General features: G+C 62.8%; 55 protein-coding genes and 2 pseudogenes (2 of these 57 only partly in view). 23 read left to right on the forward strand and 34 right to left on the reverse strand.

Translation table 11 applies throughout. The annotated features are described in order from the left end of the window. The 4 genes in view from BUQ73_RS13645 to BUQ73_RS13660 are tightly spaced (at most 41 nt apart) and all read right to left on the reverse strand, a layout consistent with a single transcriptional unit that may run on beyond the window. Window positions 1–338: the beginning of a sugar phosphate isomerase/epimerase family protein gene (locus BUQ73_RS13645; protein ID WP_152031628.1), read on the reverse strand. The gene continues 454 nt to the left of window position 1, outside the view; the window shows 338 of its 792 coding nt (coding positions 1–338); it begins with the start codon at window positions 336–338; its stop codon lies beyond the left edge, outside the window. Beyond that, the gene (locus BUQ73_RS13650; protein ID WP_079228406.1) at window positions 335–1,075 is read right to left on the reverse strand and encodes an SDR family NAD(P)-dependent oxidoreductase; all 741 of its coding nucleotides are present in this window, start codon (window positions 1,073–1,075) and stop codon (window positions 335–337) included. The genes BUQ73_RS13645 and BUQ73_RS13650 overlap by 4 nt, the downstream gene beginning before the upstream one ends. Continuing rightward, window positions 1,072–2,430, reverse strand: coding sequence for an MFS transporter (locus BUQ73_RS13655; protein WP_079228407.1), 1,359 nt, complete (start codon window positions 2,428–2,430; stop codon window positions 1,072–1,074). The genes BUQ73_RS13650 and BUQ73_RS13655 overlap by 4 nt, the downstream gene beginning before the upstream one ends. A gap of 41 nt (window positions 2,431–2,471) precedes the next feature. Continuing rightward, complete coding sequence (locus BUQ73_RS13660) at window positions 2,472–3,299, reverse strand: amidohydrolase family protein (RefSeq protein WP_079228408.1); 828 nt, start codon at window positions 3,297–3,299, stop codon at window positions 2,472–2,474. Between the two features lie 146 nt (window positions 3,300–3,445). On the opposite strand from BUQ73_RS13660, the gene BUQ73_RS13665 reads away from it, so the two are divergent. Further along, window positions 3,446–4,399, forward strand: a complete 954-nt coding sequence (locus BUQ73_RS13665; RefSeq protein ID WP_079228409.1) for a LysR family transcriptional regulator — start codon at window positions 3,446–3,448, stop codon at window positions 4,397–4,399. A 284-nt stretch (window positions 4,400–4,683) separates the two neighbouring features. Here BUQ73_RS13665 and BUQ73_RS13670 read toward each other — a convergent pair. Continuing rightward, window positions 4,684–4,917 (reverse strand): annotated as a pseudogene (locus BUQ73_RS13670) (ATP-binding protein); the annotation flags it as partial. A 66-nt stretch (window positions 4,918–4,983) separates the two neighbouring features. On the opposite strand from BUQ73_RS13670, the pseudogene BUQ73_RS13675 reads away from it, so the two are divergent. The 7 genes and pseudogenes from BUQ73_RS13675 to BUQ73_RS13705 all read left to right on the forward strand — a co-directional run. Beyond that, window positions 4,984–5,337, forward strand: a pseudogene (locus BUQ73_RS13675) (BamA/TamA family outer membrane protein); the annotation flags it as partial. A gap of 225 nt (window positions 5,338–5,562) precedes the next feature. Continuing rightward, window positions 5,563–5,907 (forward strand): hypothetical protein, encoded by a 345-nt coding sequence (locus tag BUQ73_RS13680; protein WP_079228410.1) that lies wholly within the window; start codon window positions 5,563–5,565, stop codon window positions 5,905–5,907. 168 nt (window positions 5,908–6,075) lie between these two features. Continuing rightward, window positions 6,076–6,459, forward strand: coding sequence for a hypothetical protein (locus tag BUQ73_RS13685; protein ID WP_027918873.1), 384 nt, complete (start codon window positions 6,076–6,078; stop codon window positions 6,457–6,459). 112 nt (window positions 6,460–6,571) lie between these two features. Beyond that, on the forward strand, window positions 6,572–7,627 hold the full coding sequence (locus BUQ73_RS13690) for a Rieske 2Fe-2S domain-containing protein (RefSeq protein WP_079228411.1): 1,056 nt from the start codon (window positions 6,572–6,574) through the stop codon (window positions 7,625–7,627). A 28-nt stretch (window positions 7,628–7,655) separates the two neighbouring features. After that, the gene (locus BUQ73_RS13695; RefSeq protein ID WP_079228412.1) at window positions 7,656–9,017 is read left to right on the forward strand and encodes an FAD-dependent oxidoreductase; all 1,362 of its coding nucleotides are present in this window, start codon (window positions 7,656–7,658) and stop codon (window positions 9,015–9,017) included. A gap of 47 nt (window positions 9,018–9,064) precedes the next feature. Then, a complete protein-coding gene (locus BUQ73_RS13700) occupies window positions 9,065–10,042 on the forward strand; it encodes a LysR family transcriptional regulator (protein ID WP_079228413.1) in 978 nt (325 codons plus the stop codon). Between the two features lie 117 nt (window positions 10,043–10,159). After that, a complete protein-coding gene (locus BUQ73_RS13705) occupies window positions 10,160–10,819 on the forward strand; it encodes a TetR family transcriptional regulator C-terminal domain-containing protein (protein WP_079230556.1) in 660 nt (219 codons plus the stop codon). On the opposite strand, the gene BUQ73_RS13710 is transcribed toward BUQ73_RS13705, so the two are convergent. From BUQ73_RS13710 to BUQ73_RS13720, 3 genes are all read right to left on the reverse strand, one after another. Next, window positions 10,766–11,503: a DNA-binding domain-containing protein gene (locus BUQ73_RS13710; protein WP_079228414.1), complete on the reverse strand. Its 738-nt coding sequence runs from the start codon at window positions 11,501–11,503 to the stop codon at window positions 10,766–10,768. The genes BUQ73_RS13705 and BUQ73_RS13710 overlap by 54 nt on opposite strands. Then, the gene (locus BUQ73_RS13715; RefSeq protein ID WP_079228415.1) at window positions 11,496–12,341 is read right to left on the reverse strand and encodes a DUF692 domain-containing protein; all 846 of its coding nucleotides are present in this window, start codon (window positions 12,339–12,341) and stop codon (window positions 11,496–11,498) included. The genes BUQ73_RS13710 and BUQ73_RS13715 overlap by 8 nt, the downstream gene beginning before the upstream one ends. 63 nt (window positions 12,342–12,404) lie before the next feature. Continuing rightward, window positions 12,405–12,929 (reverse strand): hypothetical protein, encoded by a 525-nt coding sequence (locus tag BUQ73_RS13720; RefSeq protein ID WP_027918870.1) that lies wholly within the window; start codon window positions 12,927–12,929, stop codon window positions 12,405–12,407. A 229-nt stretch (window positions 12,930–13,158) separates the two neighbouring features. On the opposite strand from BUQ73_RS13720, the gene BUQ73_RS13725 reads away from it, so the two are divergent. The 3 genes from BUQ73_RS13725 (at window position 13,159) to BUQ73_RS13735 (ending at window position 15,501) form a co-directional block, all read left to right on the forward strand. Next, window positions 13,159–14,061 carry a LysR family transcriptional regulator gene (locus BUQ73_RS13725; protein ID WP_079228416.1) on the forward strand — a complete coding sequence of 301 codons (903 nt, stop codon included), beginning with the start codon at window positions 13,159–13,161 and terminating at the stop codon, window positions 14,059–14,061. A gap of 104 nt (window positions 14,062–14,165) precedes the next feature. Further along, window positions 14,166–15,008: an SDR family oxidoreductase gene (locus BUQ73_RS13730; RefSeq protein WP_079228417.1), complete on the forward strand. Its 843-nt coding sequence runs from the start codon at window positions 14,166–14,168 to the stop codon at window positions 15,006–15,008. A 70-nt stretch (window positions 15,009–15,078) separates the two neighbouring features. After that, window positions 15,079–15,501, forward strand: a complete 423-nt coding sequence (locus BUQ73_RS13735; RefSeq protein ID WP_202818634.1) for a cupin domain-containing protein — start codon at window positions 15,079–15,081, stop codon at window positions 15,499–15,501. A 3-nt stretch (window positions 15,502–15,504) separates the two neighbouring features. On the opposite strand, the gene BUQ73_RS13740 is transcribed toward BUQ73_RS13735, so the two are convergent. Both BUQ73_RS13740 and BUQ73_RS13745 read right to left on the reverse strand, forming a co-directional pair. Continuing rightward, on the reverse strand, window positions 15,505–16,275 hold the full coding sequence (locus BUQ73_RS13740) for a hypothetical protein (RefSeq protein WP_079228419.1): 771 nt from the start codon (window positions 16,273–16,275) through the stop codon (window positions 15,505–15,507). A gap of 90 nt (window positions 16,276–16,365) precedes the next feature. After that, window positions 16,366–16,854: an isochorismatase family protein gene (locus BUQ73_RS13745; RefSeq protein ID WP_237772774.1), complete on the reverse strand. Its 489-nt coding sequence runs from the start codon at window positions 16,852–16,854 to the stop codon at window positions 16,366–16,368. Between the two features lie 119 nt (window positions 16,855–16,973). Here BUQ73_RS13745 and BUQ73_RS13750 point away from each other — a divergent pair, with 119 nt between their 5' ends. Together BUQ73_RS13750 and BUQ73_RS13755 are read left to right on the forward strand one after the other, a co-directional pair. After that, entirely contained in the window at window positions 16,974–17,825 is an 852-nt protein-coding gene (locus tag BUQ73_RS13750) for a GGDEF domain-containing protein (RefSeq protein WP_079228421.1), read from the forward strand. Between the two features lie 83 nt (window positions 17,826–17,908). After that, complete coding sequence (locus BUQ73_RS13755) at window positions 17,909–18,205, forward strand: DUF3144 domain-containing protein (protein ID WP_060484422.1); 297 nt, start codon at window positions 17,909–17,911, stop codon at window positions 18,203–18,205. A 3-nt stretch (window positions 18,206–18,208) separates the two neighbouring features. Here BUQ73_RS13755 and BUQ73_RS13760 read toward each other — a convergent pair whose 3' ends face one another. Continuing rightward, complete coding sequence (locus tag BUQ73_RS13760) at window positions 18,209–19,834, reverse strand: methyl-accepting chemotaxis protein (protein WP_079228422.1); 1,626 nt, start codon at window positions 19,832–19,834, stop codon at window positions 18,209–18,211. 509 nt (window positions 19,835–20,343) lie between these two features. Between BUQ73_RS13760 and mtlD the strand changes: the two genes are divergently transcribed. After that, on the forward strand, window positions 20,344–22,518 hold the full coding sequence (gene mtlD / locus BUQ73_RS13765) for a bifunctional mannitol-1-phosphate dehydrogenase/phosphatase (RefSeq protein WP_079228423.1): 2,175 nt from the start codon (window positions 20,344–20,346) through the stop codon (window positions 22,516–22,518). Here mtlD and BUQ73_RS13770 read toward each other — a convergent pair. The 9 genes from BUQ73_RS13770 to BUQ73_RS13810 all read right to left on the reverse strand — a co-directional run bounded on the left by BUQ73_RS13770 (window position 22,515) and on the right by BUQ73_RS13810 (window position 31,992). Beyond that, entirely contained in the window at window positions 22,515–24,473 is a 1,959-nt protein-coding gene (locus BUQ73_RS13770) for a heavy metal translocating P-type ATPase (RefSeq protein ID WP_079228424.1), read from the reverse strand. The two genes, mtlD and BUQ73_RS13770, sit on opposite strands and share 4 nt — an antisense overlap. A 37-nt stretch (window positions 24,474–24,510) precedes the next feature. After that, on the reverse strand, window positions 24,511–25,554 hold the full coding sequence (gene hflK, locus BUQ73_RS13775; RefSeq protein WP_079228425.1) for a protease modulator HflK: 1,044 nt from the start codon (window positions 25,552–25,554) through the stop codon (window positions 24,511–24,513). Continuing rightward, on the reverse strand, window positions 25,541–26,545 hold the full coding sequence (hflC, locus tag BUQ73_RS13780; RefSeq protein WP_079228426.1) for a protease modulator HflC: 1,005 nt from the start codon (window positions 26,543–26,545) through the stop codon (window positions 25,541–25,543). Before hflC ends, hflK (BUQ73_RS13775) begins: the two co-directional genes overlap by 14 nt. Further along, window positions 26,542–28,521 carry a protease modulator HflK gene (gene hflK / locus BUQ73_RS13785; RefSeq protein ID WP_079228427.1) on the reverse strand — a complete coding sequence of 660 codons (1,980 nt, stop codon included), beginning with the start codon at window positions 28,519–28,521 and terminating at the stop codon, window positions 26,542–26,544. Before hflK (BUQ73_RS13785) ends, hflC begins: the two co-directional genes overlap by 4 nt. A 128-nt stretch (window positions 28,522–28,649) precedes the next feature. Next, the gene (locus BUQ73_RS13790; protein ID WP_079228428.1) at window positions 28,650–28,940 is read right to left on the reverse strand and encodes a DUF1330 domain-containing protein; all 291 of its coding nucleotides are present in this window, start codon (window positions 28,938–28,940) and stop codon (window positions 28,650–28,652) included. Between the two features lie 35 nt (window positions 28,941–28,975). Then, entirely contained in the window at window positions 28,976–29,530 is a 555-nt protein-coding gene (locus BUQ73_RS13795; RefSeq protein ID WP_079228429.1) for a pyridoxamine 5'-phosphate oxidase family protein, read from the reverse strand. A gap of 60 nt (window positions 29,531–29,590) precedes the next feature. Further along, complete coding sequence (locus tag BUQ73_RS13800) at window positions 29,591–30,295, reverse strand: SDR family oxidoreductase (protein WP_027918865.1); 705 nt, start codon at window positions 30,293–30,295, stop codon at window positions 29,591–29,593. A gap of 101 nt (window positions 30,296–30,396) precedes the next feature. Continuing rightward, window positions 30,397–31,284 (reverse strand): LysR substrate-binding domain-containing protein, encoded by an 888-nt coding sequence (locus BUQ73_RS13805; RefSeq protein ID WP_060484430.1) that lies wholly within the window; start codon window positions 31,282–31,284, stop codon window positions 30,397–30,399. A gap of 291 nt (window positions 31,285–31,575) precedes the next feature. Then, complete coding sequence (locus BUQ73_RS13810) at window positions 31,576–31,992, reverse strand: tetratricopeptide repeat protein (protein ID WP_237772699.1); 417 nt, start codon at window positions 31,990–31,992, stop codon at window positions 31,576–31,578. Window positions 31,993–32,105: 113 nt separating this feature from the next. Between BUQ73_RS13810 and BUQ73_RS13815 the strand changes: the two genes are divergently transcribed. Further along, the gene (locus BUQ73_RS13815) at window positions 32,106–32,279 is read left to right on the forward strand and encodes a DUF2986 domain-containing protein (protein ID WP_079228431.1); all 174 of its coding nucleotides are present in this window, start codon (window positions 32,106–32,108) and stop codon (window positions 32,277–32,279) included. 4 nt (window positions 32,280–32,283) lie between these two features. On the opposite strand, the gene BUQ73_RS13820 is transcribed toward BUQ73_RS13815, so the two are convergent. Continuing rightward, complete coding sequence (locus tag BUQ73_RS13820) at window positions 32,284–32,547, reverse strand: DUF3077 domain-containing protein (RefSeq protein WP_079228432.1); 264 nt, start codon at window positions 32,545–32,547, stop codon at window positions 32,284–32,286. Between the two features lie 275 nt (window positions 32,548–32,822). Between BUQ73_RS13820 and BUQ73_RS13825 the strand changes: the two genes are divergently transcribed. Next, complete coding sequence (locus BUQ73_RS13825) at window positions 32,823–33,152, forward strand: hypothetical protein (protein ID WP_079228433.1); 330 nt, start codon at window positions 32,823–32,825, stop codon at window positions 33,150–33,152. 73 nt (window positions 33,153–33,225) lie between these two features. Here the strand turns inward: BUQ73_RS13825 and BUQ73_RS13830 are convergent, their stop codons facing one another. The 5 genes from BUQ73_RS13830 to BUQ73_RS13855 all read right to left on the reverse strand — a co-directional run bounded on the left by BUQ73_RS13830 (window position 33,226) and on the right by BUQ73_RS13855 (window position 39,324). Next, window positions 33,226–33,534 (reverse strand): chorismate mutase, encoded by a 309-nt coding sequence (locus BUQ73_RS13830; protein ID WP_079228434.1) that lies wholly within the window; start codon window positions 33,532–33,534, stop codon window positions 33,226–33,228. A gap of 336 nt (window positions 33,535–33,870) precedes the next feature. Then, complete coding sequence (gene betT / locus BUQ73_RS13835; RefSeq protein WP_079228435.1) at window positions 33,871–36,096, reverse strand: choline BCCT transporter BetT; 2,226 nt, start codon at window positions 36,094–36,096, stop codon at window positions 33,871–33,873. Window positions 36,097–36,882: 786 nt separating this feature from the next. Beyond that, on the reverse strand, window positions 36,883–37,341 hold the full coding sequence (locus BUQ73_RS13845) for a hypothetical protein (RefSeq protein ID WP_079228437.1): 459 nt from the start codon (window positions 37,339–37,341) through the stop codon (window positions 36,883–36,885). A 374-nt stretch (window positions 37,342–37,715) separates the two neighbouring features. Beyond that, window positions 37,716–38,114: a hypothetical protein gene (locus BUQ73_RS13850; protein WP_079228438.1), complete on the reverse strand. Its 399-nt coding sequence runs from the start codon at window positions 38,112–38,114 to the stop codon at window positions 37,716–37,718. Between the two features lie 286 nt (window positions 38,115–38,400). After that, window positions 38,401–39,324, reverse strand: a complete 924-nt coding sequence (locus BUQ73_RS13855; protein WP_079228439.1) for a LysR family transcriptional regulator — start codon at window positions 39,322–39,324, stop codon at window positions 38,401–38,403. A gap of 136 nt (window positions 39,325–39,460) precedes the next feature. Here BUQ73_RS13855 and BUQ73_RS13860 point away from each other — a divergent pair, with 136 nt between their 5' ends. The 3 genes from BUQ73_RS13860 (at window position 39,461) to BUQ73_RS13870 (ending at window position 42,809) form a co-directional block, all read left to right on the forward strand. Beyond that, window positions 39,461–40,591 carry a metallophosphoesterase gene (locus BUQ73_RS13860; RefSeq protein ID WP_079228440.1) on the forward strand — a complete coding sequence of 377 codons (1,131 nt, stop codon included), beginning with the start codon at window positions 39,461–39,463 and terminating at the stop codon, window positions 40,589–40,591. A 21-nt stretch (window positions 40,592–40,612) separates the two neighbouring features. Next, window positions 40,613–41,488, forward strand: coding sequence for an SDR family NAD(P)-dependent oxidoreductase (locus BUQ73_RS13865; RefSeq protein ID WP_079228441.1), 876 nt, complete (start codon window positions 40,613–40,615; stop codon window positions 41,486–41,488). A 217-nt stretch (window positions 41,489–41,705) separates the two neighbouring features. Beyond that, window positions 41,706–42,809, forward strand: a complete 1,104-nt coding sequence (locus BUQ73_RS13870) for an MFS transporter (protein WP_237772700.1) — start codon at window positions 41,706–41,708, stop codon at window positions 42,807–42,809. A 359-nt stretch (window positions 42,810–43,168) separates the two neighbouring features. On the opposite strand, the gene BUQ73_RS13875 is transcribed toward BUQ73_RS13870, so the two are convergent. The 6 genes from BUQ73_RS13875 to BUQ73_RS13900 form a co-directional block, all read right to left on the reverse strand. Next, window positions 43,169–43,837 carry a hypothetical protein gene (locus BUQ73_RS13875; protein WP_079228443.1) on the reverse strand — a complete coding sequence of 223 codons (669 nt, stop codon included), beginning with the start codon at window positions 43,835–43,837 and terminating at the stop codon, window positions 43,169–43,171. A gap of 244 nt (window positions 43,838–44,081) precedes the next feature. Next, window positions 44,082–45,086, reverse strand: coding sequence for a GNAT family N-acetyltransferase (locus tag BUQ73_RS13880; protein WP_079228444.1), 1,005 nt, complete (start codon window positions 45,084–45,086; stop codon window positions 44,082–44,084). 330 nt (window positions 45,087–45,416) lie between these two features. Further along, window positions 45,417–46,046 carry a LysE family translocator gene (locus BUQ73_RS13885; RefSeq protein WP_079228445.1) on the reverse strand — a complete coding sequence of 210 codons (630 nt, stop codon included), beginning with the start codon at window positions 46,044–46,046 and terminating at the stop codon, window positions 45,417–45,419. Window positions 46,047–46,099: 53 nt separating this feature from the next. After that, window positions 46,100–46,300 carry a DUF1289 domain-containing protein gene (locus BUQ73_RS13890; protein ID WP_027918854.1) on the reverse strand — a complete coding sequence of 67 codons (201 nt, stop codon included), beginning with the start codon at window positions 46,298–46,300 and terminating at the stop codon, window positions 46,100–46,102. Window positions 46,301–46,462: 162 nt separating this feature from the next. Beyond that, window positions 46,463–48,628 carry a methyl-accepting chemotaxis protein gene (locus BUQ73_RS13895; RefSeq protein WP_079228446.1) on the reverse strand — a complete coding sequence of 722 codons (2,166 nt, stop codon included), beginning with the start codon at window positions 48,626–48,628 and terminating at the stop codon, window positions 46,463–46,465. A 130-nt stretch (window positions 48,629–48,758) separates the two neighbouring features. Then, window positions 48,759–49,961: an MFS transporter gene (locus BUQ73_RS13900; protein WP_079228447.1), complete on the reverse strand. Its 1,203-nt coding sequence runs from the start codon at window positions 49,959–49,961 to the stop codon at window positions 48,759–48,761. A gap of 163 nt (window positions 49,962–50,124) precedes the next feature. On the opposite strand from BUQ73_RS13900, the gene BUQ73_RS13905 reads away from it, so the two are divergent. Continuing rightward, on the forward strand, window positions 50,125–50,580 hold the full coding sequence (locus BUQ73_RS13905) for a GNAT family N-acetyltransferase (protein ID WP_079228448.1): 456 nt from the start codon (window positions 50,125–50,127) through the stop codon (window positions 50,578–50,580). A 381-nt stretch (window positions 50,581–50,961) separates the two neighbouring features. Here the strand turns inward: BUQ73_RS13905 and BUQ73_RS13910 are convergent, their stop codons facing one another. Then, the gene (locus BUQ73_RS13910) at window positions 50,962–51,708 is read right to left on the reverse strand and encodes a cache domain-containing protein (protein ID WP_027918851.1); all 747 of its coding nucleotides are present in this window, start codon (window positions 51,706–51,708) and stop codon (window positions 50,962–50,964) included. A 42-nt stretch (window positions 51,709–51,750) separates the two neighbouring features. Then, on the reverse strand, window positions 51,751–52,500 hold the full coding sequence (locus tag BUQ73_RS13915) for a FadR/GntR family transcriptional regulator (protein WP_060484441.1): 750 nt from the start codon (window positions 52,498–52,500) through the stop codon (window positions 51,751–51,753). A gap of 216 nt (window positions 52,501–52,716) precedes the next feature. Between BUQ73_RS13915 and BUQ73_RS13920 the strand changes: the two genes are divergently transcribed. The 3 genes from BUQ73_RS13920 to BUQ73_RS13930 form a co-directional block, all read left to right on the forward strand. Then, entirely contained in the window at window positions 52,717–54,141 is a 1,425-nt protein-coding gene (locus BUQ73_RS13920) for a gamma-aminobutyraldehyde dehydrogenase (RefSeq protein WP_079228449.1), read from the forward strand. 143 nt (window positions 54,142–54,284) lie between these two features. Then, window positions 54,285–54,890, forward strand: a complete 606-nt coding sequence (locus BUQ73_RS13925) for a dimethylamine monooxygenase subunit DmmA family protein (protein ID WP_027918848.1) — start codon at window positions 54,285–54,287, stop codon at window positions 54,888–54,890. Next, window positions 54,887–55,289: the start of a PDR/VanB family oxidoreductase gene (locus BUQ73_RS13930; RefSeq protein WP_079228450.1), read on the forward strand. It continues 566 nt past the right edge of the window; 403 of the gene's 969 nt are visible here — the first part of the coding sequence; its start codon is at window positions 54,887–54,889; its stop codon lies beyond the right edge, outside the window. The genes BUQ73_RS13925 and BUQ73_RS13930 overlap by 4 nt, the downstream gene beginning before the upstream one ends.

The following is a 55,289-nucleotide window of genomic DNA, read 5'->3' on the forward strand; positions in this document are numbered from 1 at the left end:
ACGAGGCGTGCACTGTCCAGATCGTCACCCGAAACCGTGAGGCTGCTTGCGCCGAGCTCCGCGCCGGCGGCAAGCAAACCTTCATGGTCGGCAAGCTGGAAAGCAGGGGTCAGCGAAACGAACTCGATATCACTGACCTGCACGCCCTCGCCCGCTATCGCCGCCTTCAGCTCACGTGCAGCCGCGCTGCCAGCCTCCAGTGGGTAGCCTGTGGCTCCCGGCTGCACCGGATGCAACCGCAGCCCCACTGCACTGAAGCCGGCCTGCGCGGCCTCACGCAGCAACTCGACCGGCGCCAGGTCCAGCGCCGTCAGGTGGGCAACCGCCAGCGGCCTCAATAGGTTGCCCTCCCGCCACTGAGGTCGAACACGAAGCCGGTGGTGAAGCTGCATTCCGGCCCGGCGATCCAGGTCACCATGTTGGCAATCTCTTCGACCTTGAGGAAGCGCCCCATGGGGATCTTGGCCTTGCTGGCGGCGATGTGTTCCGGGGTCATTTCGGCCATCAGTGGCGTCTCGACCATGGCCGGGGCGATGCAGTTGAGCAGCACGCCGTCCTGGGCCAGCTCCTTGGCCGCCGCTTTGGTGAACGCGATGACGCCGGCCTTGGCCGCCGAGTACGCCGAGATGTACTGCACGCCATCCTTGCCAGCCATCGAGGCGACATTGACGATGCGCCCGTAGCCCCGCTCGCGCATGTGCGGGATGGCAGTACGGCAGCAATAGAACACGCCGTTGAGGTCGATGGCGATGACCTTGTCCCACGCTTCAGGCGGGTATTCCCACGAAGCCACCACCGGGCCGTTGATACCGGCATTGTTGACCAGGATCTCGACGTGCCCGACATGGGCCAGCGCTGCGGCGAACGCAGCCTCCACCGACGCCAGCGAAGCCACATCCACCGCTTGGCGCAATACTGGCTCGAAACCGTTTTCAGCACTGTTCCAGCCATCGACCGCGAGGTCCCAGATCACCACCTGGGCGCCGGCCTGGTGCAGGCGCTGGGCGATCGCCAGGCCAATGCCGCGCATGCCGCCGGTGACGATTGCAGTTTGCCCGTGCAGGAGTTGGCTCATTGTCTTGCTCCATTTTCAACAGAAGGGATATCCGGCAGGCGACGCAGGTCGCGCACCATGAACAGGTAGCACAGCGCACCGAGCGCGGTGATCGACGACACGAAGACCAGCGCCCATACAAACGAACCGGTGGCGGTGACGATCAGGCCGATGGTCAGCGGGGTGACGATGCCGGCGGCGTTGGCGAACAGGTTGAACAAGCCGCCGCTCAGGCCCAGCAGGCCCTTTGGCGCGATATCGGAAACAATCATCCAGGCCAGGGCCGACATGCCTTGGGCGAAATAGGCGACACACAGGATGGTGATCACCAGCGCGTCGGACTCGACATAGTTGGCCAGCACGATGATCGATGCCGTCAGCAACCCGGCAATCACCGGCAGCTTGCGCGCCAGGTTCAGCGAATAGCCACGGCGCAGCAGCGCATCGGAAATCCAGCCACCCACCAGCGTGCCCAGCGACGCGGCAATGAACGGCAGCACCGCCACCCAACCTACCTTGAGCCAAGGCATGTGCCGCTCGGTGACCAGGTAAGTGGGGAACCAGGTGAGGAAGAACACATTGGTCGAGTTGCAGGCGAACTGCCCCAGGCAAATGCCAAGCATGTTGCGGTGCTTGAGCAACGCCGGGATCTGCGACCAGCTGAACTTCGTGGCCTTCTGCCCGCCGTCAACCACCCCGCCGCCAGCGGCGATGTAGTCGAGCTCTGCCTGGTTGGCCGAAGTCGACTGGTGCGGCTCGTGGTATTTACGCCACCACACCAGGCCATAGACGATGCCCAGCAGGCCCACCGCCATCAGCAGGAAGCGCCAGCCATAGGCATGCAGCACCCAGAACAGCAACGGTGTCAGGAACGCCAGCCCGGTGTACTCGGCAAAGGTGTAGATCCCGGTTGCCCGGGCCCGCTCGCTCTGCGGGAACCAGGTCGCCACCACGCGGCTGTTGGTGGGGAAGCACGGCGCCTCGGTCACGCCGACCAGAAAACGCATGCCAAGCAACGACAAAAAGCCCTGGGCCAGGCCCTGCAGGCCGGTGAACAGCGACCACAGGGTCAGCGCCAGCCAGTAGGTGAGTTTGGTGCCGAGGCGGTCGATGAGGATGCCGCCAGGAATCTGCGCGGCGGCGTAGGTCCAGGAAAACGCCGAGAAGATCACCCCCATCATCGCCGCGTTCAGGCCCAGGTCGGCACTGATGCTCGGGGCGGCGATACCCATCACGCTGCGGTCCAGGTAGTTGATCATGGTGCCACCGGAAATCAGCGCCAGGATCATGAAACGGGTACGGGTGCGTTGTTGCGCGCGCGCGGGGGTGTCGAGGGTATCGAACACCCCGGCGCCGATTGGCTGCTCAGTGCTCATGGCGATTGCTCTCTTGTTATTGGAATGGCAAGTGCAAGGAATCAGGCAAAGCCGAACAGCCGCCGCGGGGTGTCCCACATGACCTTGCGGCGCAGGCGGGCGTCGGGCATCAGGCGTTCGGCCAGTTTCAGCAGCGGGCCGTAATCGACCCGGGCATGCTGGCGGATGAACGGCCAGTCCGAGCCCCACACGCAGGCATCCGGGCCAAACGCTTCGAGCAGCACGCGTACGTAGTCGTGGCTTTGCTCATACAGGCCATCGGCTTCGGCGAACTTCTGCATGCCTGACAATTTCACCCAGGCCCGCCCGCTGCGGGCCAGCCGCAGCAGGGCCTGGAAGCCGGCCTGCTGCAGGCCGCCAGCGGCATCCGGGCGGCCGCAGTGGTCGATCAACAGGCGCGCCGAGGCGTTTTCGATCAGCCACTGCAGGCCCAGCAACTGGTCTTCGCAGACCTGTACCTGAGCGAACATACCCAGCTCGGCCAGCTTGCCGAACAGCGGCTCGGCATCGCGCATGCTCGCCACGCCGTACAACGCAGGGTTGAAGGCCACACCGACCACGCCCTGCTCGCGCAGCGCGGCCAGTGCGTCCAGGCTGATCTGCCGTTCAACCACCGCGATCCCCTTGAAGCGCCCCTGGCCGGCAGCCAGTGCGTGCAACAGCAGGGCATTGTCGGTGTGGTAGCCACTGTTCGGTCCCACCAGCAAGGCGTGGCGCACCCCATAGGCATCCATCACCTGGTTGAACTGGGCCAGGGGGGCGACCTCCTGGCCGGACGGCGCGTAAGGGGCGTCGGGGTGGTAAGCGAAGCGTGCAGGGTCAAACAAATGGTTATGGCAGTCGATCTTTGGTTCGTCGTAGATGTTCAAGCGCGGTTCCTTCAAGCGCCAATGCGCTTGCCTGCAGATCTTGTTATTGTTCGCCGCCAGGGCGATTTGCCTGGGCTCACGATACTGCGGGCGGTTGTACAGCGCTCATACACAGATGGCGAAGACCATAACCGAAGGTAATAGGCATGATCCCCGCTCAGGAAAACCCCGACGGCACGACGATGGTGTTCAAGCTGCGGCACATGGAAGTGTTCCGTGCGGTGATGCTGACCGGTTCGATCAGCGCGGCCGCGAAGATGCTTTACGTGTCCCAGCCGGCCGTGAGCAAGCTGATCGGCTATATCGAGGGACGCCTGAGCTACCGGCTGTTCGAGCGGATCAACAACCGCCTGGTGCCCACGGCCGAGGCGCAGGTGCTGTACCGTGAGGTCGAGCGGGTGTATCAGGCGGCCTTGCAGGTGAACGAGTGCGCCCATTCCCTGGCCGCTGGTACCCATCGCACGCTGCGTATCTCCTGCAGTGCCTCGCTATCTACCGTGGTGATCCCCGCCGCGCTGGCCCAGCTCAAGCGCGAAGCGCCGTCGCTGCAGATCGAGTGGCAGACCTCGCTGATGCACGCCATGCCCAACCAGATCCTGTCCAAGACCGTCGACCTGTCGATTGCCGCGTTGCCGGTGATCCACGACCACCTGTACTCCCAGGCCTTCATGCGCGGGCGCATGGTGGTGGTGATGCCGGCCGGGCATGCCTTGGCACAGCAACCGTCCTTGACCCTGCAACAGCTGCAGGGCCATGCGCTGCTGCTGTTCCGCCCGGACATGCCGTTCGGCCAGCTGTTGGCCGGCCATATCCAGCGGCGCGGCCTGCAGCTGGATTCGCTGCTGTCATTCACCAATGCCAACGAAGCCGTGGCACTGGTCAAGCAGGGCATGGGCATCAGCGTGATCGACGAGTTCGTTGCGCAGGACAGCGGCCTGCATGTGGTGCCCTTGGTCGACGAGATCCATTTCGATATCAGCTTTGTCTATTCGCGCTTCGAGCCACCCTCGCAGTCGGCGCTGCACCTGATGCGCGTGCTGCATGCCCAGGCGCTGAAGCTAGGGCGGGGGATTGACGGGTTCGCGCTGGCCACGGTGTGATGGCTGCAAGGTGTTCACCGCAGCATTTTCAGCGCCTGTGAGATCGAGCGCCGCCCGCGCGGCGCATCGCGGATAAATCCGCTCCTACATCTGTTGCAACGTGGCCATGCCTGTGAGGCCATGGTTGTCAGCTGGTTTGCACGGCTCAAGTCATGCGCCAAGGCAGGCAACCATGTCGTTACAGGTGCGGCACGTTACAACAGATGTAGGAGCGGATTTATCCGCGATGCGCCGCGCGGGCGGCGCTCGATGTATGCCTCCCCTGACAACCAAGACAGGCACCATCAACCCAACCGCGGCAACCTGATATCCACGCTCAAGCCACCCGCCTCGCCCGCCTTGGCGCTGATACTGCCCTGATGCAACCCGATGGCGCGGCGGGCGATGGCCAGCCCCAGGCCGAAGCCATCGGCGCCGCTGTGCCCACCTCGGTCGAAAGGCTCGAAGATGCTCTGCAGGCGGGCCGGCTCGACGCCCGGCCCCTGGTCGACGATGTGCACCTGCAACTGTTCCCCGCCCCCCACCCGCACCGCGTACCGGTCAGCAACGGGCCCATGCCCCTGGGCGCGGCGCCTCATCCTTGCGCGAGCGCCGGCCAGGCCTATTACTCCGACCGCGACACCGACGTGCTCGGCGGCAACATCCTGGTCACCGGCGGCGCCGAGTACATCTTCCCGATGCCCTTCATCAAGAACCAGAGCCAGCTGCGCAGCTCGGTGTTCGTCGACGCCGGCAACGTCTATTCCGGCAAGAGCTACCTGCCCACTACCCAGGGTTGCGGCAATGTCGACCTGAACCCGCTGGCGGTGTCGCTGGGCGTGGGCGTGACCTGGTACAGCCCGATGGGGCCGCTGAGTTTCAGCCTGGCCGCGCCGCTGAAGAAGCCGGACAACGCCGAGACGCAGATCTTCCTGTTCTCCCTGGGGCAGACCTTCTGATTCAACGCCTTTGCGCTTATGTGGGAGCGGCCTTGCGTCGCGAATGGGCTGCGTAGCGGCCCCAGGATCCAAGCGCCAACTGGCCGATTGCCGGGGCCGCCCTGTGGCCCTTTCGCGGCACAAGGCCGCTCCCACAAATTACCGGTTTTTACCCTCGATTAACCCAGGTTCACAGTCGCCTTGGCTAAGCTGAGATCAATATGAACAAGCCTTTCAGGTAACCCCATGCCCCCCTTCGCCCCCACCGCGCTGGCCACGGCACTGCACGATGACGTTCACACCTCGCTGCTCGACCTGGTGCAAAGGCGCCTGGCCGCTACGCTCGGCCCGCACTACACCGTCATTCTCGCCGCCAGTGCTGACGCGCCCAACCATTACCACCTGGCCATCCAGCACAGCCAGAGCGGCGTGTCGCTGGAAGACAGCGGCAGCATCGACCCAGGCTTCGCCGAACGGCTGCTGGCACTGGGCGCCCAAGCGAAAGCCATGCTCGAATCGGACACCTTCGCCCGCATGGGCAGCGACGACCCGACACGCCCGCTGGTATGGCTGCGCGAGCATGGCTTTTGACTGCGAAGTAACCACCCGCCGAGCTTGCGAAAATCACTAAACCGCTGAATGGTCAGAACTTTTCCTCATTTACTTGTCTATTGGGACATGCACACGCGTGCACCGGCTGCAAGCCGAAGGTGCCGCGCCGGTGCATGTCCCTATGTCAACCTGGGGTTGTCCTGGCACATGAACATCAAACTCCCGAGACTGCTGCTTACCAGCCTGTTCGCACTCGCCGCCATCGGCTCGGCGCAGGCGAATACGATGCACACCTCGAACCCTGCCCTGGCCCACGAAACGGCTGCCCAGGCACCTGCACGCGCAGCCGAAAGCCCTTGGCCGAGCCTGGCCAGCGTGGCCAATGCGCAACCCGCCACGATGCTGGCCCATGACGACCGCTACTGGCGCGATGGCCGCTGGCACTACCGCAGCGAAGACCGCCGCCGTGAAGAATGGCGCCGGGCCCAGTGGCGCCGCGAGCAGGCCCGCCGCGAAGCCGAGCGCCGCCGTGACTGGGAGCGTCACCATGATCGCGGCCACCATTACGACCACCGCGACTACCGCCGTTGAGGCCTTGGGCCTCATAACCGATCCAACATGACCAACATGCCTGGCGCGCCATGGGCGCGCCGGCAACGCTTCTCTAGGATGGCCTGGCCATTCGAAAACAAGGAGAAGCGAAATGCCCGATACTGCCACAGCCTGCCAGAGCGTGACCTGGAACCCGATCACCAAGACCAGTTCCTTCAGCGCCCACGACCGTGAAATCCTCACCCACCACTGGCACCCCGTGGCCTTCAGCGCCGAGGTGGCAGACAAACCCTATGCCGTCACCCTGCTCGATGAGCCCATCGTGCTGTACCGCGCCGGCGGCAAGCTCAACGCTGCCCGCGATATCTGCAGCCACCGTGGCGCACCGCTGAGCCGCGGCTGGGTGCAAGGCGAAAACATCATCTGCCCGTACCACGGGCTGCACTTCGGCACCGACGGCCGCTGCACGCGGATCCCCTCGGAACCCAATGCCAATCTCACCGAACGCCACCGCATCCAGATGTACACCGCCCGCGAAGACTATGGGCTGGTCTGGGTACTGATGGCCGGCAGCGACGCGCCATTCCCCGAGATGCCCTCCTGGCACGATGACAGTTACCAGCGCATCCTGCCGCCGTCGATCGACATCGCCGCCTCGGCCGGGCGCCAGGTCGAGGGTTTCATCGATGTCGCCCACTTCGCCTGGATCCACCATGACGCCTTTGCCGACCGCGACAACCCGGTGGTGCCGACCTACAGGGCCGAGCTCACGGCCCACGGCATGCACGCCGAATACATCAGCAGTGTCAGTAACTTCCCCAAGCAGCTGCAGCACCGCGCACCGAGCGGTTTCCAGTGGAAGCGCACGTTCGACGTGTTCGCGCCATTCACCGCACGGCTTGCGGTGAACTTCCCCGACCCTGAACAGCGCCTGGTCATCCTCAATGCCGCCAGCCCGATCTCGGCGCGCAAGACCCGGATGTTCTGCGCCATCACCCGCAACTTCGACCAGCACCTGCCGCTGGACGATGTGTATGCGTTCAACCAGCAAGTGTTCGAGGAGGACCGCGACATCGTCGAGCTGTGCCGCCCCGAAGACCTGCCCCTGGACCTTTCGCTGGAAATCCATATCCCGGCCGACCGTTCCTCCACCGCCTACCGCCGGGCCCTGAGCGCCCTGGGCCTGGGCCGCGCCTTCACCAGCTGACAGGCCAATGCCCTGAGGAGTAGCGAACATGTACAAATGGGAATGCCTGGTATGCGGCTTCATCTATGACGAAGCCTTGGGAATACCGGACGATGGCATCGTGGCGGGCACCCGCTGGGAAGATGTGCCGCAGGACTGGTACTGCCCGGAATGCGGCGTGGGCAAGGGTGACTTCGACATGGTCCGCCTGCCGCTGGATGCCGATGCGCTGCAACCGCCTGCCCCGCAGGCACCGGACCCGATAGTGATCCTCGGTTCGGGGCTGGCCGGTTATACCGTGGCGCGTGAACTGCGCAAGCTCGACGCCGGGGTACCGATCATGATCATCACCCGCGATGGTGGCGAGTTCTACTCCAAGCCCGCGCTTTCCAACGCCTTGCAAAGTGGCAGGCTGCCCGAGCAACTGGTCACTGCCAGCGCCGCGCAGATGGCCGAGCAACTGGCTGCCAGCGTGGTCACCGGCAGCCACGTGGAACGCATCGACGCCCACGGCCAGTGTGTGTATGTCGCCGGCCAGGCGCAGCGCTACAGCGCGCTGGTACTGGCGTTGGGCGCAGACCCACGGCGCCCGGCGCTGGAAGGTGACGGCGTGCCGGCCATCATCACCGTCAACGACCTGGACGACTACCGCCACTTTCGCCAGCAGATCGGCCAGGCCAGCCGGGTCGCGATCCTCGGTGGCGGGTTGATTGGCTGCGAATTCGCCAATGACCTGGGGCACGCCGGCCATGCGGTGACCCTCGTCGACCGCGCCACCTGGCCATTGAGCCGGCTGCTGCCAGAGGCGGCAGGTGCCGCAATGGCCAGCGCACTGACTTCGCTCGGCGTCACCCTGGCGCTGGGCACCACGCCCGTCGCCGTGCAGCGCAAGGGCGCGGCGTTGCAGGTGCTGATGGCAGATGACCAGGTGCTGGAAGTGGACTACGTGCTCAGCGCCATTGGCCTGGCCCCGCGGGTGGAACTGGCGCGCAGCGCCGGGCTTGCGGTTGCCAGCGGCATCGTCACCGATGCCTGCCTGCAGACCAGTGCCAGCAATATCTTCGCCTTGGGCGACTGTGCCGAGGTGCATGGGCTGGTGCTGCCCTACGTGCTGCCGATCATGCTCCAGGCCCGCGCCCTGGCGCGCACACTGGCCGGCCAGCTGACGCCGGTTGCCTACCCGGCCATGCCGGTGACGGTTAAAACCAGCGTGCTGCCCACTGTGGTGGCCACGCCACTGGCGGACCAGGGCGCCTGGTCGACCGAGTTGCTGGGCCACTGCGACAGGGGCGTTGCCCAGGTACGTGCGGTCTTCCACGACTCACAACGGCAGATGCAGGGTTTTGTGCTGATGGGCGCGGCTACCGGCGAAAAAGCCGAACTGCTCAAAGCCCTGCCGGACTGGAGGTAGCTGCACGAAGCCAAGCATCGATATATTGTTTAGTATATAGCGACAAAATGACCAGAACCGGCCCGGAGCATTGCGCGGATGCCCCGGGCCTGAGCGAGGCTGCCGTGGCCAAAGCCGTGCCCAATTGCGATACCCAACTGCTGCGCACGCTGCATACCTTGTTGTCTGAATGCAGCGTGTCGCGCACCGCCGAACGCCTCGGCCAGAGCCAACCGGCGGTCAGCGTGGCCCTGCGGCGCCTGCGCCAGCTCACTGGCGACCCACTGCTGGTACGCAGCGGCAGCCGCATGGTGCTGACCAGCCATGGCGAGCACCTGATAGAACCCCTGGCCCAGGCACTGGCCGGGATCGAGCAGGTGCTGGACCCGATCGACCGCTTCGACCCGGCCACCACCCGCCAGCATTTTCGCATCAGCACGCCCGACTACCTCAGCGTGTTCTTCGTGCCGGCCATCATCGAACGCTTCCACGCCCAGGCCCCGCTGGCCACCCTGGAGCTGACCCACCTGCAGGCCGAGGGCGGTTACACGCGCGGGCTGGAAGATGGCACGCTGGACCTGGTGATCGGCAACTGGCGCAGCCCCGCGCAGCACCTGCACCTGCAGGCCCTGTGCGACGATGACCTGGTCTGCCTGGTACGCGATGATCACCCGGTCCCCCCCGGTGGCCTGACCCGTGAGGCCTACCTGCAGGCGGACCACCTCGACGTGCTGACCCTCGGCGCCTGCGGCCAAGGCACGATCGGCGCCGAACTGGACAAAAGCGGCCTGGCCCGACGCGTGACCACCACCCTGCCATACTTTTGCCTGGCCCCTTATGCACTGATGAAGTCCAACCTGGTGTTCACCACCACCCGCGCGTTCGCCAGGCACTACGCCGAACTGCTGCCAGTGCGTATCGAGCCGTTCCCGGTCACCGCGCAACCCTTGCGCTATTACCAGCTGTGGCATGCGCGCAAGCACCGGGCGCAGTCTTCCAAGTGGCTGCGTGGGTTGGTGCTGACGGCAGCCAAGGCGATCACCTGACCGCCAGGGCAATATTCCTGCGCACAATCGCTGTATATTTTTGTATATTGCGATTCTCATTTGTTCAGCGCCCAGGTAACCGCACCGGCGCAGCCAGGAAACGTTGCCGTGTACATCATGCCGTTCGAACTGCCGCGAGTAACCGAGGACACCCTGAGCGCGCCGGTGCGCCGGGTCATTCTCGACGCCGCCGGCGAGGCCTTCGCCCAGCAGGGCTATGCCGCCACCAAGCTCTCGGCGATTGCCTCGCTGGCCAGCCTGCCCCGCTCCAACGTGCTCTACTACTTCAAGTCCAAGGCCAACATCTACAGCAAGGTGCTGGAGGATATCGCCCCCTGCTACCTGCAGGCCTGCGCGCCGTTCACTGGCGAAGACGAACCGCTGCAGGCGCTGGGCCGCACAGTCACAGCGCTGATCAGCCTGTTCGAGCACCGGCCGTTCGCCTCGAAAGTGCTGCTGCAGGAGCTCAAGGAGGGTGGCCAGCGCATTCCTGGCAACTTTCTCGAGCACTGGGCGCAGCAGGCACGGGAAAACACCGGGCATGTGCGCCAGTGGATCAGCAGCGGCAAGCTGGCGCCGGTGAACCCGGAGCATGTGTTGCCGTCGGTGTGGGCCATCGCCCAGTCCTGCCTCGGCCTGGGCTGGCACGCCCCCAGCCAGGCCGGGCAACGTATCGACTACCAGGCCGCAGCCGACTCTTCGCTGCGCCTGCTGCTCAATGGCCTAGCCCCGGCGGCTACCGAGCACGACGCCCTGGGTTTTCAGGCTGAGCAGTAGTGCAAGGCCCGGCGCCTGGATGGCGGCGGGGTCGACGCCGACAGCCTCGGCCAGCGCTGCCAGGTGTTCACGCCCGCTCAGTGGCTGAGCTTGCAACGACGCCAACAGTGCATGGGCCAACGGCGCAAGGCGCGAGAAGGCCACCTTGTGGCCTGCACCTCGGTGGGCAAGCAGCAGTGTCGGCTCGGCGGGTGCCGCACCCGGCAGATGCTGCGGCCCGATGTGGCTGACCGGCCAGGCATAGGCCAGCGGCATGGCGAGGCTGGACAACACCGGTACACCATCGAGCAGATCGCCTTCAGGGTCATGCTCAGGTTCAGCGGCATCGCTCAGCAGCAACGCCGTCTCGATCCATTCGTAATGGGCAAGTTCGGCGACCCAGCCGGGCTGATCGGTGCGCCCTTGCAGGTAGCCGACCCACTCGCCGCCCACTTCGGTGAACAGCGGCGTCTGGCAGCGATGGTTGGCATAGAAGTCTTCGCACAAGGCTTGCCAGTGCTTGGCGGCGAGGCTGGCATGCAGCACCGGAAAGCTACCGGCCAGCAGCGACTGCAGGTTGCCAAAGAACAGTTGCCGGTACATCGCCAGGCGCCGCGCTTCGATACCGGCAGGTGGCGGGTTGGCCTGCGGGTCACGGATATGGCCGGCCATGCGCAGTTGCTGTTCGCGCAACGAGTCAGCCATGGCGCACCGCCAGCGTCTGCGCGATGGGTTGCAGGCTGCGAATATGCTGCACTTCGGCCAGCAGTTCGGCCAGCGGTGGCAGGTTGAAGTCGCGCTCGAGCAAGGTCGGTACCGGCCCCAGGTGCTGGTAGGCACTGGCCAGCAGGCTCCAGACATCCGCCTTGACGCTGGCGCCATGGGTATCGATCTTAAGGTCAGGCGCTTCGTCGTAGTGCCCGGCCACATGCAGGCAGACCACCCGCTCGGCCGGCACCTGGGCGAGGAACTGGGCGGCGTCGTAGCGATGATTGCAGGCATTGACCACGATATTGTTGATGTCCAGCAGCAGGTCGCAGTCAGCCTCGCTCAACACCGCCTGCAGAAACTCGATTTCGCACATCGCCTGGTACGGCGCGGCGTAGTACGAGATGTTCTCCACGGCAATGCGCCGGCCAAGGGCATCCTGGACTTCAGCAATCCGCTGGGCGGTATGGCGCACAGCTTCGTCAGTGAAAGGCATCGGAATGAGGTCGTACAGATGACCGTCATCGGCGCAGTAACTCAGGTGTTCACTGAACAGCGGTACTTGATGACGGTCGAGAAATGCGCGGATCTGGCGCAGGAAGCCATGGTCCAGCGGTGCCGGCCCGCCCAGCGATAGCGACAGGCCATGGCAGGCCAGCGGATAGCGCTCGGCCAGTTGCGCCAGGCCTTCGCCGAAGGCACCACCGACACCGATCCAGTTGTCCGGGGCGCATTCGAGAAAATCCACGGCACCGGCGTCCATGTTCAGCAGTTCGGGCAACAGCGCGCGGCGCAAGCCCAGGCCCGCACCCTGCAGGATAGATGAAGGGTTCATCGGCATGCTCCTTGAGGTGCAGCGCCCTCCCCGGCCTGCGCCTGGGGAGGATGCTGTCGAGGGTCAGTTCTTCGCCTGGCTCAGCTTGCTGTACAGGTCGGTCGGGAAGGGATTGCCGTTGGCGTCGAACTGGTGCTTGCGGAACTGGTAGACCTCGGCCTCGGAAAGGTAGCCGTCGTGGTTGGCGTCGATCGCATCGAACTCGGCGCCGGCACCCGGGGCGACCGCCAGCAGTTCGGCACGGGAAACGCGGCCGTCATGGTCGGCGTCGGTGCGGGCAAACGAAGCATCGCCACACTTGCCTTCACCGCATTTGCCTTCAGCCTGAGTAACCTTGGCCTTGCCGCTGGCACCACACTTGCCCTCACCGCACTTGCCTTCGGCCTGGGTGGCTTTGGCCTTGGCGCCGCTGGCGCCGCACTTGCCTTCCCCACACTTGCCCTCCCCGGTCTTTTCCGCAGCCGCCAGTTGGTAGCCTTGTGGCAATGCCTCGACGGCAAAGGCCGAGGACGCCAGGTTGATACCGCCCACCAGAGCGATGCCGAGCAGGCCGAGACGGGTCTTGTTGGGGAACTGGATACGGGTCATGGTGTTTCTCCTGATAGTCATACGGTCATGCCTCAAGGGCGAAAGAGCCAGGGAACGCGGGCCATAAGGCGTGTTCGTTCGGGCTGGCTCATTTGGCCCCAGGCATGTATCCCGGGCGTATCCGCAAGGCGTTGCATTTGTAAGCCAATGGCTGCAGTTGACGCGCAGATACACAGTGATACACACGCCAAGTGCTAATCTGCCGGCAGTCACAGCACAGGAAAGGCCAATGCCGCGCGAGAACTTCAATGACCTGATGGCCTTCGTCATGGTCGCCCGGGAAGGCAGCTTCACCCGCGCAGCGGCGCAACTGGGCGTGTCGCAGTCGGCGCTGAGCCATACCATCCGGGCGCTGGAAGCACGCCTGGAGCTGCGCTTGCTGACCCGCACCACGCGCAGTGTTTCCCCCACCGACGCCGGTGAGCGCCTGTTGCAGACGCTGGCACCGCGCTTTGCGGAAATCGAGAACGAACTGGCCGAGCTCAAGAGCCTCAGCGGCGAACCGGTCGGCAGTTTGCGCCTGACCACCGCCGAGCACGCCGCCGCCACCGTGCTATGGCCGGCGCTGGAGAAACTGCTTGTGCAATACCCCGGGATCAAGGTCGAAGTGACCATCGACTACGGCCTTGCCGACATCGTCGCGCAGCGCTACGACGCCGGCATCCGCCTGGGTGGCCAGGTGGCCAAGGACATGATCGCGGTGCGCATCGCGCCGGACCTGCGCATGTCGGTGGTCGGTTCGCCCGGCTACTTTGCCGCCCGGCCACGCCCGCTCACCCCGCAGGACCTGGTCGAGCACACGTGCATCAACCTGCGCCTGCCGACCCATGGTGGCCTGATGGCCTGGGAGTTCGAGCAGCACGGCCGCGAACACAAGGTGCGCGTCGACGGCCAGCTGACCTTCAATAACAGCACGCAGATGCTCAAGGCTGCCCTGGCCGGCTTCGGCCTGGCTTACCTGCCCAGCGACATGGTCAGCGAGGCACTGGCCGAGCAGCGCCTTGAAGCGGTGCTGGAAGACTGGTGCCCGACCTTCCCCGGTTATCACCTGTACTACCCGAGCCGCCGGCAGTCGTCCAAGGCCATGGCCGTGCTGATCGAGGCCTTGCGCTATCGCCACCCTCAAGATTGATGAGCTGGATTCATGACTGCATGTGGACTTAGCCACCTAATCAATCACTGATCTCGCCGCTACAGTGGTCGCCATGCAATCCGCAACATTTGAGGGCATGGCAAATGACAACCCGTACCTGGTTCATTACCGGCATCAGCAGTGGCTTTGGCCGCGCCCTGGCCGAACAGCTGCTGAGCCGCGGTGACCGAGTGCTCGGCACCGTACGCGAGCGAAGCAAGGTGGCCGAGTTGGCCGAACGCTTTGCCCGGACGCTGAGCGTCGAGCAGCTCGACGTCACCGATGTGCAAGCCGTACGACGGGTGGTGGCACAGGCCATCGAGCGTTTCGGGCGTATCGATGTGCTGATCAGCAACGCCGGTTACGGCCTGTTCGGCGCTGCTGAAGAGTTGAGTGACGGCCAGATCGAGCAGATGATCGCCACCAACCTGACCGGTTCGATCCAGCTGATCCGCGCGGTGCTACCGCACATGCGGGCTCAGGGTGGAGGCCGGATCATCCAGATCTCCTCCTATGGCGGCCAGGTCGCATTTGCCGGCAACTCGCTGTACCACGCGACCAAGTGGGGCATCGAAGGCTTCGTCGAGTCGGTGGCCCAGGAAGTGGCCCCGTTCGGCATAGGCATGACCTTGGTCGAGCCGGGCGGCGCACGCACCGAGTTCCGTTACGCCAGCGCCCAGGTGGCCGACCTGCTGCCCGTCTACCACGCAACTCCGGCGCACGCCTTCCTGCGCATGCTCGACCCGGCCAACGGCCTGGCCCCCGGCGACCCCGCACGCATGGCGGCACGCATCATCGAGAGTGCCGACCTGAACCCGGCGCCACTGCGCATGGTGCTGGGCTCGCTAGCGCTGCAAAGCACCCTGGACACGTTACGCAGGCGCGTCGCCGACTTCGAGACACAAACCGCACTGGCGGCTTCCACCGACTTTCCAAGCGAGACATGAACCGATGAACAACACACTGATGGCAGCGCTGTTGCTGGCTGCCCCAATCGCATACGCCGAGGAACCCACGATGATCACCCTCAATCGCGCCGGGGCACAGCCGTCCCAGGTCGGCCCCGAACAGTACTTCACCGGCCGGGTACGTATCGATTCACCGTTCCAGGCTGCAGCACCGGCGCGGGTCGGTGGCGCCAGCGTCACCTTCGAGCCCGGCGCCCGTACCGCCTGGCACACCCACCCGCTGGGGCAGACCTTGCTGGTCACGGCGGGCGCCGGTTGGGTCCAGCAATGGGGCGAACCGGTGCAGCAGATCCGCCCGGGCGATGTGGTGTGGATTCCTGCCGGCACCAAGCATTGGCACGGTGCCTCGGCGAGCACCGGCATGAGCCATGTCGCCATCGCCGAGGCGCAGGACGGCAAGGTGGTCGACTGGCTGGAGCAGGTCAGTGATGCGCAATACCCGGCCGCTGCCGGGCAGCACGAAACGCCGTGACAATTACGCCCGGCGGCGCTCCAGCAGCTTGGCCAGGGCGAAGGTGGCGACCACGGCCAGCACCACGGCGGCGGCAATGGACGGCACGCTGCCCCACTGCGCGATGGTGCTTTTGACCGCCAGGTAGAAGCCCAGTACGCCCACCGCACCAATGGCGTTGCCGCGCACGATCGCCCCCAGTTCGTGGTGCCCACCCTGAACATGGGCGAACACCGCCAGCGGCCAGGCAATCACCGGGATCGGCGCCAACAGGCCGCTGGCCACCGGCCCCAGCCACTCTGCACTGGCAGTGATCGCCACCAGCAGCGCGGTGGCTGTGAGCATGCGCATCGGGATCACCCAGCGCGGCAGTTGCACCACCTTGGCGTTGCCGGTGGGCGCCGGTTGCGAGGTGACGACGATGATCAGGCTCAGCAGCACCAGCGTCACCACCACCGACAACGCCACCCAGCCCAGGTGGCTCATCAATGCTGCCGTAGCGGCATACACCGCCAGCGCAGCGATGCAGCCGGGCAAGGCGCCAACCCGTCGCGTCACCAGGTAGTAGAACAGGTAGGTCGCCTGCACTGCCGCCAGGCCTGCCAGTGCCCCGGGCACCGCCTGCAAGGCAAAACCCGGGCCCTGCTCAAGGCTGAGAAACAGCACAACCAAAGCTGAAGTGACCGGCAGCCCGGAAAGCAGGCCGCCGATTTGCGTACCCCAGCGCCTGGCTGCCAAGGAGATGGCCAGCATGAGCGTGGGGGTGATGAGAAACTTGAGGTAGAAGGCAGTCATGGGGGAGCTAACGCGTTTCGACAAGGATGGGGAGCCAGGTGCATCGGCGCCCCCATGCTAAACGATGCGCGCTGGCTTTTCGCGGTTTTCTCAGTGGCCCGACTGCGCGACCTCGGCCATCACCTCGGCCCGTGTGGTCACGTTGCCGAAGTGGTGCTTCCAGAGGTCGGTGCCCAGCTTGCCGGAGCGGTCCAGCGATGAACCGACGGTGAGGTCGGTCACCAGCGTCGGGCACAACCCGGCATCGAACAGCGCAAAGCCCGCCGCCAGCACGCAAGTCTCGGTCTGCATGCCGCAAACCAGTACGCGCTCCACGCCCAGTTGCCTGATATGGGCGATGGTCTCGGCAGTCTGGCCATAGCCATGCTTGATGAACACCTGGTCCACTTCGACCAGGCACTCGTCTTCGGCCGCCGGGTGCCAGCCGAGCTGGCGCTGGAACGGCGTCACCTGTTCATCGTGCAATTCGACCGAGGCGACCGACGGAATCCTCGCTGACAACAGACGAATGCCGTCCACCAGCCACTCGGGGGGGCTGAAGGTGGACTGGACATCAACGATGAGCAGAACCTGCTGCATGAACGACTCCTGAATACTCAAAACGACCGCGGAGTATATCTGCATCAATGGCCGCTGGTGGAACCTGCCCGCCACTGTGTATGCTGGCCACGCCCGAGCCCGACGCACCGGACGCCCCTATGCCCGTTGACCTGCAAGCTCTTTACCCCAAGCTGATCCAGCTGATGCTGGACACCGTGTTCGTGGTCGACCGGGACAACACCATCGTGTTCGTCAGCAATGCCTGCGAGCCGTTGCTCGGCTACCGCGCCGACGAGCTGATCGGCACCCCGATCACCCGGTACATGCACCCCGACGACCTGGAAACCACACGCGCCTCGATCATCCGGGTGATGAATGGCCAGCCGCATTGCGACTTCCGCAATCGCTACCTGCGCAAGGACGGTGGCGTGGTTCACATACTCTGGTCGGCCTTCTGGTCCGAAGAAGTGGGCGCGCGCATCGGCGTGGCGCGCAACGTCACGGCGCTGGCCCAGGCCGAGCAGGAACTGCGCTTTCTCGCCCACCACGACCCGCTGACCCGGCTGTGCAACCGCTCGCTGTTCAACCAGCGGCTGGCCAGCGCGCTGCACCATGCCCGCCCGTTTGCGCTGCTGTTCCTCGACATCAACGACTTCAAGGGCATCAACGATGTGCACGGGCATGCCGTCGGTGACCAGGTGCTGTGCGCGGTCGCGCGGCGCCTGGAAGACTGTGTCGGCCAGCACGACACGGTGGCGCGCATGGGCGGCGACGAGTTCACTGTGCTGCTGACCGACTTGAGCTCGGTGGGCGCGGTAGCCGAGAAGATGGCGCAGATCCTCGCCGCCATGGCAGCGCCGCTGGCCAGCGGGCTGCGTGCGCTGCCCATGCCGTCCTGCAGCATCGGCGTGGCCTGCTACCCGGCCGATGGCGCAGACATCGACACCCTGCTCAACTGCGCCGATGACGACATGTACCGCAACAAGCGCCGGCGTTCCGTGGCCGGATAAACCGCCACCGGTAATTGCTGCCGCCGGGGTACCCGCTGTGGCATGCTTTGCGCCCCGCACGACAGGCCCACACAGGTACCCCCATGACCCAAGCCACCGACCAGGCATTCTACGACCGTGCCGATGCGCATATCGACCTGGCCAACCAGCAGATCGACACACTCGCCGACGTCGGCAAGGTCAGCGCCTCGATGACCTTTGCCGCCAGCCGCTTCAGTGCCTGGCTCAGCGCCCGCAATTTCAAGTCCGGCGCCGAAATGGCCGCGGCGCGCGAAGAAATCCTGAAGTACTTCAGCGAGCAGTACCGGATGATGCTGGAAGATAACGTCGACGAGTACATCGAGCAGTTCGACCGTTACGTATTGGGCAAGGAAAGCTGAGCCTCAGACCTTGAACCGCCCCACCAGCGCCGTCATCTCCCCGACCAGCACGGACAACGCCTGGCTGGCCTCGCTGGTCTGCTGCGCACCCGCCGCCGAATAGCTCGACAGCTCGCGGATGTTCAGCAGGTTGCGGTCCACCTCGCGCGCCACCTGCGCCTGTTCTTCCGCTGCGCTGGCAATCACCAGGTTGCGTTCGTTGATCTCGCCGATGGCGCTGTAGATGCCTTCCAGTACCTGGCCTGAGGCCAGGGTGACGTCGAGTGTCGACTGGGCGCGGCTGGTGCTGGCCTGCATCGAGGCAACAGCCGCTTCGGTGCCCTGTTGCACGCGGCCGATCATCTGCTCGATTTCCTGGGTCGAGGCCTGGGTGCGGTAGGCGAGCGTACGCACTTCATCGGCCACCACGGCAAAGCCGCGCCCGGCATCCCCGGCGCGGGCCGCCTCGATGGCCGCGTTGAGCGCCAGCAAATTGGTCTGCTCGGACACCGAACGGATCACTTCAAGCACCTTGCCGATATCCCGGACCTGGCCCACCAGCTGCTCAAGGTGAGCGCTGCTGGTCTGGATCTCTTGGGTCATGGCCTGGGTGCCATCGATATTTTCGCTGACTTGCTGACGGCTTTTTTCCGCCAGCTGGTTGGACTCTTGGGTAGCCTGGGAGGTGGTGACGGCATTGCGCGCGACCTCCTCCACCGCCGTGGTCATTTCGGTGACGGCGGTGGCGGCCTGCTCCAGCTCCTGGCCCTGCTGGCGCAGGTGGTTGGCGCTTTGTTCGGTGACCGTGTTCAAGGCACCCGCCGCGTCGGCCAGTTGCCGGGTGCAGTTGCTGATCCCGCTCAGGGTCTCGCGCTGGCTCTGCTGCATGCGCTGCAGCTCATGGAACAACTGGCCGATCTCGTTGCGCCGATGCACTTCGACTGGCACGCTCAAGTCGCCGCCGGCAATCCGCTGAAAGTGTCGGCCAGCCTCGCCCAGCGGGTGCAGCACGCGCTGGGCGATGAACGCCCAGCACAGCCCGGCGAGCAGCAATGTCACCGCCAGCAGCCCCAGGCTCAGCAGTTGTGCACGCCCAAGGCGGCGGTCGGATTCCAGCATGATCTGCTGGCCGCGCTCGCTCAAGGCGGCGACCAGTTGCTGGCGCAGCGCCTGCAGCCGGCCCATGGCATTACCGGCATCGGTGTTGACCTTGAAGTACTGCTCCAGCGAGCGTTGCTGCGTGGCTGCGCGCTGGCCGGCCACTGCCTTGGCATACTCGCCGAACGTGGCTTGCAGCTCCTGGGCCACCGCATGCAGCGCAGGTTCCTGAACCTGCTCGACGAATTCATCGATCAGCTGCTGGCTCTTGTCGTTCAGCTCGACCGAGAGCGCCATGCGCTTGTTCGCGCTGTCGTCGTGGCCGCCCAGTTGCTCGATGAAGCCAGAAGACACATTGGCACTGGAACGGATTGCCATCAGCAGGGCATTGTTCAACCGATCCGACTGGTGTGCGGTCTGGTCCAGCTCGGTGATCTGCTCGTCGCTGCCCAGCGCCGCCCGCCAGGCACTGACGGTGGAGAACAGCAAGGTCAGGCTGAACAGCAACAGCACCCAGAACATTCCGGTACGGATCTTCAGGTCGGCAAACATGCGGGCAGTACTCCTCTAGTGCTTGTTGGCGCCACTTCTGGTCGAGGTTTCGACGGTGGGTGAGCAGCTATCGGAGTTGCCGCTGAAGGCTTGAGTGCGCGAATGCGGCTTCTGTTCGGTAACCGAACGGATGTTGCTTGCGCCTTGCATCTGCTTGCGCATACATGCAAGGGTAAAAAAGGAACGTCAGTCACCAGAAAAGGAAGAACAGCACCTCATGCTTGGAATCACACGTATCCATCGCTATGTGCGCCCATTGTCTGCCAGCAAGGCTGCAGCCAGTGGGCGTGAATCCAAACTCAAACGCAGCACCCGCATTGCCTCGAAGCTCGTCACCCTCCTCTGCACGCCCCGCGCCGTACCACCCTACCTCTGGGTCAAGCCCGAGCGCCCCCCTGTAGATCGCATGCCCCCTACCTGACTGCCCACGCTGCAGTCGACGCGCATTGACTCGCCATTCAGTCGCTGGAGGCGAGGGATTTCACGCAAATAATCAGGGGCAACCACCAATGATCTTGTTTCAGGGTAAAAAAATTCTCAGCGCCATCTTCGATATGGATGGCACGATGTTCGACACCGAGCGCTTGCGTTTCAAGACGTTGAAACAGGCCTCACTGGAAATCTTCGGCAAGGCCTTGAGCGAGCAGACGCTGATCGGCTCGCTGGGCCTGAGTGCGAAAAAGGCCGAAGCCCTCGCCAAGGCCCACAATGGCGAAGACTTCCCTTACGCACAGATTCGCCAGCGAGCCGATGAGCTGGAGCTGGAATACGTACGCAGCCACGGCGTGCCGCTGAAGGCTGGCTTGCTGGAAGTACTGGAGCGGCTGCGCAAGTCTGGCCTGACCATGGCGGTGGCCACCTCCAGCCGCCGGGCGATTGCCGAGGAGTACCTGATCAATGCCAACGTGCTCAAGTACTTCGACATCACCGTCTGTGGCGATGAAGTCAGCCAAGGCAAGCCGCACCCGGAAATATTCCTGCGGGCGGCCCGCGCTCTCAATTGCGACCCTGCCCAGTGCTTCATGATCGAAGACTCGGAAAACGGCCTGCTGTCGGCCATCCGCGCCGAAGGCCAGGCCATTCTGATCGAAGACATCAAGCCGCCTGCACCTGAGGTGAAGGCTGGCGCGCTCAAGGCCTACCACAGCATGCCCGAATTCCTCGCCGACCTGAGCGAGTGCGTGCCCGACCTGGGCATGCCGGAACTCGCCGAGCCGTTCCCGGCCTCGCTCAACCAGTTCCGTGTCGGCATCCATGGTTTCGGTGCCATCGGTGGCGGCTACCTGACCCAGGTATTCGCCCACTGGGACGGCTATACCCGGCCCTGCGAAATCATCGCCGCGACCCGCTCGCGCATGCTTCGGGAAACCGTTGCCGCGTTCGGCAGCTACAGCGTACGTTACGGCGCCAGCGCGTTCGACCAGACCCTTGAAAATGTACGCATGATCGACATGGACGATGAGCACGCGGTGATCGAGATGTACAACGCCGCTGAAATCATCGGCCTGAGCCTGCCCGAGCAGGCGATCCAGCAGCAGGCCAAGGTGATTGCCAAGGGCTTGCTGCAACGTTTCGAGCGCCGCGGCCGCGAGCTGACCCTGCTGATCGTGCTGAACAAGATCGGCGGCGCCGCGTTTGTGCGCCGGCAGGTACAGGCACAATTGGCGTTGCTGTGCGCACCCGAAATCGCCAGGCAGGTGCTGCAGAAGACCCATTTTGTCGAAACGGTGGTCAGCCGCATCGTCTCGAAGATCAGCAATGACGCGCTGGTTCGGCAATTGCGTATCAAGTCGCAGATGTTCCAGAACAGCCTTGAGGATGAACCGGCACCTGCAGCGCCGACTGCTGAATACCAGCGCCTGATCAGCCGCTTTCGGCCCTTCACCCAGTCCAGCAACGCCCTGAACCAGATGCACCTGGTGCTGTTCAACAGCGAACCCGACATGCCGCTGTATGTCGAGCGCGGCGGCGATCTGCTGGAACGGCTGCGGCAGGTGAAGACCGTCACCGACATCACCCAGATCCAGATCATCAAGAACCGCTTGTGGAATGGCCCGCATGCCATCATCGCCTGGTACGCCAGCCTGCTGGGCTACACCTGGGTTGGCCAAGGCATGGGCGACGCCCGCGTGAGCGCGCTGGCCGAGCGCCTGATCCACCAGGAAGTAGCACCTGCGCTGGTGGCCGAGTACCCACAGATGGCTGAGGTGGTCGAGCGCTTTGCCGCTGCCTTTCTTGATCGCTGCAAGCGTTCGTTCAAGGACCCTTGTGCCCGCGTGGGGCGCGACCCTATGCGCAAGCTGCAGCGCAACGAGCGCATCCTGAGCAGCATCGACCTGGCCCGCAAGCATGGAATACCGGCGCCGGCACTGGAGCTGGGCGCGGCCCTGGCGATCCATTATGCGTTGCGCTGTAGCGCCAGCAAGGACCGCGAGGCGCAACGGATGAAGCAGCTGTACAGCGCCAGCGGCGAACGAGTCGAAGCGGTACTGACCCATGACGGCGATTACCACGGCAAGCCTTATCCGGGGCTGGACCCGATCGATGACGCGCCGCTCATCGACAGCATCGCCGCCAACTTCCGCCGCCTGCAGCGACGCGATAGCGCCGAGTGGAGCACAACGCCTGGCGCAAGCAGCAGCTCGGCCAGGCACGAACCTGGCCCTGACGCCGTGCTCCGCTAGGGCTGCAGCGCCGCTGCCGGGCTGCTCTGCACCAGTCGCTCGTCATAGCGCAACAGGCGCCCGGCATTGGTCAGCACCAACAGCGTGCTGAGGTTGTGCAACAGCGCGGCGATCATGGCGCCCGCCGCGCCCAGCAGGCCGAAGGCGGCAGCGACGACAATCGCCAAGGTCCAGCCCAGGCCGATCAGCACATTCACCTGCAGTGTGCGTCGGCACTGGCGGCTGAGGCGGATGCAGGTAGCCAGGCGCCGCAGGTCGCCGTTGATCAGCACGATATCTGCTGCCGCCAGGGCAATATCGGCACCGTTGGCGCCCATTGCCACCCCCACCACACCGGCCTTCAGGGCCAGTGAGTCATTGATGCCATCCCCCACTACCAAAGGTCGAAAGCCCAGCTGCAGTTCATGGTTGACGTGGTGCATCTTGTCTTCCGGCAGGGCTTCGGCCACCACGCGGGTCATGCCGACCTGGGCGGCGATGGCGTCGGCGACTCGGCTGCGGTCACCGGTCAACAGCAACTGACGCTGCAGGCCGAGCTCACGCAACTGCTGCATGGCCTCTGCAGATTCCGCGCGCACGTGGTCGGCCAGCAGCAGCCAGGCGAGGAATTGCCCGTTCAGCGCCAGGCCGGCAATCGGCCCGTCATGCTCGGGCACTGGTGGCACCTGCATGCCCAGCTGGCGGAACAGCTCAGGGCGGCCCAGGGCCGCTTCACCCTCGGCCGTGTGCGCCACCACACCAAAGCCCTGGCGCTCGTGAATGTCCTGCAGCGCCAGATGCTCTTCATGCGGTACCAACGCCGCGAGGGCCCGACTGACCGGGTGGCTACTGGCAGCGCCAAGGCTGGCTGCGAGCTTGACCATAGCGGCCTGGGGCAATGCCGCCGCAGTGCCGACCACGCTGCGCAGGCGCAGGTCGCCGTAGGTCAGCGTGCCGGTCTTGTCGATCACCAGCGAAGACAAGTCGGCCAACTCTTCGAGAAAGGCCGAACCGCGAATCAGGATGCCATGCCGGGCTGCGACGGCAATCCCCGCCACCGCCGTCGCCGGTGCCGACAGCACCAGGGCGCAGGGGCAGGCAGCCACCAGCACGGCCAGCATGGCCTGGGCGTCGCGGGTGATGAACCAGGTGACTGCAGCAATCAGCAAGACCAGCACCAGGTAACGCCCTGCGTGGCGTTCGAGCAACCGGGTGATCGGCGGCTTGGCTTGCTCGGCGCGCTGCATCAGGGCGATGACCTTGCCCAAGGTCGAGTCATCACCAACACGGGTAACCTCTACCCGCAGCAAACCATCCAGGTTGATCGAACCGCCATGGATATCCATGCCACTGACCACTTCCAGCGGCACCGCCTCACCGGTGATGGGCGCGGTATCGAGGCTGGCCTGCCCCTGCAGGACAAGGCCGTCGGCCGGCACACGGTCACCGGCGCGCACCTCGACCTGGTCGCCTGGCTTGAGGCTGGCGTTATCGACCTCACGCACCTGGCCATCGATATCGATCAGCCGCGCGTTACTGCGGGTCAATTGCCCCAGCGCGGCAATGGCCTCTTGCGAACCCAGCACACTGCGCTCTTCGAGCATGTGGCCGAAGATCATGATGATCGGCAGCAGTGCCGCGGTGGCCAGGTCGCCGGTTGCCCAGGCACCCAGCATGGCCAGCGCGATCAGCTGATCGGTGAGGCCATGCAAGCTGGGGTGCAGCAGGCTGTACCAGGCCGAGCGCAACACCGGCACAGCCACCAGCAACGAGGCACCGCCCAGCAGCAACTGGCTGACCCCCTCTTGTGTCGGCGCCAGCCAGCGCCACACCAGCCCCAGCCCCAGCAACCCCAGGGCCAGCATCGCCAGGCTCAGCTGGCGGGCGGCAGTGCGCTGCTCGGCCTTGGACAGCAAGCCGGACGTGAGGTGGGTATGGGCATGGTGATGGTGCCCCTGACAATGATGAGTACTCATCGCGAGCAGCTCCAGAAATGGCAAGTAGGCGTCGTGTTCATTGTGCTGGCCCCTGCAGGATCATGTGCCCGGCGTCATCTTTGTTGACGGTGGTGACCGACCCGGCGCGCGCCAGTATCGCCGGCACCCGCTCACGGTAGAGGCGCAGCAACAGCTGCGGATCCTGCTGCTGGCTCAAGCCGACGATCGTCGCGGTCGCGGCCTGGGCGCGTGACAACCGCTCACTCGCTTCAGCCTGGGCCACCTGCACGGTGCGGTCAGCGGCCTGGGTGGCCTGTTGCAGTTGCCGAGCGGCATCATTGCGGGCCTTGGCCACTGCCTGCTCGGCCTGCTGGCTGGCAGTGAGCACCGCGTTGAACGCGCTGACGGCCGACCACGGCAACGACGACTGGATGTCGACCCGCACCACCTCGATCCCCAGGCTGGCACCGGCTGAACTCAGGCGGGCCAGGCTGCCATTGATGCCGTGCTGCAGGTCACCGCGCAGCCGCTCGCGTTGATCGGCCAGCCCGGCATCGCCGCCGACCAGCTCCGGGCGTGCGACCAGGATGGCATCCATGTCGCGCGAGGCGCAGATCTGCACGGCGTTACGCTCAACCAGGCGGTCCAGCGCCGGTTGCACATGTTGGCCCTGGCGTGCGTAGGCGTACGGGTCACTCACCGTGTAGAACACCCGCACGTCCAGCTGCACAGCCCCGGCATCGCCAGTCAGCAGATAACCCGAGCCTGCCGTGGCATCGCTGGCCAGCGCGCCGTCCTTGTCGGATTTCTGCGCAAGCTCCGAGCGCAGCAGCAACTCGACCCGGCGTTCGGTCACCCGCGCTGCCGAGGGCAACATCACCACCTGCTCGAAGGGCTCAGGCCAGGCCAGCAACAAGCCTGCGTTCTGGATGCGCGCCTCGGCCCCCAGCCGCAAGACCACCGCACGGTTTTCCGGCCCGACCTGACGCACATTGCCAAACAGCCAACCCACTGCCGCCAGCAGCGCCACCGCGTACAACGCCAGAAAGCCTATACGCCCTGCTTGCAGCCAGGGGCCAGTGGGCAACCTGGCCGACACCTGTTGCTCACGGCTGGCCATGGTCAGCCCCCGCAGGCAGCACAGGCCCCTCGACCAGGGCGCGGAACGGCGCTGCGTCGGTGCGCAACACCAACCGCGTGCCGGGGTTGATGACCGAACCGAGGGTATCGAGCGAACGCAGCAAGGTGTACAGCTGCGGCGCACCGGCATAGGCCTTGCCGTAGATGTCCGCCGCCTGCACTTGCGACTGCGCCTGGATCTGCGCGGCCTTCACGCTCGCATCGGCCTGCAGGATCCTGGCATCGCGCTCGGCCGCCGACTGGATCTCGGCCGCCTTGCGCTTGCCTTCGGCAGTACGCTCGGTGGCGATGGTCTCGCGCTCGGCGCGCATGCGGTCAACCGTGGCTTCAAGGGTGACCTTGGGCAAGGTCAGCCGCTCGATGCCCACTTGCACCACATGCACCCCATAGCTGTTGATCAGTTGCTGCTCGATCTGCTCACGCAGGCGCTGCTCGAAACCATCGATGCGCACCCGGCTGGCATCGACGTTGACCAGGTCGGCCAGTTCGAAACCGCTGGCCGTGGTTTCCAGGGCCGAGCCCACCAGGGTGCGGATTTGCCGCGCTGCCTCGTCGGGCTGGTTCTGCACGGCTCGCATGAACAGCTGGATGCTCTGCGGGTCGGCTGCCACCTGCCAGGCGACATAGGCCTGGACGATGATGCGCAGGCCATCCCGTGTGCCGACATCCTGCAGCCCGCTGGAGGTGGTGCGCAGGCGCAGGTCGACCGGCACCGCGGCCTCGAACGGCACTGGCCAACGCCAGTTGAGCCCGGGCTCGATCAATACCCGCGACGGGTTGCCAAAGCGCGTGATGACCGTTGCTTCGCCGACACGAACCTGCACGAAACAGGCTGTCGCGGCCATGATCAGGACCAATAGCAAGGCGATCCCGACACGCAGCCAGGCGGGACGGGCACGGTCGTGAATGTCGGCATGATCGTGATTGTGGTCGTGGTCGTGGTCATGACCATGGGCGGTATGGGAACTCACTGGTTACGCTCCTGGGTACGGCCGGATGCGGGTTTCGGCTGCGAAGGGTCGATGGGCGCTGCAAAGCTGCGCAGGTCCAGGGTCGGCGCCTGGTTCGCCGTCAGGCGGTGATCGATGATCAGGCTGTTCGCTTGCGCCATGCCTTGGGACAGCCGCTCCAGGTACTGTTCGAGGATGAACGCCTGGCCTGCGTGCAGCCAGGCGGTGTGCTCGGCGTCGAAGCGCAATGCGCCAGTGTCGGCTTTGGCCAGTGTTTCGTGGGCTTCGGCGGTGGCCTTGTCGGTCAACGTCGTGGCGCTCTGGCGGGCTTCGTCAACCTTCTGCACAGCGTGCCCGCGGTCACGGGCGACCAGTGCCTGGGCAGTGATCTGCGCCGCCTGCACGGCGTGGTAGGCATTTGCCGCACCGGCTGGCGGGTGGATCGCCTCCACCGAGGTCGCCAACAGCTCCACCCCGGTATCCATGCGGTCCAGGTCGGCCTGCACCGCCTGGCCGATGTCGCGGCCGAGCGCGGCACGTTCGGCGCCCAGCAAACCATCCAGCGAGCGAACGGCAAAATCGTGGACCAGCACGCGGTTGGCAACGCTGCGCAGCAGTTGCTCGACGTCAGCGGTGTGATAGGCCGCCGCCAGGGCGGCCGCGTCGCTCAGGCCGATACGGTAGATGAAACGCACGTCCATGTTGACGATCTGGAACCCCTGACGCCCGCCATCGGCACCGGCAATTACCTGCGAGTTCTCGCTCAGGTGGGTGGCGTCCCACAACCGGTTGGCCGTTGTCGGCGGCGCACCATCGGCGGCCGCCAAGGGTTCGGGGGTACCTTCGGCTGTTGTGGTCGCCAATTCATGGATGATGCTGTTGTCCACCCACAGCACCTTGCCAAATGGCCAGGGCAAGCCAGCATGCAGGCCCGGCGGGTACACCGCCACGGGCTTGCCAAAGCGTTCGTAAACCGCGCGGTTGTTGGTCGGCACCTCGATGATGCCGGTCAGCAACCAACCGACCAGCGCCACCAGCGCCGCCACCGGCAGGAACGCCCGACGCATGAAGGCAAACGCCCATACCTGGCGCAGGTCGATGCCCAGGCGCTGGTGCAGTTCGTCCTGCAGCACGGCCAGGGGCCGCGGTGGCCATTGCAGGAAGTCACCCGCCAGGCTACGTGCCACCAGCGCCGGCTCTTCACTTGGGCGCGAGGGGCGGAACATCGACAGCGCGGCGCGTATCAGCAGTTCGAGCGCTGCCAGGCCAGGCAACACACCAATCAGCACCGCCAGGCGCGCCGGCCACAGCCGCTCGCCGTCAACACAGGCCAGGCAGGCAATGGTCAGCACCTGCACGGCGATGGCCAGCCGCAACGTGGCTGCAAGCGCGCCAGCCTCGGGCCAGGTCGCCTCGCTTTCGGCCATCAGGTGGCGTTCGAGCACGACCAGGCCGAATGCGCAAACGGCCAACAGGCCGATGGCAACCCAGGTCACTTGCCCTGCCACCGTCGGTGTCGGCAGGTCAAAGCGCCAAGCACCCTTGACCAGCAGCAGGGCCAGCACCGCCAGGCCCATAAGCCAGGGGGCTTCTGCGCCAAGCTTGCGCCACTGCCGTCGGCAGCCGTCAGCGACCTGCCGACACCAGCGATCGAAACGGCTGAGCGACTCAGGCTCGACGGTTTCGCCGGCAGAGCGCCAGAACATCAGCGGGACGGGCACCTCGCCCCTGGCAGTGGCACGCCAGCTGGCCACCTGCCAGGCCGACTGGGCGGCGCCCGCCAACAGCAACAGCATTGCGCCATTGACCGCGAGCAGGACCAACCAGTAGGAGTCTGGGCTGAATATCCCGATGAGCCCCTGTATCGCCAACAGCAGCCCAGCTGCCAGCAGCGCCAGGTACATCAGCACCATCAGCTTGCGCGCATGAACCATTGCCCGCTGAAAACGCGGGAAACCATCGAGGTCGGTGGCCTCAGTGTCTAGATCGACTCTCATTAAGACTCCAGGAAATACCAGGCTTCGCAAGTCATGAGCCGAGGGGGCTGACGGCCACCGGCGACGAGCGGCGTAACGTTATAACGACAAATGTAAAAAATTTGTCGCAAAACGTAAAAAACGCTGCGTCAGTTCAAATCGCCCTCGATGATGATCAGTTCACGACGATAGGCGCGCAGCGCCCACGCCTTGGCTTCTGTGTAGGCAGGGTCCTCGTAGCACGCTTTGGCCTGGGCGTAACTTTCGAACTCGACCGCCAGCACCCGCGTACTTGTGTGCGCCTCCACCAATGCCCCCGGCTCCAGGCTTTTGAGCTTCGCTCCGTACTTTTCGGCGATAGGGCCCCATAACCGCCCATAGGCCTGCTGAGCCTCGGGGTCGGTCACCGCAGCCCCCAGGATGATCCAGTAACCTTTCATCAGTCGTTCCTTGTTCCATTGTTGGTCTATCGTTTTCAGGGCGCCAGCCAGGAAGCGTGCCAGTCCCCTTGCCGGCGCTCGAAGCGCGCCCGCTGCTGAACCGGCTGTGCAAGGTCCAGCCACTCCAGTGCCGTCGCCTCGATCTGCATCATTGCAAAGTGCTCGAAGCCATCCACGGTGATTGCGCAAGCGCTTTCAGGGCTTTCAATCACCTGCCCCGGCACAGCGCCATGGCGGAACAACGCCTGAGTCTTGTCACGCGCCGCCCCCCAGCAGCGTTGAAGCTGCCCGGCATCTTTCACCAGGTTGGCCAGCCCCTGCAGGCGGATCTGCATCACGCCGCAAGGGCTCAGTGCGGTCAGCGCCACGCGTGGCTCAGCAGTTATCTGAGCGCACTTGGCCGAGCGCTTGTCCACGTAGAAGTACAACGCACCCGCACCGGCATCGACGCTTCGCAGCACCACCGTGCGGGACACCGGCCAGCCTTGCTGGTCAAGCGTAGCCAGCTGCATCAGCCTGAAAGGGTTGCGTACCGGGCCGACCGGGATTGCCAACTGCGCCCAGATGCGCTTGAGCAGATCGTCCAGCATGGGGAACTCCCTGTTGCATGAAGTGCAGGCCGCAGCAGCGCTGGCTGCGGCCATGGGTAGTCAGACGCTGCGTGTCACGCCACCGTCGACCCGGATGTTCTGCCCGGTGATGTAGGCAGCTCCGTCGCTGGCGAGGAAGGCGATGGTGGCGGCAATTTCCTCGCTGGTGCCATAGCGCTTGAGCGGTACGCTGTCGCGGCGCTGTTCGGTGGCCGGCAGGCTGTCGATCCAGCCTGGGAGCACGTTGTTGATGCGCACGTTATCGCCAGCGAAATTGTCGGCGAAGATCTTGGTAAAGGCGGCCAGGCCCGAGCGGAACACGGCCGAAGTGGGGAACAGGTCAACAGGCTCGAATGCCCAGGCAGTGGAGATGTTGATGATCACCCCACCCTTCTGTTTTTGCATGTACGGCGTCACCAGCCGCGTCGGGCGGATGACATTGAGCAGGTAGGTGTCCATGCCCTTGTGCCAGTCTTCGTCGCTGATCTCCAGGATCGCGGCGCGCGGGCCGTGGCCGGCGCTGTTGACCAGCACGTCGATGCGCCCCCATTTCTCGACCACGGCATCCACCAGCCGCTGCAGGTCTGCAACCGACTGGTTGCTGCCGGTGACGCCGATGCCACCGAGCTCGGCGGCCAGTGCCTCGCCCTTGCCTGAAGAAGACAGGATACCGACCTTGAAACCGTCAGCCGCCAGCCGACGTGCCGCGGCCGCGCCCATGCCGCTGCCACCGGCGGTGATGATTGCCACTTTTTCTACAGACATGTTGCCTCCTTCGATGATGGAACTGCTGTGTTGCAAGTTTCATCACACTAGCAGCCATCCGTTGGACGAGGGAGGCAGGGGAAGTTTGCCTAGCCAGTAGTTTATCTTTCGCCTACCTGGGCTTTCAGCCACCCTCTGACAAGGCCAAGCGCTGGCGCCTCCTTGCGAGGCCATACCAGGTAGAACGCCTTGTCCAGCCTCAGCTGCTGGGGGAACACCTGCTGCAGCCTGCCGGCCGCGATGTCGTCCTTGACGAAGGCGTAGCTGGCAAGGGTGATGCCCTGCCCGCCGATGGCGGCGTCGATGGCCAGCGATGTCTGGTTGAAACGGACATTTTTCGACGTCGGTTTCGGATGATCGGGGAATAACGCGGCCGTGAATTGCGGCCAGAAGTTGTGGCCATCGTGCAAGGCGACATAGCCCTGCAAGGCGGCAAAGCTCTCTGGCGTGCCCATTTCAGCCAGCAATGCCGGGCTCGCCACCGCGACAATGCGTTGCTCCATCAGCAGCTCGACGTTCAGCCCGCCACCGAACGGCGGCTGACCGTAGCGCACCGCGATGTCGACGCCATCGGTCTGGAAATGGGAAAGACGGTCGGTGGCCAGCAGGCGCAGATCGATGTCGGGGTGCGCCTCGGCGAAGTGGCCGAGCCTTGGAATCAGCCACTTCGAGGCAAAGGTAGGTGTCACGCTGACCGTGAGCTGGGATGGTGCCGGGCGCAGCTGCCGGGTGGCTTCGTCGATCATCACCAGGGCACTGCGGATGCTCGCAGCATAGCCACGCCCGGCATCGGTCAGGCCAACGCCCCGTGGCAGGCGCTCGAACAGGCGCACCTGCAGGCTGGCTTCCAGCCCGCGCACCTGCTGGGCGACAGCCGCCTGGGTCACGCCCAGCTCCTCGGCGGCGAGGCGGAAATTAAGCTGACGCGCCACCACTTCGAACACACGCAGCGCATTGAGTGACGGCAACCCGGGGAAACCTGCAGGCATGGGAATGGATTTTCTATCGGCCAAGGTCCCCCGAGGCTACCGCCATCACCGCGGGTTTGGAAGCGTTGCCAGGCCCCGACTAGGGGTATTGTGCCCCCGAGGATGGGTTTCAGGGTTTGCTGCGCCAATACAGGGTGATTGCCACCACATCCACGGCCAGCACAGTCGCGACGACAAAGTACATGAAGTAGTGGTCGTGCATGAGCATCGGCCTATCCCCAACCAGGTCAGGTTTTCTGTGTTGCGAGCAATTCCTGTTCCAATGCGCTGTGCAACATTGATTCGCCGGCGTTACCGGGCCTGATCAGCTACGGATACCGTGCCAGAACCCCGGGCCTTCTGCGCGGCCTGGATCAGTTGGAGGTTGCGATTGCGCAGTGCTGTATTGCTGCCAACCCGCTGGTTGGAACGCACCGCCAGCACTTGCGCCTGGTCATACTGCCCCTGCTCCAGGCGCAGTACGCCCAGGTAGTGCAGCGTGGCGGGGTTGTTCGGCTGGATCTGCAGGGCACGCTCCAGCGTGGCGGCGGCCTGGTCCAGGTTGCCTGCTTCATACTGGCGCGAGGCGGTCTCGATCAGCTGGGTCGAGGCTTTGTTGCTGCGCGCTGGCGCCGAGTAAGAGCCCGCCAGCACGCCTTGGCAGGCGACGGTGCTGAACAACAGGAACAGTGCTGACAGCAGGCGCTGGCTTGGCATGAAGGTGGGCACTCAACAGGTCCGGGAAGCTTCAGGTGAATTCGGCGAGAGGCTACAGACCGGGCCCGCTGCATGAAGTTCCCGAGGTACAATGCGCGACCTATGCTGCACATCAGAGATGGACAATGAACCGCCAGAAAAAACTCAAACAGCTGCTCAAGGCCCACCAGAAGAAGGCCAATGCCAAGCTGGCGCCCAAGAGCAACAAGCCCAAGTACATCAGCAAGGCCGACCGGCTGAAGCTTGAGGCAGAGGCGAATGCCGCTGCCGGCACCGATAGCCCAGACCTGAAGCCTTAGCGGCTCATTGCGTCATGCCCAGCTCGGCATCGTCCATCAAGGCCTTGGCCATTGCACTCAGGTAGTGCGAAGCCCAGATCATCATAGGCTTCTCGTCCATCAGACCGAGGACGGTCAGTTCCCGTACATAGCCCATCAGCTCCGAGGCTGGCTCACGGGCGTCGCGGCACGGGATGCCGGGTTCGATGCGGAACAACGGGTGGGGCTGGTTTTCACCTTGGCAGAAGGTGGTCTTGCCAACGGTGCATGGGGTGTTGTCTGGGGTCATTGTTCAATCTCCCTGAAAACTCCAGTGCCCGGTCCGGCCTCTTCGCGGGCTTGCCCGCTCCCACAGAGATCACCACAGGCCTGAAGGCTTGCACAGTACCTGTGGGAGCGGGCTTGCCCGCGAAGACTTTGGAAAATGGACTACAAGAAAGGGGCAAAATCTGATTTTTTTCAAACAATATGTATAATCCCGCGGCGCCATTTGCACCCCGTGCGAACACCCAAGGACCGGCGCCATGACCCGCGCTTGTTAAAACCAACCGATAAGGACATCCCATGCGTCATTTCAAACTCGTGCTCGCTGCGTTGCCATTCTGTGTACTGGCCGGCTGCGGCAACGATGCCCTGGAAGGCACCTATGAACAAACCACCACGGTGATGGGCATCCAGGGCCCTAAACAGAAAATCGAGTTCTCCAGCGACTACATCATCGCCAACGGCAGCAAGATCAAGGTCGATGAGTGGGAGCGCAAGGATGATGTGGTCGTCGCCCGCAACAAGGATGGCCAGGCACTGATCAACGTGCGTGTGCTGGACGGCGGCAAGCGCCTGGAAAGCGTTGGCGGCAGTGACTTCGCCAAGAATGAGTTTGTGCGAGTCGACTGATCAAAAAGCAAAGGCGCCCCGACCCGCTATCGGGTTGAGGCGCTAACCCGCATGGCGCATTTCTCGACACCCTTCAAGCACCTGAGGCCTCTTGGGTCAGCTTGGCGTGAGCATTCAGCTCTTCGGCGATGAACGCCGAGATCATGGCCCGGTAGACCTGTTCCACAACCGCTGCCGATGCTCCTGCCTCTTCGGCCAATCCACGCACCTTGTCGATAACCTGCTCGACCCGCGCAGGTGCACGCACGTCATCAGTGGTTTTCTTGAAGTTCGCAGCCTGCGTCACCAGCTTGCCACGCTGGGCGAGCAGTGAAACCAGGCTCTGGTCGATGGCATCGATGCGCTGCCGGACTTCGTCCAGAGAAGTGCAAGGTACATCCATTTTCTTGAATTCCTTTTCATGTGCCTGAGATGGATCGTATCCGCAGTGGGTCATGACGGCCAGAAGCGACGTCTGCAGTCGACCCAGTGCTGCCAGTGAATCTTACGCGCCTACAGAGTTCACTGGCGGCCTGCCCTTTACCTGGCCGGCTATGAGCACTATCTCAGTGGCCTCTTTGCGGCAATCGGGGCATGGGCACTGCGAACTCGCCTCGATCAGCTCAACACCCAGACATGGTTGCCTCAGATGAGTGAGCGTACTCGCTGCCATTCCTTCCAGCATTGTTCTGGGGCTATGTCTTCGTCGCTGCGCACGGCCAAAATGCCACGGACAGCATTACGACTGCCTGGGTGTCAACACAGAGGCGGTGGCGTTCTCGCTGGAGAAGACAAGGAACGCCAAGTGGGCCTCATAGCGATTGAGCACATCATCCATGACCTGCTGTTTGGTCAGGCCCATCAAGTCATAACCACCAGACCCCGTCTGGGTGAACACCTCCAGACGGTAATAGACATCGATCTCGCGCGGCATGCGGCCAGTGAACAGGGGTACAGGCGCCTCGACAATGGCGACGTGGTAATGGAAGTCACGGAATCTGTCCATCGATACCCGCAGCAACGGTTCCTCGATACCGCGTGTATTGACCAGGCTTTCCCGGGTGACGTGATAGCCCTGATGGCGAAATTCAGCAACGGCCTCGCCCAACGCTGGCCCGACTGTTCGGTTGAGGTACTGGGTGACCTGGTGCAGCGATGGATACGCCCGCAGGTGCTCGAGCCGTTGCTTCCAGGAGCGCTCCGGAACATGCCCCCCGCTAGCCGCCATCAGGGGCCGGTGCAGCACACGCCCTTCACGTTCGGCACGTTCCATGCGCAATACCTTGTAGAAGGACGCCATCACCAGATAAGCGATGACCGTCACCGGTAGCGCGAAGATCAGCGTTGCATACTCCATGGTCTTGACCCCGCCTGCGACCAGCATCGCCACAGTGAGCATGGCCGTGAGCAAGGCCCAGAAGATCCGCAGCCAGCTCGGGCCGTCATGGGAAGGGTCGGGAATCGTTGCAGAAAAGTTCGACATCACCATCGCCCCGGAATTGGCGCTGGTGAGGTAGAACAGCAAGCCTGACAGCGTTGCCAGACCAATCAGAAACATCGAGCCCGGGAACATCTGAAGCAGTGCATACCAACCCCGCTCGGGGCTGCCCATCGCCAGCGTGGCAAACTCGGTGTTGCCCTGAAGCACCTGGAAAAGTGCGCTGTTGCCGAACAGCGAGACAATGATGAAATCGCACAGCACGGGCGCAGTGACGGCCGCCAGGACGAATTCACGCAAGGTGCGACCTCGCGAGATTCGCGCCAGGAACACACCAACGAATGGCCCCCAGGCCAACCAGAAGGCCCAGAAAAACAAAGTCCACCCCGCCATCCAGCCGGCCCCGTCGGGCTCGTAGGCAAACGTCTGGAATGTACGCGCGGGAAAGGTGACGAGAAACTGACCGATGTTGGACACCAGTGCATTCAACAAGAACGCCGTCTGCCCAGTTATCAGGATGTACAGCATCATCGCCACGGCGCTCCAAAGGTTCAACTCGGCGATCCAGCGGATGCCTCGGTCAACCCCGGAGGTGGTGGCCGCAATGGTCAGTGCTACAGCACCCATCACCAGTGCGATCTGTAATGAGAGGCCCTGTTCCAATCCGAATATCAGCGAAAAACCAACACTCAGCAGTACCACACCAATACCCATCGACGTGGCGACTCCAAACACGGTGCCAACCAGCGCAATGATGCTGATGCCATCGCCCAAGGGGCCGCGCACGCGTTTGCCAAACAGTGGGTAGAGCGCGGCGCGAATCGACAGCGGCATGTCCCACCGATAGGCGAAGTAACCCATTGCCATGCCCAGCAGGGCATACATCGCCCACCCTGCGATGCCATAGTGAAACATGGTCCAGATGACCGCGTCCTGCATGGCCTGGGCTGTACCACCTTCGCCGCTGGGCGGGTGCATGTACTGTACGACCGGGCCGGTGACCGAATAGAACAGCATGTCTATGCCGACCCCTGCGGCGAACAGCATGGCAACCCAGGTCACCAGCTTGTACTGCGGCCGCGAGTGGTCAGGGCCGATGCGCACGTCCCCTTCCTTGGAAAACGCGACCCACAGCACGAAGCCGATGACCAAGGTCATCGTCAGCACGTAGTACCAACCCAGGTTCGTCGCAATCCAGTCGGTGGTCCGCTTCATCGCCGAGCGTGCTGCATCGGGCATGAGGATCGTGGCAATGGAAAACACCAGGATCACCATCGACGAAACCAGCAGGACGCGCCAGTTGATGCACGCCTCGCGATGTACGACCAATTGGTCGTGACCTTTGCTGAGATCACTGCGGGATACGGGAGGATCGTCAGCGTCGCCTGGCCGCCCAGGGCGGCGAGCCGTGCCGCCGACTTTGCTGCGCACGGGTGCTGGCATCGACTTCACACATGGGCCAGCAGTCGTTGAAGTGGTCGGATCATCACCGTTGCAGTGTTGATCCTTGGGAGGTACGAAGGGCATGAGCTTTCTCCTGTTGCGTACTTCATTCAACTCCGCCTGATCAGGCCTGCCTCACAGTAGGAGCGAATTCCATCCATTCGGTTGATTCATGCGATTGCACGCGCGCATGTGCGCGTTTGGGCAGCTGTTCCCAAGGCAGGCTCGCCCGGCGCCAGCGCAAGTGCGTGGGTTGTGGTGGCCAAGCGTGCTGACGCCATGGAAAGCGCATTTGAAATGCGTGGCTCGACCACCTTGGGGTGGCTCAGTCCAGCTGATGAAACGCCCAGCCACGAAAGGGCCTGATGACGGCGATTACACTGATCGTGCGCGCGGGATTGCCGGTTGTGGACCAGGCTCCATTGGCCAGGCGGAAGGCAGACAGCGCAGAAGTACTACGCGTGTCGGCTAGATACACCGCAGTTCAAGCCCGCAGTGTCAATCAAGCGTTTCAACTGAGCCTTGGCTCAATTGAGGGTGAAAACCCTGGGCAGGGAGCATCGCCAGGGTTGGCGCCGTCGCTATTGCCGGACGACGCAGTGGGAGGTGTTCAGGTGGAACCCGCGAATTGTAACGATACAGGCAGTCAAATAGAAGGCTCACCCACAGCTTTCGGTCAAAAGGGGTGGAAAACGTTAACGTTACTGATGAGCTGACGGCTTATGTGACCCTCGAACCTTGTTCATTCGCAGGCCGAACGCCGTCATGTGCCCAGGTTTTGATGAACGCTGGAATTGCGCGAGTGTATGTTGCATTAGCGACTGACCGCCTCAGGGCGTGCAGCGGCCCCTCGGCATTTCATGCCTTGGCCTATATGGCTGCGGCGGCGTCCAGGTAAGCATCATTTCCAATGCCCACTTGGCTCAATATCTGGCGCTTCCCCCCGCCGGCTCGGTCATACTGTTCATCCGCATCCCAAAGCGTAAGGATCTGGTTCGGGAAACAATATTCATAGCTGTTGAACGCGTGCGGGCCAGAACGATCAGCCTCAGCCACCAGCAAGAACAGGTCGGCAGCAGCCAGATTAAAAATATCGACGCCTTTGAATATCACCCTGAAAGTTGCACTTCCCGATACGCCAATGAACATCACCTTCTCGTCGATGTCGTAAGAAACTTGTATAGCACTACTGGAGAAATAATCGAGATGACCACAAGCAGCTTCCAGCGGGAGTTCAATCGCGGCCATTACCTCCCTTGTTTCCATGCGCGTAGCGCCAAGGCGCACTGGACCTATGGCTTGCAATGGCAGAATTTCAAAAGCAGGCAATTAGGGTTCATCCTGAAAGCAGCAAAACTGACTATTAATTGATAGGTCCGAGGGTGGCGGTAGCTGGATGAAATGTAGCAGGTGGCTGTGCGCAATGGGCCGAGAGCGGCCAGCCGCGACTGCCCCCTATCGACCCAAAGCAGACCTTCATCGTCCAGAGCGAATGCCTAATCTGAATGACGACTCTGCTCTGCTACCCGCCAGAGGTTGGAAGAGGGGCTGAAAGGCATACTCTATGTAGCCAGTGCCTAGCCTTGTCCGCCCCTAGTCGATGCGTAGCGGCTGGAATTGCGTCGCGGCCTGCGCAGCTTCCGCTACCACTCCTCGTTGCTGGCCATGGTGTCAGGGCTTCGAAAAATTAGCTTCATAGGCAGTCAATCGACAGACCAGAACAACTCCAGCCTTGAGTAGTCATTCCGTGAACTGCTTGCCATTTCGAAGGTTGCAGTCATATCGTAGTTACCTTCCTCCACAACAAGCTCAACTAAGTCGTATTGTAAGTCCTCTCTCAAATGTTCAATCAGGCAACCTGCAGATAGGACTGCGTGATCCTTCGCTGAATCTTCCGTAGGGTCTCCAAGGGCACCCTGAAAAAATCGAGCCAGATTGTTGAGCTCATCGACATACAATGTATCCTGCATTGATGCCTTCAGAAATCTATGCGCCTGCTTGTAGTCATATTGGTAACGGAACAACAAACCGCCTTCTGGATAAGCGAGGTGGGATGAGTCCGCCAACTCCTTTAGGAAAGCGACCGTTCGACTTGAAAGCATTTTTCCACCGTACAAATTTCAACTGTTCGCACCATTGAGTGCTCCTAGGCACCCCGTGATCAGCATCATACTCGACCGGCATGAACGCATGTTTGATGAGAAGCAGCTTTTGACCGTTTGCTGCTCTCCGCGAAGGGCAGCTTTGGGTCGTAAGCTGCCAGTCGTTAATAGCTGCATCCACCCATAGCAGGCCAGCAATCGGCCATAAGTAGATGCTGGCAAGGCCTTTGGGGCCTCAAGTATTGAATGTTCCCTTGCTGCTGGTGAGCAACAGCTCTACGACTAGCTACCAAGTGGCTGAGTTCGTGCGTAACAAGTCTATTAACTCACGCAGACCTGGAGGCATTTGCCGGCGGCCTGGGTAGTAGATGTGGAATGCTGGCTCAATGGGCGCCCAGTCAGGTAATACGACCTGAAGCTCTCCTCGCGATATGTAATCTGCAATGCGCTCCTCCGGGCAGTACGTAACTCCTCTGTCCAATAGCGCCATCTGAATACCAAGCTCGGTTTCGTTCACACAAAGCTGTCCGGGTACCTCAATCACTCGGTGATCGCCTTCCTTCTCGAAGTCCCAGCGATAGATGACTCCTTGGCCGGTACGAATCTGTATGCAGTTATGGTTCTTCAGATCCTCCGGCACCAGGATCCGCGATGTCCGGTTGAGGTAGCGAGGCGATGCCACTGCAACCCAGCGCAACTGATCGCTGATAGGCACAGCAATAAAGTCTTCAGCGATCGTCCCGCCATACCTGATACCCGCATCAAACCCGGCAGCCAGGATGTCCACCATCCGATCATCTACTGCGACCTCGACTGACACATCCGGATAGGCCTCCAGGTACTTCGGCAGCCACCGATTGAAGAGCAGTCGTGCGCCGTCACTGAGGACGTTGATACGCAGGCGACCTGCCGGACGGTCGCGATGCCGATCTACTTCCGCTAGCGCCCCTCCAATCTCCTGAAAGCCAACAGCCAGGCGCTTCGCCAAGGTCGCACCGGCGTCTGTCGGAGAGACAGTTCGGCTGGTTCGGTTGAGCAGCCTAACTCCCAGGCGGGACTCCAGATTTCGAATCGAGTGGCTGAGCGCGGACGTGGTGATACCCAGTTCAACGGCTGCCTTGGAGAAGCTGCGATGGCTCTCCACCGCAAGAAAGGAGTTCAGATCGGCTAGGTCGGCTCGTGAAAGCTTTGTGGTTGGAAGTAGCGGCATCTGGACGGTCTCTATGTTGAGCCATTCTCAATGATTTATGGAGAAAGCTTAAACAAAGCTGCTCCCTCTACAGAGTACCATTAAACAAATTCAACGATAGTTGATCTGAGCCCCCATCCCTAGAAGAGCTGCTCCCGTGTTTCACGTCTATCTTGTCCTTGCTTACCTATACGTCCTGTGGCGTTTCATTATCCCGTTACCGATCTCGAAGGGCGGACGTGCTTCCCTGGCTGTCGTCCTGCTACTGGTATCGAAGTACCACCTGATTCAGATCTGGGTGTTCGGAACCATGTTCTCGCCCGAGATGCCGCAGTGGGCAGTGTTGGTCGCCGGTTGGGCTTTCTGCTCGTTCGTTCTGTTGTTCGTCTTTGTGGTGCTGGCAGATTTGGCCAACGGCGTTCTGTCAGTCCTGCGGATACGTGCCGCCAAAAAGCTGGTAAGACACAGCAGTCGGTACCTGGCCGCATCTGTCGCCCTTCTTCTGTCGGCATTTGGCGTGTACCAAGCGGCGCAGGTGCCAGGTGTTCGCACAGTGGAAGTCAGGATCAAGAATCTGCCACAAGCGATGGATGGCCTACGCGTGGTGCATCTGACAGATCTGCACATCAGCAAACTTTTCCAGGCGCCCTGGGTAGATGCAGTTGTCAGTCGTACCAATGCACTCAATCCCGACCTGATTCTTATCACAGGCGATCTGATTGACGGGACAACCACTGATCGCAAGCTCGATGTAGCTCCCCTGGCAGGGCTGAATGCCCGCCTCGGCATCATCGGCATTCCAGGCAATCACGAGTACTACTTCAACGAGCTCCAGTGGCACGCCAAGTTCGAGCGCCTCGGCATACAAATGCTGCTGAACGAGCACGTAGTGATTGGGGCAGGCAGCGAGTTGCTGGTCATAGCCGGTGTCACCGACGAAGCCGCCGCTCAATTCGGAATGGCTGGGCCGAACCTGAATGCCGCTCTCAAGGGGGGGCCAGCAACAGCCCCTGTCATCCTCCTCAAACATCGACCAGCCGGTGCAGATCGCTCCGCCCAAGCGGGTATAGCACTGCAGCTCTCCGGTCACACCCACGGCGGAATGATCAAGGGACTGGATCAGATAGGCCGCTACGCCAACGAAGGTTTCGTCTCCGGTGCATACCAGGTCGGGGCGATGACGCTCTACACGAGCAATGGAGCTGGCCTCTGGAATGGATTCCCCATTCGTCTTGGCGTGCCAGCAGAGATCACCGAAATCGTTCTTCGCGTGGACTCGTCCACCTAATCCCAATTCAGGAGATTACCCATGGATCATCCAGCTATTCGCCAAAACAGAGTTGCGGTCATCACCGGCGCTGCAGTCGGGATCGGCTATGCAATCGCTAGTCGCCTATCCCAACTGGGGATGAAGGTCGTTTTGTTCGACAAGGACGAAGCCGCGCTCGATGTTGCAGTACGGTCGCTCTACAACAAAGACCATAGTGCTCAGATAGCTACTGTGACCGGAGATGTGACCTCTCCCAGTGCATTGCAGGAGCTGCTTACCGTAGCCCATGAGCTCGGCGAGGTGTCTTTAGTGGTCAACAACGCTGCCATCTCGAAAGGGGCAGGCCCGTGGAACGACCAAGATCAGTGGCGCAAGACGATGGAGATCAACTTCTGGGCCGTATTGGCAGTTCAGCAGTTGTTCGTCGACCATCTGCTCGCTCAAGACTATCCAGCTGCAATAGTGAATGTTGGCTCAAAGGAGGGAATAACTACTCCTCCAGGAAATACCGCCTACTCCGTCTCGAAGATCGCCGTGAAAGTGCTGACCGAGCACCTTGAGCACGAGCTCCGCGAGCGTACCCATGGCCGTGTATCTGCCCATCTACTGATTCCCGGCTACACGTTCACACCGATGAACTTTCCAGGCATGGCTGCCGACTCCGCAAAGCCCAGCGCTCCATGGTCGGCCGATGAGGTTGTCGCTCGCCTGCTGGAGGGATTGATTCGTAGCGATTTCTACATCTTCTGCGAGGACAACGAAGTCAGTCACGAGTTGGATCAGCGACGCATGCAGTGGAACGCAGACGACCTTATCCACAACCGCCCCGCTTTATCTCGATGGCATCCCGAATATCGCGATCAGTTCAACGCGTACATCTCTGATGTAGCCCCACCGCGCCAAGTCCAAGCGTAGTGAACTGAAGCGCAACACCTTTTTATTGCTCCTTTCCACTGCCCACCCTTTGCAGGTGTGGGCATCTTTTTTCCGAGAACTTTCGATGAATACAATATCCAGCGCTTCACCGAGCCCCTCTGGCAGCTCAGAAATTCACGCTCCGCATGGCGTAGCAACCGCAATCGTTGCCCTCGGGCTTGGAGGCCTTTTCATCGGTACCGGTGAGTTCGCTTCGATGAGTCTCTTGCCTGATCTCGCCGAAAGCACCGGAGTGTCTATACCAACGGCAGGCAGCTACATCAGCGCGTATGCGCTGGGTGTGGTGGTCGGCGCTCCGCTGATCGCGATCCTGGCCGCACGCTCGTCTCGGAAAGCGCTTCTGATTGCCCTCATCGCATTGTTTGCCATTGGCTACGCCGCCAGTGCCGTGGCATGGGATCACTTCAGTCTGCTGGGTGCCCGGTTTCTGGCTGGCTTACCTCATGGTGCTTACTACGGGGTTGCCTGCCTGGTGGCCGCTGCCATGGTGGGCGACGGGCGAAAGGCACAAGCGGCGGGATATGTAATGGCCGGTCTGGCGGCTGCCAACGTGATCGGTGTGCCCGCGGCGACCTGGATAGGCCAGACCTTCGGCTGGAGAGCAGCGTTTGGATCTCTCGCTGTAGCCGGTATCGCCACAGTGTTCTTGTTCTGGCTGTACGTTCCGTCGGTACCTCGTGATCCAAACGCCAGCCCTAAGGCCGAGCTGAGCGGACTCAAGCGGCCATTGATATGGCTGACGCTAGCAACCGCCTCGATCGGCTTCGGCGGCATGTTCGCGGTGTATAGCTACATCACTCCAACGCTCACAGAGGTGACAGGCTTCTCGATCAGCCAAGTACCAATGGTGTTGGCCTTCTGGGGTGTTGGCATGATCGCCGGCAACCTGATCGGCGGCTGGTTAGCGGACCGTGGGCTGATCCGAGCCATCTTCGCCATCATGCTCTGGAACGTGGTTTTCCTAGCTTTGTTCTCTTTGTTCGCTCCGTCGAAAGTCGGGACGCTCGCGATCCTGTTCCTGGTCGGCTGCGGCTTCGCTCTGGTACCCGCTCTACAGGTGCGTTTGATGAATGTTGCCGGAGACGCACAGACACTTGCTGCCGCCCTCAATCACAGCGCCTTCAATATCTCGAACGCGGTGGGGGCGAGCCTCGGAGGGATCTCTATCGCTATGGGGCTAAGCTGGTCATCAACAGGGTGGGTAGGTGCCCTGCTTGCGCTCCTGGGCATCGTTGCGATGGCCATTTCCGTGATGGTGGAGAGCGACAAGAACCACATCGCAGCCAAAGTAATCCCATGATCAATCCGAATTGTCTGCCGATGAGATTCTGGCCATTGCTGCCCTCGACAAAGACCTCCGCTTGGGGCCAGATCCTGTCTTACTCGACTAAGGCTGGGCTTGGCAGTCTCCTTCCGACCGAAAGCCTTCCTCCGCAAATGGCCGCTATGGGTCGATTGCGGTCAGTCGCGACGGTCTGCTTGCGACCCATTGCTACCCTTCGTTGAAGGACACCTATCGACCAATAGTGGTCATTCGCCGTTATCAAACCCGAAGCGATTCAGCTGCCCAGGCCACTCGAAATGCTGGTGTAAGGATGCAGCTCTCCGAACTCCAGAAGCCCCACTAGCGCGGGGCTCAACACAAATGCAAGCACGATGTCAGAACGACTCGACTGGCTTGTTGACTTGCTGAACAAGCTTGTTTTCATCCAGTTTCGGGAAAGAAAACTTGATGATGATGCTGGACTCGTCTCCCTCGCCAGAGATGATCAAATCAGCGCCCCTGATGTTGGCAGGCGCTGAATTCATCAAACCAAGGACGTTGGTGGCCCCCTTGGCCTTGGCCGGGGTGAGCCCTTCAACAAAGGAGTAGGTCAAATCGTTGGCGGTCAACGCAACATTTTCGTAGTTGGTGAGTTTGGCTGTGTATTCATCCTTGTTTTTTGCTTTACCCGCGAGCTCAACGAGATCCAGCACGGATTTCCCGTCAGCGAGCGACACCAGAGTAAATGTTTTTGCAAGGGCGCCAATGGCGCGACCATAAAGGTCACGGTCATAGGGTGCAAACAGCGAAACCAACATCAGTTTGTCACCACTGAAAACCAGGGCCGCTGTGAACTTCTGATCCAGAAAGTCCACATCGTCCAGGCATCGTGCGGTGGCCCCTATGTCAGTTGAACAGTCGTAGTAGCCTGCTGCCTCGGTGTATTTGGAAATCGGCGTGTCATAAGCATATTTTTTGAACAGGTTGTCTTCACCCGCCGCATGCTGCATGCCGGTCAACATCCCCATGGCGGCCAGCGTTGCTGCTAAAACTTTCTTTGACATGGATTCCCTTCCTGAATGAGCACTTAATTGATAGCTATATGCTATCAGTCAGGTATGCACCGCTCAATCCCGCCATGGCATTTGCCATGCGCGGCTGCCACAGGTACAGCGCAGCTTTTGAAGTGTTTCCGCCCAGGGCGATGGCTGCTTCGCAAGCAAAAACACTGTTGTCCCCTGCTGGTCGGGGTACTTGAACAGCGTGCAGGTCAGGAAGTGATTGAAGGTTGCACCTGGGCTAGTCGCATCACACTTGCGCCTGCCCACTCTGGCCAGCTTCCACTTCGATGACTTCGACAAACCCCTCGTGGCTGCTCGGTGGTTCGAACGCAGCCGCCACCGCTTCGATACTCGCCCGTGGCACTTGATGATCCAACCGGCGCAAGGCATTGCGCGCCAACGCCTGCTCCACCGAAGCCCGCACCCAGACCGCCGTGACCGGCACACCATGGCGCGCGGCCAACGCCAGAATTGGCGCGCGGTGCACCTGTCGCGGCAGCGCTGCATCGAAATACAGGCAGCTGCTGTCGCTTGTAGCGGCGAGATGCTGCTTGATCCAGTAGCTTTTCCCCGCTGCCTGCAAGCCCACCACCAGATGCAACGTTACTTTCGACCCTGCGCGCGACAGTGCAGTCTCCAGCGCCTGCAGCGCGAGCCGCCAGGCCTCGGCGTTACGTGGCTGACTGAATACACGCCCACCGAGCGTTTCAAGGTAATCGTCGGGATTGAACACGCGCGTATCGGCTGCTGGGGACGAAGACCAACGATAACCTGTCAGCGGCCATGACTGCCCAGCCAGGTCGATGGACTGCGCAGATACTGCCTGGCCACCGCAGCGCTGATAGAAATGCCGATGCGGGTTATGCGTCAGCACCCGGGCGAACAAACCTTGCCGGCCTGGCGTTTGCAACTGCATCGCTACGGCCAGCAACAGTTGCCGCCCGATGCCCTGCCCTTGCCAGTGCGGCAGCAAATACAAGCCATAGAGTTCGTTGGCCTCATCGGACGCCGGGTCTCGATTCGGGCCGCCCGACGAGAAGCCGACAATCTCTCCCGCGGCTTTGGCCACGTGATACACCACGCCGCTGCTGCCGAACAGAGACTCGTGCCGTTGTTGCTGAGCCTCGATGGTCAACCCGGCCAGAAAGGCTTGAGGCAGGATGCCCTGGAACGTTGCCTGCCAGGCCTTGACCGTCACGGTCGCGATGCTTGCCATGTCTTCTGCGGTTGCCGGCGAAATTAGCACGTTCATTTACACAGCCTGCTGGTTCGGAATCAGGATTGCTACTGCTCAAAGCCGGGGCCGCTTTGCTGCCCATCGCCGGCAAGCGCGGCTCCCACAGGGATAGCGCAGATCTGAAGGCCGGTGATATTCCTGTTGGGGGCCGGCGGCCACAACAGAAGCCTTCGATCAGGCATACAAAAACAGATGCTCGTCAATCAACCGAGCAACTTCGCTGGCATGACTGTTACCCAGATCATGCACGTTTGCCGGAGGCGCCAGGCAGGAACAGGAGTTTTTCAGCGGCAATCTTCATGGCTCAGTCCTTGAGTCAGTGTCGAAACAACGTGGGTTAACGGGTTACTGCCGGCGCATGGTGAGAATCGCCGCACCAAAGCCGATGAAGGTAGTCCCGACGACCCGGCTCACCCAGCGCGACAGTGCCGGCCGGGCCAACACACCTTTGGCCCGTGCGGCCAGCGCGGCATACAAGCTCAGCGATGTCAGCGACAATGCCACGAAGATCCCGGTCAGGGTCAGGAACTGCGGCAGCAGCGCCGCCCCCTGGTCGATGAACTGCGGGAACAGTGCAGTGAAAAACATCGTCGCCTTGGGGTTGGTGACAGCGGTCAGGAACGCCGACTTGTACAACTTCAACGGGGTCGGCCTGCTGACCTTCGCCGCCGTCTGATCCACCAGCATCGGGCCTTTCTTGAGCAATTGACGGGCACCGAGGTAGAACAGGTAACCGGCACCGATCAGCTTGACCGCGTTGAACAGCATCTCGGAACTGGCCAGCAAGGCCCCGAGCCCGAGCATGGCTGCCGCCGACAGGCAAAACAGCCCCGTGCCATTGCCCAGCGACGACCATACGGTGCTGCGCTGGCCATGGTTGAGGCTGTTGTTGATGGCCATCAAGGTGGCAGGCCCGGGGCTTGCGATAGCGATGGCAGCGACCAGGGTAAAGGCGAGTAGCGAGTGGGTTTCCATGGGGCAGGCTCAGGCACGGTGCGGAGCCTGCATCTTACACAAGCGCAGCAGCTTCAGTCGCTGCCCTGGCGCTTGGCGTTCTTCTTGGTGATTGCCTTCATCCGTGTGGCTGCGCGTTGCACGGTGGCCATCTTCTCCGGGCGCTTCATGCCGCGCCATTTGCGGATTTCTTCACGGGTGCGGCCGCAGCTGGTGCACAGCTCGCTGTTGAGCTGGCAAAGCGAGACGCAGGGGTTTTCGATGTCTTTGGCCATGGCGGGCTCCAATCACGGCCGCGGATCATACCCTGTGGGAGCGGCCTTGTGTCGCGAAAGGGCTGCGTAGCGGCCCCAGCAATCTGTGGTACTCCCGAGATCCTGGGGCCGCTGCGCAGCCCTTTCGCGACACAAGGCCGCTCCCACATAGACCGTGCTCGCTCACGCGGCGGCAGCACGCCCGCCATCACTGCTGACCTCGAACTGCCCCACCAGCTTCTGCAGCTTGCTGGCATTGACCTTCACCGTCTCGGCACTGCTTTGCAACACCACGGCCGTCTGGCGCATCTCGCTGGAGGACTGGTTGACCTGCTCGATGGTCTTGCCATATTCCACGCTTCGCCGGTTGAGCTGCTGGATGATCGCGAACATCGCCTCCACTGCCTGATGCAGGTGTACGTTCTCCGAAGAGGCATCCTCGGCCAGGCGCAGGCTATCATCGACGTCCTGTACCCCCTCCTCCATGAAGCTCACGGCCTGCTGTGTTTCGTTCTGCAGGCCTTCGACCATGTGCCGGATGTCATCGGCAGCACGCGAGGTACGTGCGGCCAGGCTGCGCACCTCATCGGCCACCACCGCGAAGCCACGCCCGTGCTCCCCGGCCCGCGCAGCCTCGATGGCGGCATTGAGGGCCAGCAGGTTGGTCTGGTTGGTGATGTCGCTGATCAGCCCGGTGATGTTGCCGATCTGGCCCATGCGGCTGTCGAGCAACTGCACGCTCGACGACGAACGCGCCACCACGTCGCGAATCGACTGGGTGCCAGCCTGCACCGCCAGGAACTGCTCACGGGCGCGGCTGACCACCTCGTCCATGGCCTGTTTCATCTGCTCGGCGCTGACCGAAGCCTGCTGCAGCTCGCCCAGCTGCTCTTCCATGATGATCATCATCTGGTGCACCGCATCAGCCACGTCGGCGCAAGTCCCGCTCGCTTCCTGGCTGCGGCCCAGCATGGTCTGGTTGGTGGCGCCAACCGTGCGGCTGGCCTTGACCACCTGCCCGACCACCGCGTCCAGGCGGTCGATGAAACTGTTAATCCAGCGTGCCATGTCGCCACTTTCATCATTGGCCAGGGCGTTGATATCCAGGCGCTGACGCAGGTTGCCTTCACCCTCGGCAATGGTACGCAGCACCGCGCTCATGCCGTTCAGGCGTGCGGCCAACGGTTTGGGCCCGAGCACGCTGAACAGCAGCGTGGCAGCGACCATGCAGAGCGCTTCGACGGCGTCGTTCAGCCCTTGTGGCAAGCCGGCATAATGCTGCACAAGATAGTTGCAGCCGAACAGCCCGGCCATGGTCGCTACATAGGGCTTCATCAGCCCGTAGCTGAGCGAACGGCGGCGGTAGACTTCTTCCAGGTCAGCTTCGCACATCAACCCCCAGCGGTCTGGCGAGCCGGGCAACTGGAAGGTGACGCCCTTGCCGATCACCGGCACATGGCGATAGTCAGAGTAGCCTGGGTAGGTCACGAACACGTTGGCGCCATTACGGATGGTTTCCCGCACGCCGGGGTGCAGCTCGCGTGTCGATGGGTCGGTGAAACGCAGCTCAAGCTCGGTATGGCGCTGTATCTGCACCGTGGTCCAGGGCGTGTGCACGCCGCCCTTGAGGTTCTCGCCATGGGTGAAGGTGCCGTCCTCGAATCGCGAACGGGACAAGGCCGTGCCGGGCTGGATGGCGCGGTCGAAGTGTGACTGCGCCATGAACAGGTAGTTGTCGCCAGATTCGGCAAAGATATGCCCGGCCTCACGCTGGATCAGGTCACCCAGCACATCGTTGGGCACCCGGCCACAGAGGCAGCCGACGGCTTTGCCATTGTGATTGAGCGGCTGGTAGAACATCAGCGTCACTTCATCGTGGAAACGCGACGATGACGGGCCGATCTGCAGTGTCAGCGGGTCGCTATAGGGACCGTGCAGGAACGGCGCCTTGAGGCCTTGGGCCAAAGCCTGCATCTGATCGATCCGCGCGTTGCCCCGCTGTGCCCAGGTAGAGACGATGACATTGCCGCCGGTGTCGATCACGCACAGCTCGGAAAAGTCTTCAGCCTGGGCCAGCTTGTCGACCAACAACGACCGGTCGACCTCGGTGCCGCCGGGTGCCAGGTGCTCCGCCAGTTCTTCCAGATGCTCCCACTGCTCGCGGGCCCAGTTGTGCAGCAACTGCACGCGGGTCTGGGCGATGGCTTCGAAGGTCTGCTCGACCACCGGGTAGTTCGCGCGATTGAGGCGGCAAGCCCAGCCCATGCTGAACTTGCCGGTTTTACCAAACCAGGGCAGCCAACCCTTCTCATGCGATGACAACTGCATGAAACTGCTTGAAAGCGACATAATTTTCACCATACGCGACATCGGAATGGCAAAGTGACAGCAATTTGCACGCCAACTCGTATGCAAGCTAACTATTCGCGCTGTCCAGCGTTCAACGCGCCTCGCAAGCGCACCGCCATAGTGCGCCTGCTCAGGCGCGCCCCATTACAGGGCGACTGCTCCAGCGCCGCCAGACCAAGCGGCCGAAGGTGATCGACCAATTGGCCAGGGCAATCACCAACAGCAGTTGCAGCAGCGCGGGCAGGCCTGCGTGGACGATGACCTTGCCGGCCAGCAGCGGAAACCCGAACACGCCGACAAAATAGGCCAGGCTGAACAGTACAAGCGACTGCGCGGTCTGCCCGGTGGGTGCTTCGTTGGCCGCAAGGCCGTTGATCACCGAATAAGTCAGGCCATAGCCGACACCCAGTACCACCGCCGCCAGCACGTAGGCCGCCGCGCTGTCGACGCCGTACATGAACATCAGCACCGACACCACCATCAACGCGGTCAGCAGGCAGGCCATGCGGTACGGGTCACGCTTGACGATGAAACCGGCAATCAGCAGCCGGCACGAGATTGCGGCCGACATGAAACCGAGGAAGAACAGCGAGTAGTCCAGTTGCCTGGCGCTGGCGTACGTGGTCTGGAAGCTCGACAACCCACCGAAGATCGCGCCGCCCAGGCCAACCATGAGGATGGCGAAGGCCGCCCTGGAAGACAGCACCGAACGCGCAGCGGCCAGGGTGATCTTGCACACCGCAACGGCGCCGGTTTGCAGCTGCAGCATGCGCGGCCCCATCAGCAGGAACAGCGCGCCACCCAGCAGGCTCGCCCCGGCAGCAACGACGAAGGCCGCCTCCACCGGATAACCCAGTGCCTGCGCCGCCCGCCCCAGCAGCGGCCCGGTACCGATGCCGGTCATCATGCTGCCCGAGAGCAAGGCAAAGTATTTGACCCGTCGGGCCGGCTCGATCAGCATCGCCACGATGATCGGCCCCAGCGTGTAGAACAGGCCCCAGCCAAACCCCAGCAGCAGGCTACACAGCAGAATCGCCGCGCCGAACCCAGGTGCGGCGGCAAAGCCCAGGCAGGCCGCAGCAAGAAACAGCGCGCCACCGGCCACTGCCTTGGGCGCGCCGATCAGGTCGGTCAGGTGCCCGGAGAAGATCACGGCAAGGAAGGTGCTGAGCATCGCGGCAGCTATCACCGAGCCGGCATCGGCTTCGCTGGCGCCGTGTGCGCGCAGCGTCATCGCCAGCAGGAAGGTGGTGCCGTAAGACAGCGAAAGCAGGTAGCTGCTCAGGCAGAAGGTGGCGAACAGGCCGTTGGCAGGTGGGGGGTTCGAGGACATCAGGTATTCCGCTTTTTTATTGATCTGGTTCAGGGCCGATTTCTATCACGGCGTATCGGCCGCTTGGGTACTAAAGCAGCGGAGTAAAGCGTTGCAGACTCATAACTATTGGCCCTGCAGGCTAGCGCAGATTAAGCTCAGGCAAACTTCCGGAGACCGCATCTTGCACTTACCCATCATCCTTCGCAGGGCCGATTTCGCTGATGTCGAAGCCATCACCGAGCTGGTTCGGGCGGCCTACTCGCCCTACATCGCGCGCATCGGCAAGCCGCCGGCACCGATGCTGGATGACTATCGCCAGGTAGTAGCTGATGCCGAGGTGCATGTGGCGCTGAAAGGTGCGCGCATTGCCGGTGTGCTGGTGCTGGAGCGTGAGGGCGACGAGATGCTGCTGGCCAATATCGCGGTGTTTCCCGAGTGCAAGGGCCAAGGGATCGGCAAGGTGCTGATGCAACTGTGTGAAACCCGCACGCGCCAGGCTGGGTGCAGCGCGGTCAGGCTCTATACCCACGAGCGGATGGCCGAGAATATCGAGATCTATCGCAAGCTGGGTTATGTCGAGACTCACCGGGCCGAGGAGCAGGGGTTTTCCCGAGTGTTCATGCGCAAAGCGCTGTAAACCTGCACCAGCCTCTTCGCGGGCAAGCCCGCTCCCACAAGTGACGCGTAACACTCAAGCCATCAGTATTCCTGGGGGAGAAGCAGGATTTTCCGAGTGTTCATGCGCAAGGCTCTGCAAACCTGCGCCGGCCTCTTCGCGGGTAAACCCGCTCCTACAAGTGACGCGTAACACTCAAGCCATCAGTATTCCTGGGGGAGAAGCAGGATTTTCCGAGTGTTCATGCGCAAGGCTTTGTAAACCTGCGCCGGCCTCTTCGCGGGTAAACCCGCTTGTGTCTTGGCGAGGGAATAGAATCTGAAGTGAGAGCGGTGAATGGCAAGCCATCAGTATTCCTGTGGGAGCGGGCTTGCCCGCGAAGAGGCCAGAGCAGTCAATCCGTCACTTGCGCCTGAGCACCGGCAACCGCACCAGCGACCACCCCGCCTCGGATTCGGCCAGCGCCAGGCGAATGCCATCGCGCGGCAAGGTGTTCAACAGGGTCTGGGCCAGGTCACCGACCATCCAGTTCGCTGTGTTCGAGGCAATCACCCGCCCGTCCGCCGAGATCAGCACTGCCTCGTGCTCCAGGCGCATCAGGCTGCGCACCAGCAGGCGTTCGACATTGTGCAACGACAGGTCCAGCCCGGCCACGCCGATGAACCGGCCCTGCACCTCGATCGGCATGGTGAAGGTCAGCACATACATGTTGGTGCCGTACAGGTCCACATACGGCCCTTCGACCACACTCTTGCCGGTCTTCATCGGCCGGCTGTACCAGGGCATTTCGGTGTAGTCGTAGTAGTTTTCGCGGCGCCGGTCGAAGTTCGGGCGCAGCGGCAGGGTCTTGCCGCCGTCGGCCAGGTACCACCATTCCAGGTGCATCTCGCGGTCGGCCAGGCCATTGGGCTCGACGATGATGCCGCCGCCACAGCCAAAGGCACCGGTGGTCAGCAACTGCTGGTCGATGGCCGGGCGCAGGGTCGCCAGGTCCTTCGCACTTGGCTGGCGGCCTTCGGCCAATACCCGCTCCCATAACGCTCGGGTTTCTTCCACCAGCTGGCGGACCTGGCCGAAGATGGTCCCCAGGGTGTGGTCCAGCTGCTGGGCACAGGCTGACAGCGGGTCGTTATCGCTCAGGGCAAACATGGCATTACCTCACGCAGGTACAGCTTTGTTGTTATGCACGGCTCAATCCTGCTCGTCGGCCAGCAGCTCCAGCCGCAGGCTGATCAGGCGCTTGATGCCACGGCTGACATGGGCTTCGGCCAAAGCGCCGGCCAGTACTGCATCCCCGGCGACCAACGCTTCGAGAATCGCCCGGTGCTCGTGCTCGACCACGGTCACATCACCACCGCCAGCGGCCTCCATCCACAGCAGCTCGCCGACCTCCGACTGCAGGCGCATTTCCGCGCTGGTCAGGCGCAGCGACTGGGCGGCGGCGGCCACTTCGATATGAAAGCGCGCATCGGCGCGGTGGCGGGCCAGGCGCGAACTGGCCTGGCTGAGGGTTTCAATATGCTGGGCGATGCGCGCCTGCTGCTCCGGCGAGCTGCGCTTGGCGGCCAGGCGCGCCGCCGTACCGGAAATTGCGGTCTGTTCATCGCCCAGGTCACGCAGGTCGGGGCCGCTCATGTCACGCAGGCGTTGCAGCAGCAGCGCCTCGGGCAGCTCCACTGGAGCGCAGACAAAGCTGCCGCCATTGCGCCCGCGGCGGGTCTCGATCAAGCCACGCTGGCGCAGCACCACCAGCGCTTCGCGCAAGGTCACCGTGGCGACGCCCAATTGCAGGGCCAGTTCCGATTCGCTGGGCAGTTGCTGCCCTTCAGCGAACATCCCCAGCTCGATCGCCTCCACCAGGCGGCGTGCCACTTCATCGGTCCGCCCTTCCTGGCGCAACCGGATGAAGGCGGTGTTACGAGCACTATTCAGGGCAGTCATTGCCTCTCCCTATCGAGCATTGCAAGGCTTGGCGCGGGCCTCGGCTAAAAGGTTCAGTTTCGCCTCTTATAGCGAACGGGCCAGCGCCCGATACCGATTGACGAGCCATTCTACCGCCTGGAAGCGGGTTTTCGCAGTGGTTGGCAAACTAAAAATATTAAGATATGGTTTCATAGGTTTAGATTTCTACCAATAAGACCGACCAAGGAATCCGCCATGCAAACCAAACTCTTGATCAACGGCCAGTTGGTCGACGGGCAAGGCAGCCCGTACGCCGTGTACAACCCGTCCGCAGGCACGGTGCTGGTGAATATCGCCGAAGCCAGCGCTGCCCAGGTCGATGCCGCAGTGCAGGCCGCCGACCAGGCTTTCGCCGGCTGGTCGCAGACCGCGCCCAAGGATCGCGCCCAGTTGCTGCTCAAGCTGGCCGACCGCATCGAAGCCGAAGCCGCCAACCTCGCCCGCCTGGAGTCGCAGAACTGCGGCAAGCCTTACCTGGCGGCACTGAATGACGAAATCCCCGCCATTGCCGACGTGTTCCGCTTCTTTGCCGGCGCCAGTCGTTGCCTGTCGGGCTCGGCCGGTGGCGAGTACCTGCCGGGCCACACCTCGATGATCCGCCGCGACCCACTGGGCGTGGTCGCCTCCATCGCGCCGTGGAACTACCCGCTGATGATGGTCGCCTGGAAGCTCGCCCCTGCGCTGGCCGCCGGTAACTGCGTGGTGCTCAAGCCCTCCGAGCAAACCCCGCTGACCGCCCTGGCGCTGGGCGAGATCATGGCCGAGCTGTTCCCCGCCGGCGTGATCAACATCCTGTTCGGCCGCGGCCCGAGCGTTGGCGAGCCACTGGTCAACCACCCCAAGGTGCGCCTGGTGTCACTGACCGGCTCCGTGGCCACCGGTGCACGCATCATCGCCAGCACCGCCAGCAGCGTGAAGCGCACCCACATGGAACTGGGTGGCAAGGCGCCAGTGCTGATCTTCGATGACGCCGATATCGATGCTGCAGTCGAGGGTATCCGTGCGTTCGGCTTCTACAACGCAGGCCAGGACTGCACCGCGGCCTGCCGCCTGTATGTGCAGCAAGGCGTGTACGAGCAGTTTGTCAGCAAGCTGGGCGAGGCCGTGGCCAGCCTGCGCATGGGCCTGCAGGACGACCCGCACACCGAGCTCGGCCCACTGATCACCCGCGAGCACCTTGAGCGAGTCGAAGGGTTCGTCGAACGCGCCAAGGCCCAGCCGCACATCCGCCTGATCACCGGTGGCCAACGGGGTGCAGGCGACGGCTTCTTCTTCGAGCCGACCGTACTGGCCGATGCCCGCCAGGACGACGAGATCGTTCAGCGCGAAGTGTTTGGCCCGGTGGTCAGCATCACCCCGTTTACCGACGAAGCCCAGGCCCTGGCTTACGCCAACGACTCTGACTACGGCCTCGCCTCTTCGGTATGGACCCGCGACGTCGGCCGCGCCAACCGCCTGGCTGCGCGCCTGCAATATGGCTGCACCTGGGTCAACACGCACTTCATGCTGGTCAGCGAAATGCCCCACGGCGGCATGAAGCAGTCGGGCTACGGCAAGGACATGTCCATGTACGGCCTGGAAGACTACACCTGCGTGCGCCATGTGATGTTCAAGCACTGATTGCCGACTTTGGTCATAAAACATATAAAACCATAGGCAATATGGCATGGGTTCTGCTTTCACCCGTGCCCGAGCCTGAAATCAGCCGTCAACGTTACCTTCCGGCACAAGCCGGGGGTATCGGGCTTACGAGGTGTATTACCATGCTTATCACCGGCATCAAAAGCCGCCCGGTCTATGACCAGTTGCGGCCCATGGCAGGCGGCCTGCGCCACCTGATCGCGGGCCAGGGCAGCGGCGGCGCGGCCATGCTGCGCCTGGTCGCGGACATGTCCCCCGCGCAGCGCGCGCACAGCACCCTGCTCTACTCCACCGAGTCGTTCTCCGGTCACGACCACCTACAGGCCCTGCAAGCCGCACAAGCGGCCGGGCTCGAAGTGTTCCCCAGCAACCAGGCGCTGATCGCCGCCCTGCGCGAACGGCTGGGCCAGGCCCACATGGGTACTCGCCTGTACCTCAGTGGCTCGGAAAGCTTCATCGGCACCGCCATGCAGGCCGCCAATGCGGTCGACCTGAACCGCGATGAAGTCCTGCGCGAGCACAGCGGCACCTTGGTCCGCCGTGTGTGGTGCGCACACTGCGACACCTACACCGAAAACGTCACCCAGCGGGTGTTCAGCTGCCCCGGTTGCCAGCTCGACCTGGTGGTGCGCGACCACTATTCCCGCCGTCTGGCTGCCTTCCAGGGCATCAAGGCCGATGGCGAAGTCCCGGGCGAACTGCCAGCAGCCGAGGAACTCGACACATGAACACCCACAACGGCACCCTCAGTGTGCGCGTCGCCCGCATCGAAGCGCTCACCCCGGAAATTACCCGTTTCACCCTGCTCGACCCGGCCGGCAAGCACCTGCCGGCGTTTTCCGGCGGCAGCCACGTGGTGGTGGTCCTCGAAGACGGCGACAAGACCCACCGCAACGCCTACTCGCTAATGAGCTCGCCCTACGACTCCAGCGCCTACCAGATCGCCGTGCGCCGGGTCAGCGAGGGCCGGGGCGGCTCGCGCTACCTGCATAACCAGGTAGCTGAAGGCGACCTGTTGCAGATCCTGCAGCCGGCCAACCTGTTCCCGCTCGCCAAGCATGCCCGCCAGCACGTGTTCATCGCGGGTGGCGTGGGCATTACCCCGGTCTATTCGCAGCTTGAAGAAC

The sequence above is a fragment of the Pseudomonas putida genome (genome assembly GCF_002025705.1).
Classification (GTDB): domain Bacteria; phylum Pseudomonadota; class Gammaproteobacteria; order Pseudomonadales; family Pseudomonadaceae; genus Aquipseudomonas; species Aquipseudomonas putida_J.

Excerpts from the sequence above, each read along its gene's own strand:
- BUQ73_RS13650 (WP_079228406.1), bottom strand. The coding sequence starts at position 1,075 with ATGAGCCAACTCCTGCACGGGCAAACTGCAATCGTCACCGGCGGCATG.
- BUQ73_RS13655 (WP_079228407.1), bottom strand. The coding sequence starts at position 2,430 with ATGAGCACTGAGCAGCCAATCGGCGCCGGGGTGTTCGATACCCTCGAC.
- BUQ73_RS13665 (WP_079228409.1), top strand. The coding sequence starts at position 3,446 with ATGATCCCCGCTCAGGAAAACCCCGACGGCACGACGATGGTGTTCAAG.
- BUQ73_RS13680 (WP_079228410.1), top strand. The coding sequence starts at position 5,563 with ATGCCCCCCTTCGCCCCCACCGCGCTGGCCACGGCACTGCACGATGAC.
- BUQ73_RS13685 (WP_027918873.1), top strand. The coding sequence starts at position 6,076 with ATGAACATCAAACTCCCGAGACTGCTGCTTACCAGCCTGTTCGCACTC.
- BUQ73_RS13690 (WP_079228411.1), top strand. The coding sequence starts at position 6,572 with ATGCCCGATACTGCCACAGCCTGCCAGAGCGTGACCTGGAACCCGATC.
- BUQ73_RS13695 (WP_079228412.1), top strand. The coding sequence starts at position 7,656 with ATGTACAAATGGGAATGCCTGGTATGCGGCTTCATCTATGACGAAGCC.
- BUQ73_RS13700 (WP_079228413.1), top strand. The coding sequence starts at position 9,065 with ATGACCAGAACCGGCCCGGAGCATTGCGCGGATGCCCCGGGCCTGAGC.
- BUQ73_RS13705 (WP_079230556.1), top strand. The coding sequence starts at position 10,160 with ATGCCGTTCGAACTGCCGCGAGTAACCGAGGACACCCTGAGCGCGCCG.
- BUQ73_RS13710 (WP_079228414.1), bottom strand. The coding sequence starts at position 11,503 with ATGGCTGACTCGTTGCGCGAACAGCAACTGCGCATGGCCGGCCATATC.
- BUQ73_RS13715 (WP_079228415.1), bottom strand. The coding sequence starts at position 12,341 with ATGAACCCTTCATCTATCCTGCAGGGTGCGGGCCTGGGCTTGCGCCGC.
- BUQ73_RS13720 (WP_027918870.1), bottom strand. The coding sequence starts at position 12,929 with ATGACCCGTATCCAGTTCCCCAACAAGACCCGTCTCGGCCTGCTCGGC.
- BUQ73_RS13725 (WP_079228416.1), top strand. The coding sequence starts at position 13,159 with ATGCCGCGCGAGAACTTCAATGACCTGATGGCCTTCGTCATGGTCGCC.
- BUQ73_RS13730 (WP_079228417.1), top strand. The coding sequence starts at position 14,166 with ATGACAACCCGTACCTGGTTCATTACCGGCATCAGCAGTGGCTTTGGC.
- BUQ73_RS13735 (WP_202818634.1), top strand. The coding sequence starts at position 15,079 with ATGATCACCCTCAATCGCGCCGGGGCACAGCCGTCCCAGGTCGGCCCC.
- BUQ73_RS13740 (WP_079228419.1), bottom strand. The coding sequence starts at position 16,275 with ATGACTGCCTTCTACCTCAAGTTTCTCATCACCCCCACGCTCATGCTG.
- BUQ73_RS13745 (WP_237772774.1), bottom strand. The coding sequence starts at position 16,854 with ATGCAGCAGGTTCTGCTCATCGTTGATGTCCAGTCCACCTTCAGCCCC.
- BUQ73_RS13750 (WP_079228421.1), top strand. The coding sequence starts at position 16,974 with ATGCCCGTTGACCTGCAAGCTCTTTACCCCAAGCTGATCCAGCTGATG.
- BUQ73_RS13755 (WP_060484422.1), top strand. The coding sequence starts at position 17,909 with ATGACCCAAGCCACCGACCAGGCATTCTACGACCGTGCCGATGCGCAT.
- BUQ73_RS13760 (WP_079228422.1), bottom strand. The coding sequence starts at position 19,834 with ATGTTTGCCGACCTGAAGATCCGTACCGGAATGTTCTGGGTGCTGTTG.
- mtlD (WP_079228423.1), top strand. The coding sequence starts at position 20,344 with ATGATCTTGTTTCAGGGTAAAAAAATTCTCAGCGCCATCTTCGATATG.
- BUQ73_RS13770 (WP_079228424.1), bottom strand. The coding sequence starts at position 24,473 with ATGAGTACTCATCATTGTCAGGGGCACCATCACCATGCCCATACCCAC.
- hflK (WP_079228425.1), bottom strand. The coding sequence starts at position 25,554 with ATGGCCAGCCGTGAGCAACAGGTGTCGGCCAGGTTGCCCACTGGCCCC.
- hflK (WP_079228427.1), bottom strand. The coding sequence starts at position 28,521 with ATGAGAGTCGATCTAGACACTGAGGCCACCGACCTCGATGGTTTCCCG.
- BUQ73_RS13790 (WP_079228428.1), bottom strand. The coding sequence starts at position 28,940 with ATGAAAGGTTACTGGATCATCCTGGGGGCTGCGGTGACCGACCCCGAG.
- BUQ73_RS13795 (WP_079228429.1), bottom strand. The coding sequence starts at position 29,530 with ATGCTGGACGATCTGCTCAAGCGCATCTGGGCGCAGTTGGCAATCCCG.
- BUQ73_RS13800 (WP_027918865.1), bottom strand. The coding sequence starts at position 30,295 with ATGTCTGTAGAAAAAGTGGCAATCATCACCGCCGGTGGCAGCGGCATG.
- BUQ73_RS13805 (WP_060484430.1), bottom strand. The coding sequence starts at position 31,284 with ATGCCTGCAGGTTTCCCCGGGTTGCCGTCACTCAATGCGCTGCGTGTG.
- BUQ73_RS13815 (WP_079228431.1), top strand. The coding sequence starts at position 32,106 with ATGAACCGCCAGAAAAAACTCAAACAGCTGCTCAAGGCCCACCAGAAG.
- BUQ73_RS13820 (WP_079228432.1), bottom strand. The coding sequence starts at position 32,547 with ATGACCCCAGACAACACCCCATGCACCGTTGGCAAGACCACCTTCTGC.
- BUQ73_RS13825 (WP_079228433.1), top strand. The coding sequence starts at position 32,823 with ATGCGTCATTTCAAACTCGTGCTCGCTGCGTTGCCATTCTGTGTACTG.
- BUQ73_RS13830 (WP_079228434.1), bottom strand. The coding sequence starts at position 33,534 with ATGGATGTACCTTGCACTTCTCTGGACGAAGTCCGGCAGCGCATCGAT.
- betT (WP_079228435.1), bottom strand. The coding sequence starts at position 36,096 with ATGCCCTTCGTACCTCCCAAGGATCAACACTGCAACGGTGATGATCCG.
- BUQ73_RS13850 (WP_079228438.1), bottom strand. The coding sequence starts at position 38,114 with ATGCTTTCAAGTCGAACGGTCGCTTTCCTAAAGGAGTTGGCGGACTCA.
- BUQ73_RS13855 (WP_079228439.1), bottom strand. The coding sequence starts at position 39,324 with ATGCCGCTACTTCCAACCACAAAGCTTTCACGAGCCGACCTAGCCGAT.
- BUQ73_RS13865 (WP_079228441.1), top strand. The coding sequence starts at position 40,613 with ATGGATCATCCAGCTATTCGCCAAAACAGAGTTGCGGTCATCACCGGC.
- BUQ73_RS13870 (WP_237772700.1), top strand. The coding sequence starts at position 41,706 with ATGAGTCTCTTGCCTGATCTCGCCGAAAGCACCGGAGTGTCTATACCA.
- BUQ73_RS13875 (WP_079228443.1), bottom strand. The coding sequence starts at position 43,837 with ATGTCAAAGAAAGTTTTAGCAGCAACGCTGGCCGCCATGGGGATGTTG.
- BUQ73_RS13880 (WP_079228444.1), bottom strand. The coding sequence starts at position 45,086 with ATGAACGTGCTAATTTCGCCGGCAACCGCAGAAGACATGGCAAGCATC.
- BUQ73_RS13885 (WP_079228445.1), bottom strand. The coding sequence starts at position 46,046 with ATGGAAACCCACTCGCTACTCGCCTTTACCCTGGTCGCTGCCATCGCT.
- BUQ73_RS13890 (WP_027918854.1), bottom strand. The coding sequence starts at position 46,300 with ATGGCCAAAGACATCGAAAACCCCTGCGTCTCGCTTTGCCAGCTCAAC.
- BUQ73_RS13895 (WP_079228446.1), bottom strand. The coding sequence starts at position 48,628 with ATGTCGCTTTCAAGCAGTTTCATGCAGTTGTCATCGCATGAGAAGGGT.
- BUQ73_RS13900 (WP_079228447.1), bottom strand. The coding sequence starts at position 49,961 with ATGTCCTCGAACCCCCCACCTGCCAACGGCCTGTTCGCCACCTTCTGC.
- BUQ73_RS13910 (WP_027918851.1), bottom strand. The coding sequence starts at position 51,708 with ATGTTTGCCCTGAGCGATAACGACCCGCTGTCAGCCTGTGCCCAGCAG.
- BUQ73_RS13915 (WP_060484441.1), bottom strand. The coding sequence starts at position 52,500 with ATGACTGCCCTGAATAGTGCTCGTAACACCGCCTTCATCCGGTTGCGC.
- BUQ73_RS13920 (WP_079228449.1), top strand. The coding sequence starts at position 52,717 with ATGCAAACCAAACTCTTGATCAACGGCCAGTTGGTCGACGGGCAAGGC.
- BUQ73_RS13925 (WP_027918848.1), top strand. The coding sequence starts at position 54,285 with ATGCTTATCACCGGCATCAAAAGCCGCCCGGTCTATGACCAGTTGCGG.